Annotated in this window: 46 protein-coding genes and 2 pseudogenes (1 of these 48 only partly in view); 32 read left to right on the forward strand and 16 right to left on the reverse strand. The window is 59.6% G+C overall.

All coding sequences use genetic code 11. The features are described from left to right. Together galE and ykgO are read left to right on the forward strand one after the other, a co-directional pair. Positions 1 to 85: the 3' end of a UDP-glucose 4-epimerase GalE gene (galE, locus tag IEW58_RS01460; RefSeq protein ID WP_188643508.1), read on the forward strand. Its footprint begins 953 nt before the window's first position; 85 of the gene's 1038 nt are visible here — the last part of the coding sequence; its start codon lies beyond the left edge, outside the window; its stop codon occupies positions 83 to 85. Positions 86 to 173: 88 nt separating this feature from the next. Beyond that, positions 174 to 299 carry a type B 50S ribosomal protein L36 gene (gene ykgO, locus IEW58_RS01465; RefSeq protein ID WP_029941846.1) on the forward strand — a complete coding sequence of 42 codons (126 nt, stop codon included), beginning with the start codon at positions 174 to 176 and terminating at the stop codon, positions 297 to 299. A 163-nt stretch (positions 300 to 462) separates the two neighbouring features. On the opposite strand, the gene IEW58_RS01470 is transcribed toward ykgO, so the two are convergent. Beyond that, positions 463 to 804, reverse strand: coding sequence for a CC_3452 family protein (locus tag IEW58_RS01470; protein WP_229658379.1), 342 nt, complete (start codon positions 802 to 804; stop codon positions 463 to 465). A 154-nt stretch (positions 805 to 958) separates the two neighbouring features. Between IEW58_RS01470 and IEW58_RS01475 the strand changes: the two genes are divergently transcribed. Together IEW58_RS01475 and IEW58_RS01480 are read left to right on the forward strand one after the other, a co-directional pair. Beyond that, on the forward strand, positions 959 to 1516 hold the full coding sequence (locus tag IEW58_RS01475; protein WP_188643509.1) for a winged helix-turn-helix transcriptional regulator: 558 nt from the start codon (positions 959 to 961) through the stop codon (positions 1514 to 1516). Between the two features lie 98 nt (positions 1517 to 1614). Further along, a complete protein-coding gene (locus IEW58_RS01480) occupies positions 1615 to 1821 on the forward strand; it encodes a hypothetical protein (RefSeq protein WP_308419245.1) in 207 nt (68 codons plus the stop codon). Between the two features lie 10 nt (positions 1822 to 1831). Here the strand turns inward: IEW58_RS01480 and IEW58_RS01485 are convergent, their stop codons facing one another. Continuing rightward, complete coding sequence (locus IEW58_RS01485; RefSeq protein WP_188643510.1) at positions 1832 to 2650, reverse strand: hypothetical protein; 819 nt, start codon at positions 2648 to 2650, stop codon at positions 1832 to 1834. Positions 2651 to 2798: 148 nt separating this feature from the next. Here IEW58_RS01485 and IEW58_RS01490 point away from each other — a divergent pair, with 148 nt between their 5' ends. Then, positions 2799 to 3614, forward strand: a complete 816-nt coding sequence (locus IEW58_RS01490; protein WP_188643511.1) for a formate/nitrite transporter family protein — start codon at positions 2799 to 2801, stop codon at positions 3612 to 3614. Between the two features lie 12 nt (positions 3615 to 3626). Here the strand turns inward: IEW58_RS01490 and IEW58_RS01495 are convergent. After that, positions 3627 to 3743: pseudogene (locus IEW58_RS01495) on the reverse strand (magnesium chelatase subunit ChlI family protein); the annotation flags it as partial. An 87-nt stretch (positions 3744 to 3830) separates the two neighbouring features. Between IEW58_RS01495 and IEW58_RS01500 the strand changes: the two are divergent. The 3 genes from IEW58_RS01500 (at position 3831) to IEW58_RS01510 (ending at position 7570) form a co-directional block, all read left to right on the forward strand. Further along, positions 3831 to 4178 (forward strand): hypothetical protein, encoded by a 348-nt coding sequence (locus IEW58_RS01500; protein ID WP_188643512.1) that lies wholly within the window; start codon positions 3831 to 3833, stop codon positions 4176 to 4178. 316 nt (positions 4179 to 4494) lie between these two features. Next, positions 4495 to 6264: a hypothetical protein gene (locus IEW58_RS01505; protein ID WP_188643513.1), complete on the forward strand. Its 1770-nt coding sequence runs from the start codon at positions 4495 to 4497 to the stop codon at positions 6262 to 6264. A gap of 61 nt (positions 6265 to 6325) precedes the next feature. Then, positions 6326 to 7570 carry a hypothetical protein gene (locus IEW58_RS01510; protein WP_188643514.1) on the forward strand — a complete coding sequence of 415 codons (1245 nt, stop codon included), beginning with the start codon at positions 6326 to 6328 and terminating at the stop codon, positions 7568 to 7570. Between the two features lie 55 nt (positions 7571 to 7625). Here IEW58_RS01510 and IEW58_RS01515 read toward each other — a convergent pair whose 3' ends face one another. Next, on the reverse strand, positions 7626 to 8159 hold the full coding sequence (locus IEW58_RS01515) for a recombinase family protein (RefSeq protein WP_188643515.1): 534 nt from the start codon (positions 8157 to 8159) through the stop codon (positions 7626 to 7628). A 410-nt stretch (positions 8160 to 8569) separates the two neighbouring features. Here IEW58_RS01515 and IEW58_RS01520 point away from each other — a divergent pair, with 410 nt between their 5' ends. From IEW58_RS01520 to IEW58_RS01535, 4 genes are all read left to right on the forward strand, one after another. Continuing rightward, positions 8570 to 10666, forward strand: a complete 2097-nt coding sequence (locus IEW58_RS01520) for a catalase (RefSeq protein ID WP_188643516.1) — start codon at positions 8570 to 8572, stop codon at positions 10664 to 10666. Between the two features lie 830 nt (positions 10667 to 11496). Beyond that, complete coding sequence (locus IEW58_RS01525; protein WP_188643517.1) at positions 11497 to 14523, forward strand: TonB-dependent receptor; 3027 nt, start codon at positions 11497 to 11499, stop codon at positions 14521 to 14523. 140 nt (positions 14524 to 14663) lie between these two features. Continuing rightward, positions 14664 to 15569 carry an alpha/beta fold hydrolase gene (locus IEW58_RS01530; protein ID WP_188643518.1) on the forward strand — a complete coding sequence of 302 codons (906 nt, stop codon included), beginning with the start codon at positions 14664 to 14666 and terminating at the stop codon, positions 15567 to 15569. A 23-nt stretch (positions 15570 to 15592) separates the two neighbouring features. Continuing rightward, on the forward strand, positions 15593 to 15961 hold the full coding sequence (locus tag IEW58_RS01535) for a hotdog fold thioesterase (RefSeq protein ID WP_268237118.1): 369 nt from the start codon (positions 15593 to 15595) through the stop codon (positions 15959 to 15961). A gap of 29 nt (positions 15962 to 15990) precedes the next feature. Here IEW58_RS01535 and IEW58_RS01540 read toward each other — a convergent pair whose 3' ends face one another. The 3 genes from IEW58_RS01540 to IEW58_RS01550 are packed head-to-tail and all read right to left on the reverse strand — an operon-like array spanning position 15991 to position 20067. Then, positions 15991 to 17454 carry an efflux transporter outer membrane subunit gene (locus IEW58_RS01540; protein WP_308419246.1) on the reverse strand — a complete coding sequence of 488 codons (1464 nt, stop codon included), beginning with the start codon at positions 17452 to 17454 and terminating at the stop codon, positions 15991 to 15993. A 7-nt stretch (positions 17455 to 17461) separates the two neighbouring features. After that, a complete protein-coding gene (locus IEW58_RS01545) occupies positions 17462 to 19033 on the reverse strand; it encodes an MDR family MFS transporter (RefSeq protein ID WP_188643520.1) in 1572 nt (523 codons plus the stop codon). Further along, the gene (locus IEW58_RS01550; protein ID WP_373284694.1) at positions 19030 to 20067 is read right to left on the reverse strand and encodes an HlyD family secretion protein; all 1038 of its coding nucleotides are present in this window, start codon (positions 20065 to 20067) and stop codon (positions 19030 to 19032) included. The genes IEW58_RS01545 and IEW58_RS01550 overlap by 4 nt, the downstream gene beginning before the upstream one ends. Positions 20068 to 20281: 214 nt before the next feature. On the opposite strand from IEW58_RS01550, the gene IEW58_RS01555 reads away from it, so the two are divergent. The 4 genes from IEW58_RS01555 (at position 20282) to IEW58_RS01570 (ending at position 25624) form a co-directional block, all read left to right on the forward strand. Next, on the forward strand, positions 20282 to 20773 hold the full coding sequence (locus tag IEW58_RS01555) for a MarR family winged helix-turn-helix transcriptional regulator (RefSeq protein ID WP_188643522.1): 492 nt from the start codon (positions 20282 to 20284) through the stop codon (positions 20771 to 20773). Positions 20774 to 21261: 488 nt separating this feature from the next. Beyond that, positions 21262 to 22845, forward strand: coding sequence for an ABC1 kinase family protein (locus IEW58_RS01560; protein WP_188643523.1), 1584 nt, complete (start codon positions 21262 to 21264; stop codon positions 22843 to 22845). Between the two features lie 68 nt (positions 22846 to 22913). Then, positions 22914 to 23684 carry an NUDIX hydrolase gene (locus IEW58_RS01565; protein WP_188643524.1) on the forward strand — a complete coding sequence of 257 codons (771 nt, stop codon included), beginning with the start codon at positions 22914 to 22916 and terminating at the stop codon, positions 23682 to 23684. A gap of 524 nt (positions 23685 to 24208) precedes the next feature. Continuing rightward, positions 24209 to 25624 carry an exonuclease domain-containing protein gene (locus IEW58_RS01570; RefSeq protein WP_188643525.1) on the forward strand — a complete coding sequence of 472 codons (1416 nt, stop codon included), beginning with the start codon at positions 24209 to 24211 and terminating at the stop codon, positions 25622 to 25624. Between the two features lie 24 nt (positions 25625 to 25648). Here IEW58_RS01570 and IEW58_RS01575 read toward each other — a convergent pair whose 3' ends face one another. Further along, positions 25649 to 26479 carry an SHOCT domain-containing protein gene (locus tag IEW58_RS01575; RefSeq protein WP_188643526.1) on the reverse strand — a complete coding sequence of 277 codons (831 nt, stop codon included), beginning with the start codon at positions 26477 to 26479 and terminating at the stop codon, positions 25649 to 25651. Between the two features lie 346 nt (positions 26480 to 26825). Here IEW58_RS01575 and IEW58_RS01580 point away from each other — a divergent pair, with 346 nt between their 5' ends. The 5 genes from IEW58_RS01580 (at position 26826) to IEW58_RS01600 (ending at position 29439) form a co-directional block, all read left to right on the forward strand. Next, a complete protein-coding gene (locus IEW58_RS01580) occupies positions 26826 to 27242 on the forward strand; it encodes a hypothetical protein (protein ID WP_188643527.1) in 417 nt (138 codons plus the stop codon). A gap of 217 nt (positions 27243 to 27459) precedes the next feature. Beyond that, positions 27460 to 27729 carry an ECs_2282 family putative zinc-binding protein gene (locus tag IEW58_RS01585; RefSeq protein ID WP_188643528.1) on the forward strand — a complete coding sequence of 90 codons (270 nt, stop codon included), beginning with the start codon at positions 27460 to 27462 and terminating at the stop codon, positions 27727 to 27729. 26 nt (positions 27730 to 27755) lie between these two features. Continuing rightward, positions 27756 to 28205 carry a DUF8453 domain-containing protein gene (locus IEW58_RS01590; protein ID WP_188643529.1) on the forward strand — a complete coding sequence of 150 codons (450 nt, stop codon included), beginning with the start codon at positions 27756 to 27758 and terminating at the stop codon, positions 28203 to 28205. A 242-nt stretch (positions 28206 to 28447) separates the two neighbouring features. Continuing rightward, positions 28448 to 28891 carry a hypothetical protein gene (locus IEW58_RS01595; RefSeq protein ID WP_188643530.1) on the forward strand — a complete coding sequence of 148 codons (444 nt, stop codon included), beginning with the start codon at positions 28448 to 28450 and terminating at the stop codon, positions 28889 to 28891. Between the two features lie 89 nt (positions 28892 to 28980). Next, the gene (locus IEW58_RS01600; RefSeq protein ID WP_188643531.1) at positions 28981 to 29439 is read left to right on the forward strand and encodes a hypothetical protein; all 459 of its coding nucleotides are present in this window, start codon (positions 28981 to 28983) and stop codon (positions 29437 to 29439) included. A gap of 82 nt (positions 29440 to 29521) precedes the next feature. Here IEW58_RS01600 and IEW58_RS01605 read toward each other — a convergent pair whose 3' ends face one another. From IEW58_RS01605 to IEW58_RS01620, 4 genes and pseudogenes are all read right to left on the reverse strand, one after another. After that, entirely contained in the window at positions 29522 to 32671 is a 3150-nt protein-coding gene (locus IEW58_RS01605) for a BPTD_3080 family restriction endonuclease (RefSeq protein ID WP_188643532.1), read from the reverse strand. 1 nt (position 32672) lies between these two features. Next, on the reverse strand, positions 32673 to 35363 hold the full coding sequence (locus IEW58_RS01610; RefSeq protein WP_188643533.1) for a site-specific DNA-methyltransferase: 2691 nt from the start codon (positions 35361 to 35363) through the stop codon (positions 32673 to 32675). A 266-nt stretch (positions 35364 to 35629) separates the two neighbouring features. Further along, positions 35630 to 37297 (reverse strand): recombinase family protein, encoded by a 1668-nt coding sequence (locus IEW58_RS01615; protein WP_188643534.1) that lies wholly within the window; start codon positions 37295 to 37297, stop codon positions 35630 to 35632. Between the two features lie 74 nt (positions 37298 to 37371). Next, positions 37372 to 38157: pseudogene (locus IEW58_RS01620) on the reverse strand (YifB family Mg chelatase-like AAA ATPase); the annotation flags it as partial. A 45-nt stretch (positions 38158 to 38202) separates the two neighbouring features. Here IEW58_RS01620 and IEW58_RS01625 point away from each other — a divergent pair. Beyond that, positions 38203 to 39957: a recombinase family protein gene (locus tag IEW58_RS01625; RefSeq protein ID WP_188643535.1), complete on the forward strand. Its 1755-nt coding sequence runs from the start codon at positions 38203 to 38205 to the stop codon at positions 39955 to 39957. Between the two features lie 233 nt (positions 39958 to 40190). Here IEW58_RS01625 and IEW58_RS01630 read toward each other — a convergent pair whose 3' ends face one another. After that, a complete protein-coding gene (locus IEW58_RS01630; RefSeq protein ID WP_229658383.1) occupies positions 40191 to 40652 on the reverse strand; it encodes a hypothetical protein in 462 nt (153 codons plus the stop codon). Positions 40653 to 40916: 264 nt separating this feature from the next. On the opposite strand from IEW58_RS01630, the gene IEW58_RS01635 reads away from it, so the two are divergent. Together IEW58_RS01635 and IEW58_RS01640 are read left to right on the forward strand one after the other, a co-directional pair. Further along, a complete protein-coding gene (locus tag IEW58_RS01635) occupies positions 40917 to 42290 on the forward strand; it encodes a DUF4365 domain-containing protein (RefSeq protein ID WP_229658384.1) in 1374 nt (457 codons plus the stop codon). Next, on the forward strand, positions 42287 to 43747 hold the full coding sequence (locus IEW58_RS01640) for an argonaute/piwi family protein (RefSeq protein WP_188643537.1): 1461 nt from the start codon (positions 42287 to 42289) through the stop codon (positions 43745 to 43747). Before IEW58_RS01635 ends, IEW58_RS01640 begins: the two co-directional genes overlap by 4 nt. Positions 43748 to 43910: 163 nt before the next feature. Here IEW58_RS01640 and IEW58_RS01645 read toward each other — a convergent pair whose 3' ends face one another. Together IEW58_RS01645 and IEW58_RS01650 are read right to left on the reverse strand one after the other, a co-directional pair. Next, positions 43911 to 44354, reverse strand: a complete 444-nt coding sequence (locus IEW58_RS01645) for a hypothetical protein (RefSeq protein ID WP_188643538.1) — start codon at positions 44352 to 44354, stop codon at positions 43911 to 43913. A 263-nt stretch (positions 44355 to 44617) separates the two neighbouring features. After that, complete coding sequence (locus IEW58_RS01650; RefSeq protein ID WP_188643539.1) at positions 44618 to 45769, reverse strand: hypothetical protein; 1152 nt, start codon at positions 45767 to 45769, stop codon at positions 44618 to 44620. Between the two features lie 588 nt (positions 45770 to 46357). Between IEW58_RS01650 and IEW58_RS01655 the strand changes: the two genes are divergently transcribed. The 6 genes from IEW58_RS01655 (at position 46358) to IEW58_RS01680 (ending at position 54509) form a co-directional block, all read left to right on the forward strand. Then, complete coding sequence (locus IEW58_RS01655; RefSeq protein ID WP_188643540.1) at positions 46358 to 47902, forward strand: class I adenylate-forming enzyme family protein; 1545 nt, start codon at positions 46358 to 46360, stop codon at positions 47900 to 47902. A 48-nt stretch (positions 47903 to 47950) separates the two neighbouring features. After that, complete coding sequence (locus tag IEW58_RS01660) at positions 47951 to 48745, forward strand: enoyl-CoA hydratase/isomerase family protein (protein WP_188643541.1); 795 nt, start codon at positions 47951 to 47953, stop codon at positions 48743 to 48745. After that, complete coding sequence (locus tag IEW58_RS01665; RefSeq protein WP_373284695.1) at positions 48735 to 50021, forward strand: thiolase family protein; 1287 nt, start codon at positions 48735 to 48737, stop codon at positions 50019 to 50021. The genes IEW58_RS01660 and IEW58_RS01665 overlap by 11 nt, the downstream gene beginning before the upstream one ends. 32 nt (positions 50022 to 50053) lie before the next feature. Then, on the forward strand, positions 50054 to 51199 hold the full coding sequence (locus IEW58_RS01670) for an acyl-CoA dehydrogenase family protein (RefSeq protein WP_188643542.1): 1146 nt from the start codon (positions 50054 to 50056) through the stop codon (positions 51197 to 51199). Between the two features lie 98 nt (positions 51200 to 51297). Further along, complete coding sequence (locus IEW58_RS01675) at positions 51298 to 52200, forward strand: SDR family oxidoreductase (RefSeq protein ID WP_188643543.1); 903 nt, start codon at positions 51298 to 51300, stop codon at positions 52198 to 52200. Positions 52201 to 52346: 146 nt separating this feature from the next. Beyond that, positions 52347 to 54509, forward strand: a complete 2163-nt coding sequence (locus tag IEW58_RS01680; RefSeq protein ID WP_188643544.1) for a TonB-dependent receptor — start codon at positions 52347 to 52349, stop codon at positions 54507 to 54509. 36 nt (positions 54510 to 54545) lie between these two features. Here IEW58_RS01680 and IEW58_RS01685 read toward each other — a convergent pair whose 3' ends face one another. After that, a complete protein-coding gene (locus tag IEW58_RS01685) occupies positions 54546 to 55496 on the reverse strand; it encodes a LysR family transcriptional regulator (protein WP_229658385.1) in 951 nt (316 codons plus the stop codon). Positions 55497 to 55642: 146 nt separating this feature from the next. On the opposite strand from IEW58_RS01685, the gene IEW58_RS01690 reads away from it, so the two are divergent. Next, positions 55643 to 56740, forward strand: coding sequence for a CaiB/BaiF CoA transferase family protein (locus IEW58_RS01690; protein ID WP_229658386.1), 1098 nt, complete (start codon positions 55643 to 55645; stop codon positions 56738 to 56740). Positions 56741 to 57089: 349 nt separating this feature from the next. Then, positions 57090 to 57623 carry a recombinase family protein gene (locus IEW58_RS01695; RefSeq protein WP_188643546.1) on the forward strand — a complete coding sequence of 178 codons (534 nt, stop codon included), beginning with the start codon at positions 57090 to 57092 and terminating at the stop codon, positions 57621 to 57623. The last annotated feature ends 48 nt before the right edge of the window (positions 57624 to 57671 follow it).

Here is a 57671-nt window from a genome sequence, read left to right on the forward strand (position 1 = left end):
CCTCGACGTCATCGTGCGGCACGCGCTTGCATGGGAGGGGCGGTTGGACGTGATGCAAGGCAGCGAACGGCCGATCCGCGCTTGACGCATGGGCCGCACCTGACTAGGGGCGCGGCTTGTTTTTGGCGGCATCGGGCTTTGCACCGGTGCCGAAAATTTTTCAGGTCAGACCGATGAAGATCCGTAACAGCCTCAAGTCCCTCAAGGACCGTCACCGCGATTGCCGCGTAATCCGCCGCCGTGGCCGGACCTACGTGATCAACAAGACCAACCGCCGGTTCAAGGCCCGCCAGGGCTGACAAGCCCTGCGGCCGCGACGCGGCTGCGCTGGGTTGCATGGACCCCTGCTTCGGCGGGGGTTTTTTGCGTGCATCGCAGCACTGTGAAAAAGGGCCCCCGGCAGTCGCCGGAGGCCCTCGGAGGTGCCGCTCGAGCGGATGGCTGAAGCGGGTGATCGGGAAATTAGTTGCCGTTGCAGCGGGCAAGGTCTTCGGCCTCGAGCGCCTTGCCGCCAGCCGTGAAGGTTGCCAGCGCGCCGACTTCTTTCGCCAGGCGGGCGCAAACGACCGCCGGACGACTGGTTCCCTTGGCGGCAGCGCAAGCGTTGCCGGCGCAATTCCACGCCATGCCGCCCACGACCGGCCGGCTGGCGGTTGTCGCAGTCACCAGCTCGGCGCGGTAGTAGGCACCATCCGCAGCCTCGGCCGGTGTGGGGCTCACGGCGGCGCCGATCGAAAGTGTCGTCCAGGCCAGAGCGGCCACGACCGCGGCGGGGCGCATGGTCTTGGGGAGACAGAGGTTCATGATCGCATCCTTTGAATTTGCCAAATAGGTTTCAATTCGATACCTATCGCGAATCACTCCCTAGTTCAGGGCCGATTAAGTTGCAAGTTAAAACTTAGTTTTGCCGTTTGAGGCTCAAGGCAAGAGCGCTACAACCGCTCACGAGAGGATCGTTATGGAAAAGCTTCGTGAACCGCTGAGAGAGCTGAACGGCTGTGGCCTGCCCGAGGCGCTCGAAGTGATGGGCGAACGCTGGTCGTTCATGATCCTGCGAGCCAGCTTCAACGGCCTTCATCATTTCGAGGAGTTTCTGGGCGAGCTTGGCATCGCCCGTAACATTCTGTCGAACCGGCTCGCCAAGCTGGTCGAGCATGGCATCCTCGACCGCCAACCGTGCGCCGATGATCGTCGGCGGATTGAATATCGCCTGACTGCCAAGGGCTACGACCTGCTTCCGGCAATGGTCGCTTTGAGGCAATGGGGCCAGAAGTACGGAGTTGGCGCCAACGAGAACCCGGTTCTGGTCGACGAACTTGACCGGCTGCCGATCGGGCCGGTCTCGATCGTCTCGCATGACGGACGCGTGCTCACCGGCCAGGATCTGCGGTTCGTCGAGCGGCACGATCTCGGCGTGCGCGAGGACGGCAGTCGGGCCGTACCTGCCACCGGTTTCGACCGCGTGCGCGGGGACAACGAGCCGGTGTCGCTGCCCCACATCGCGGCGGTGCGCTGAGCCCGCCGCTAACACCCGATTCCCGTTACATCTTGGTGCGCGGCCGTCTCTGGCGCGCGAGCAATCCCGCATTGCCGGACGGAAAGCGCGAACTCCTGGTGGCTGAATTGATGTCGGCCCGCCGCGCAGTCCGGGATGCGTCCGGCGATCCGGAGCTCGTTCGCGCGGCGCGTCGACGGGTCGATGCCGCGAAGACCGCGTTGGGAGAGCGGGGGCCCGTCTGGTGGGACGACGGGGCGCCCGACTTCAATCGCAAACTGGCAAGGAACACCCCTTACGCGGAGTGGGCGGCCAGTCAGGCTTGATCCGCGCCGGTCACTTGCGGCGCAGGTCATAGGTGATGCGTATCCTCACCCACTCCCCGACCATGGAGCGACCGCCGACTTGCGGGGGCCTGACCTTGAACTGCCAGGCAGCGGCCAGGACCGCCCGTCCCAGGCCGCCGTTGTCGGGGTATTCGTCGACCAGCACGCAGTTCTCGACCCGGTAACCCGGCGCGGTCTGGCAATTGATCAATGCCCAGCCGGGTCCGCTGGCGGTCGACAGATAGCCCCGAAGTTCGTCGTCGCTTGGCTCACGATACCAGCGTGCGGCGTAAAGCGGCTCGCCGTTGGGCCCGCTGCCCGCCACGCGCTCGGAATCGCCCGGATAGCCGGTGTCGGGCGGTCCCACCGGCCCCTGCATATCGTCCCTGACGACCGCGCGTGCGCGTGATGGATCGGCCGCAGCGGGCGGCTGGCTCCTCGCAACCGGCAGTACGGCCGCGGGCGCGGGAAGGGGAAAGGGAAGCGCGCGTTCCGACGGCGGCGCGGGGACCGGCGCGGGCGCTGGGCGGGGCAGGGCGCTGGGAGTCGCGGCTTGCTGCTTCTGCTCCTCCTGCCGAGGCCGGGGCGAAGGCTTCTCCGGCTCCGCCGGCGGGGCAAAAGACACGCTGGTAAGAGCTTCCCCTTTCTGCCTGCTTCCGCTGACGCCCTGGCCAAGAGTAAGCAGGACCAGGAACAGCGCCGCCTCGATCGCTACCGCAAGTGCCAGTCCCGCCGCGCGGCGGCGAATGCCGGGCCAGCGCTCGTCCATTGCAGAGAGCCATCGGTCGGGAAAAGGTTTGGTCCCGTCGAGGTCAGTGGGCGCGCGCATGGTGGGCAGGATGCTTACCTTCGATCTGGATGCCAGTGCGGCGCTGCCGGCGTCTAGCGGTGCCAGGCCATCAATGCCATGCCCGCACGTCATGGCCTGCGGAACTGAACACCCCGCTGTCCGCTACGCAGGACAAAGGAGCGCCCAGATGCAGGAGCACGAAAAGAACCTGACGCGCGAGGAAAGGGAGCAGGTCGATGAGCACGCGCCTCCTGCGGCCAAGGTCGTCCACGCCTCGGTATCCAAGCAGGGCGACGACGAACTCGACCGTCCCGCGGGATCGCTCTTCTGGTCCGCGGTAGCCGCAGGCATCGCCATCCTGACGTCGCTATGGATCAGCGGAGCCTTGCATCATTACACTCCGGAGGCTTCCTGGAAGGAAGCGATAGTCGCTCTGGGCTATCCCTTCGGATTCCTGATCGTGGTGCTGGGGCGAATGCAGTTGTTCACCGAACAGACTGTCGTCGCCATCCTGCCGCTCGCCCGGAAAAAGACGTCCCGCAACCTCGTCCGGGTGGCGAGGTTGTGGTTCATCGTGCTTCTGGGCAACCTCATAGGAACGGCCTTCATGGCTGGGCTCGCGGCATATGCCCACCTCCAGTCGGACGAGGTCCTGCGCGGAATGATCGCCGTCGCCGGGAAAATTCAGGAACATACCTGGCTGGAAACGATGACGCTGGGAATTCCGGCGGGATTCATCATGGCGTCGGTTGCCTGGATCCGTTCGGCGGAGGACCAGTTCGGCTTCTGGATCGTGGTCGTGCTTACCTTCGCGATTGGCCTGGGTGGCTTCACTCACGTCATCGTCGGCTCGGCCGAAGCGTGGCTGCTGCTGTGGAGCGGGGAGGCAGCGCTCGGCTGGGTGCTCGGCGGGTTCCTTCTGCCGGCGCTGCTCGGCAACGTGATCGGCGGTACCGGTCTGTTCGCTCTCCTCGCGCACGCACAGGTGCGACAGGAAATCTAAGTCGGCGCTTTTCTAGGCGCGGGGCGCGGAACGCCGATAGCTGAGCGCCTCGGCGACGTGAATGCGGCCGACCTGCGGTGCGCCCGCAAGGTCTGCAATCGTGCGGGCTACCCGCAGCATTGTCGTGTATGTTACAAGCAACATATCGCACTCGCTAGGTCGCAGTTGCTCGGATCGCTTGCTAGGGAAGTAGCCGACGATGCGCGAGGTAAGTTGATGCTTTCGAGATCAGACGTTGAGGCGCAATTCATCGGAACGAGAACCGAAGGTGCGGTTTTCAGATTTCGCGCCTGCGTAAGCGGAGCCGCCACGCCGGAAGTGGTGCGTGAAGCCAGCCGCGGCGCGCTTGATGTTGTCGAGATATTTTGCAGCAGTGTGCTGGACGGGATCGATAAGCCGCTGATCGATTGGGATGGCGTCGGGTCTTTTGCAGACTGGCCATGCGACGAGGAGGCGATGATTTACAAATATAGCGGATTGGGCAGCGACTGGAACAACATGACCGTTATAATCAGTGATCGTTACCTCGCTACCTGCTTTCGCGAAGTGTTTTGTCGCGCGTGATTACAGCCGCTCGCGATGTGTGCAGTGAAGTGGCCCCCATGTGAAGTTCACATGCACATCGAACACTCTATTAAGCATCATTAGTGCTTGACGCTGAAGCGGCGCATGCTATTTGCGGGCGATCAGAACACGAGGTGGCGGACACCTCGTGTGGGGTTCATATCTTTGAGGCCACTTGTGGCTGATCGTCCTGGGTTCTAGACCCTTAAGTGGCGACGTTAGGTATCGGTAGGCTTTAGGGCCCCCCAACCGGAAACGCTCACGGTCATTGCGCCGTGATGTGGGGCTAAAAAGACCCCCGGTAGCGCCGCTTCTGATGGCGGCATCAACCAACGCTCAAGTGGCGTGGCTGATGCCGTACGTTGCTACGAACACGCGTCCTCCACGACTCATTTGCGCGTTTGCCAAGAGGCAAACCGAAATGACTATTGTTACGACTGACACCGACCACGTTACGTGCGAAGCCGACCAGCGAGCCATTGTTCTCCCCCCTGCTGCCATCACCGAGGCAACGCAGTTGCAGAGGCAGACCGGCGACCTGTTCGCCCTCGAGGGGACAGCCACTGAAAACCGCGCGAAGCTGCACTTCGACATCTTCAACTACGTCGAGCGATATGACCGCGACGCCGTAGAGGAGCTGGCTCGAGACAACGAGTTCAGCAGCACGTCGAAGGCACTGAATTGCCATCTGCTCGCGCAATTTCTCACCGGCATCAACGTCAACGAAAAGGGCATCTCGCAGGCGGAGAAGGCCAGCCGTCAGACGCGTGTTCGGCCCTTTGCGCTCGTTCTCGAAGGCCTGCGGAAGCGCCGCAGCGAGCACGCCCATCTGGAATTCGATGCTTGGCTCAAATGGTATCTGAGGGAAGGGCAGCAAGTTGGCCTGATCAAGCAACTCGTCGGCGAAAGCTCGAAATCCGACAAGGTGCCCGAGGCCAAACCCACGCCCGACAGCATAGTGGAAGACGCCTTTGAAAGCGCAGCCGCAGTTAAGCTTCCCGGAGATTTATCTGATCTCGACCTTATTCCGGGGCGGCCCATGCTCGTCATGCTTCGCCAAGATGCATCTGGCATCATCGCAGTCCCCCTTCCGAAAGCCGGGAGTAGTGCCGTGGCGAGCGTGGCGGGCTATCGGTCCACGGGGCTCGAAAGGGCACCAGCACCGTTGCGCGTATGGCACCTGCTTATGACTGTCGGGATGGCGATCGTCCCGGACGCGACCAGCGATGAACCGATATCGGCTCTGGAACCCGATGACGAGCCGAACGAGGCGACGCCGATGCTTCCTGCCAATGCGATCTATCTTTGGGATGGCAGCGGATTTTCGGTTGCGTCCGCTCGGTCGCGCGACACGCGCATTGTGGAAGTGGTCCCGCTTCATGGTGTTGATCTCGGGCTTAGTCATGGGACCGTGCGCTTCATCGACAAAAGGACGCGAAACACGATGGCAGCGCGGCTTATCCAGCCAACGATCTGCGCTGGCTATGGCGGCGAGAAGGGCATCTCCGTGGAGGACAGGAACGGCCGTGCTCGCGTGAAGTTCGCGCACACCGACAGGGAATTGAGCGGACATCTCGCGCTTCCCACGTTGGCCGAATTCCGGACGAACTGGACGAGTCGAGTGAGCACTCATTTCGCGCCCCACGCAGAGGCGATTATGGACGAAGCCGCAGTCATCGAGTTCACTTCGACCTTCCTTGCGATGCTTGCGGGCAAGCACAAGTCAGACGCGGAGATTGCAATCACGATTTCGGACGGAAAGATCGCGTTCAAGCGCGACAAAGCCAAGAGCACGCCCTTCGCCGCCGAGGCCGCGGGCTCCGCAACCGCTCGTGTCATGCAGAGCGATCTCTTGGCCGTAGTTCCGTCACTGCTAGCTCTCGAACGCACCGGCAATCTCTCATGGGAACTCGACCCGAAGGGCCTGCTCATGGTTGAAGTTTCGACCGACGCTGCGATCATTCGCGCTTACGTCCAAACGCTCGAAGAAGGTCGCGACACTCGATCGCGATCACTGCTGGACAGGGTGCGCGCGCCTTTGCCGACTTCGGCCTCGCTAGCTGAAACACCTGCGCTCGCAGCCTGACCAAACATTGCTCCGCGATGTGGTGATCGCATCGCGGGGCTATCGACTTTGGGAATTCAACATGACGTTCGATTATCGGGCGCGGCAACATGGTCGCGCCATTTATCTGGTTGCCGGACAGGAAGGGTTGCACGCGCTGCCCCGTAAACCAGCCTCAGCAATTCGTGGAGGCGAGTTGCCGGCGGGGTTGGCCTCGCCGGCTGATCTCGACTTTCTCGATCCGGCCAACCCCTTCTTTGTGACCGACCGTGCGCTGTTTTCGTTCGGCCAATTCCTCGGCCGCAAGACACCCCCGGGGATCTTCGACAAGCGGCCGGGGATCACCATCCTTGGGGACAGCGGGGGTTTTCAGCTCATCGACAAGCCCGCTCTTTGGAATGGCGAAGCGACCTGCGCCGAAGCGCTTGCTTGGCTAGAAAAGCACGCGGACGAGGCCATGACGCTCGACATCCCTACGGGCGCCATCGGTTGCAATCCGCTGTTCCCCGATTTTGCCTCGTGCTTGACGACGACAATGACAAACAACGCCTACTTCCACGCGAATGCGGCAGGCCAGACGCGCTTCCTAACGGTCGTTCAGGGCCGCAACCGGAAGGAGGTGTTAGCGTGGTATGACGCTGTGAAAACGCAGCCGTTCGATGGCGGATGGGCGCTCGGGGGCGGGACGCGGAGCGACTATGTGCTGCTCACCGAACTGCTCCACGCGATGATTCAGGACGGGCTACTAGGATGCCGCAATCGCCTTCACGTCCTCGGCACCAGCACGCTCACGCAGTCGGTGATGCTATCAGCGCTGCAAAGGTCCGTCCGCGCCCTGCCCGGCCAAGCGGAATTCCAGATCACGTTCGATACGGCCAATCCGTCGTTGAAGATGGTCTTTGGGCAACTGGTAGGGCACCCGCTGATAACGCCTGACGCCAGCGGACGACCGGGCGAGTTTAGGGACCGCACGTTCAAGACGCCGACGCATTCGGACTTCTCGCCAGACGACCGCCGAGCACTGCCGATAAAGTGCAGCCGCATCGCCGAACGGCTAACGATCGGCGACCTCTGCGCTCGTCCGGGCATCGGGAAGAACAGCCCGTGGGACGATTTGGCGCGGGCACTCGTGACCCACCATAACGTGGATGCGACACTCCGGGCCATCGACGAGGCAAACTCGATCATGGAGCTGCCGACGCACCTCGCGGTTCAGGTCGCGCCAGTACACGTCGTGCGGTCCTATCAGGCACTTCTGACGGCCTTCCGGCACTCAAATCCGGTGGCGCACGTACGACGCGAAGCGAATTCATTTGCGAAGCTGTAAGCACATGTGAACTTCACATGAGAGGGGCCCCCCGGTGGAAGGCCGGGGCGCCCTGCTACGCCAGCGCTCGGTAAACGCTTGTGCGACTGATTCCGAGCGCAGCGGCAATGACGGTGGGCTTTGTCCCCTCGCCATGCAGCCGGCGCACTTCTCCATCGTCTACTGTGCGCTTGCGTCCCTTGTAAACGCCGCGCTCCTTTGCGCGGGCAATGCCCTCGCGCTGGCGCTCGCGGCGCAAATCGTTCTCGAACTCCGCGACCGCCCCCAAGATCGCGAGCGTCAGTTTGCCGGTGCTCGTGGACGTGTCGATGGACTGGCGCAGGCAGTGGAACGCAACCCCTTCGCGCGTCAGGCGTTCCAGCATCGCGTAGAGATCGGACAGCGAACGCGCGAAGCGGTCGAGCCGCACGACAACGAGTGTGTCGCCATCGCGTACGAATTCCAGCATTTCGGTAAGCCCCGTCCTGGCGGTATTGGTGCCGGTGGCCTTGTCCGTAAAGATGCGCTCACATCCATGCGCCTCCAGCTCAGCAAGCTGAACATCGAGATTTTGATCGGATGTGGACACTCGGGCATAGCCGACGATCATGGACTGCTCCTGTAGCAATAGGGCTTAAGACCCACTGCCGGTGCTGTCACATTACTCGGAAAACGACCTTTTTGTTATGCTCTCGCTCAGGCGCGGCGATGTCGCGCACGAGTATACCTATCCAGCGCCTGGTGAATGGCCTTTCAGGATGCTGCCGCGGCTCGTCGAATATTCGGTGTAGGGTGGAAGGCGGACGAACGATCTGGCTGACCTATGGCAGCTGCTGGGCCGCTTACTGCCAGGCCGCTTTCGAGCGACACAGGCCGGGGAAGCCGCCATTACGCTACCTCCCTATCCAAATTGATCGCGAGTGTCAGTCTGGGATCAGATATATAATTCGTTGTTCGCGGATGGCCAAGGATACGCCAGCCGTACGGTTCGTTATGATCCCCAGACAGCGAGGATCCACGATGCCCAAGACAACCAAGCAAGCAAAGGGTTCGAAAGCGCCCGCCTCAAGGAACACCATCGGAAAGGGCGGCGATACCCACCAGGCCGGTGGCCCACCGCTGACCACCAATTTCGGCGTACCTATCAGCGACAATCAGAACAGCCTGAAGGCCGGCGCGCGGGGGCCGGTCCTGCTAGAAGATTTCCATCTCCGCGAGAAAATCTTCCATTTTGACCACGAGCGCATTCCGGAGCGCATCGTGCACGCCCGCGGCTCGGGTGCGCACGGGTTCTTCGAATGCACCGATCCCATCCCGGACCTGTCGCGTGCCTCCCTGTTTGCGGAGAAGGGCAAGAGGACGCCGGTCTTTACGCGGTTCTCTACCGTGGCGGGCTCGAAAGGGTCCAAGGATACCCCCCGCGACGTGCGCGGCTTCGCGGTCAAGTTCTATACGGACGAAGGCAACTGGGATCTGGTCGGCAACAACATGCCGGTATTCTTTATCCAGGATGCGATCAAGTTTCCCGACCTGGTTCACGCCGTGAAACCGGAAGCCGACCGCATGTTCCCCCAGGCGGCCAGTGCGCACGACACCTTCTGGGACTTCGTGTCGCTGATGCCGGAATCGACCCACATGCTGACCTGGTTGATGTCGGACTTCGCCCTGCCGCGCTCCTTTCGGACGATGCAGGGGTTCGGGGTGCACACCTTTCGGTTGGTCAATGAGGCGGGCGAATCCACGTTCGTCAAATTCCACTGGCGTCCGCGCCAGGGAACTCAGTCGACTACTTGGGACGAAGCCGTCAAGATTTCGGGAGCCGACCCGGACTTTCTCCGGCGGGATCTTTGGGAAGCGATCCAGAAGGGCGATTTTCCCGAATGGGATTTCGCCATCCAGGCATTCGACCTCGACACCGCTCGGTCGCTGCCGTTCGACGTGCTGGATGCGAGCAAGCTGATCCCTGAGGAGATCGTTCCCTTGCGCGTGATTGGCCGGATGGTGCTCGACCGCTGGCCGGACAATTTCTTTGCTGAAACCGAACAGGTCGCGTTCCTGCCGCACAACGTCGTTCCCGGAATCGATTTCACCAACGATCCTCTGCTGCAGGGAAGGTTGTTCTCTTACCTCGACACGCAGAAGTCTCGGCTCGGAACGACCAACTTCTTCCAGATCCCGGTGAATCAGCCGAAGTGTCCGTTCGCCAATCTGAACCGCGACGGCACGATGCAGATGGCAGTTCCCAAGGGCCGCGCAAACTACGAGCCGAATAGCCTCGATCAGGCCGGGGAAGAACCGGGGCCGCGCGAAGATCCGGTCAACGGGTTCACCAGCTTCCGCGGCAGCGGCGAAGATAACGACGCCAGCGAGAAGCTTCGGGTACGGCCCGAGAGCTTCGCCGATCACTTCAGTCAGGCTCGGATGATGTTCGCCTCGCAAACTTCCATCGAGCAGGCACACATGGCTTCGGCGTTCGTATTCGAACTTTCGAAGGTCGAACTGGAGCACGTCCGCACGCGTATGCTTTCGCAATTGCGCAATGTCGACGAGGGCCTGGCGAAGCGGGTGGCCGACGGACTGGCGATGCCGCTACCCAAGGCGGCCGCGGCCGTTGCCCCGACGCTAGACCTAGATGCCTCCGACAAGCTTTCGATCGTCAAGCAGGGCGATCCTCCGATGAAGGGCCGCAAGGTTGGCATTCTGTTCGACGAGGGGTCCGACAAGGCCGCGCTCGACAAGCTCGGCAAGGCTGTGATCGATGCGGGAGGAACCCCGTTTTTCGTGGCCCCGAAGGTCGGCGAACTCAAACTAAAGGGCGGCACCATGAAGGCAGACGGCCAGCTTGCCGGCAGCCCCTCGGTCCTGTTCGACGCGGTCGCCTGCGCGATCATGCCAGATCAGGCGAAGAAACTGTCTACGGATGGCGCCGCGCTTCAGTGGTTTATGGATGCCCACGGGCACGCAAAGACGATCGGCTACTGCCCCGCGACAAAGGAATTCATCCTCGACAAGCTGGGGATTGAGCCGGACTCCGGCGTGATACCCAACGCCGAGTTTCCCAATGTCGCGCCCGCGCGGCACTGGGAGCGGGAGCCGAAGGTACGCATGTTGGCCTAGTCCGCGCCCTGATGAGTGCTGGCTCGCCCTCCGTGTCAGTGCTGGAAAGCGTCGACGACCTCCACCGCGAATAGCGGTCTGGTCTGCCAACGGGCGTTCGCAGGAATTGTCTAGAACTGGGCGGAAAGCGGTCCCTGACGACCGCTGGATCGAGCGGCAGGGTTTGGGCCGTTAGCTGACTGGCAGCTCATGGCTCGTTGAGAGCGCTAAGCTGCCATTCTGAAACCGATTGATGGCGGACCTTCAGCCAGCGCTGCGATTGCCCGATGCAGCTCATCAGTACGTACGACAATCTTTTAGCGCATCGGCACCGAGAACGCCGGCTGGAGCCAAGGCCGGGAGGTTTCCCGTTCCAGTCAGGGGCCCGGGTGGACGTTATTGTTCGGTCGCTACTTCGTCCTTCACGTCACCGCCAAGGTAGAAACACACTTCAGACCAAAATCGTCGAGCATGCCGGACCCATGCAGGCCTACTCTCATTCGGAGCTGAGCTACTTGAAAAGAAGATCGGATCCGCCTGATCCCAAGTGCACTGGAATAGTCATCATCCGAGAAGTGACCTAAACGCCGGGCATGGGCAGTTTGCTGCTAGTGCCGACTGCCAGCACCGAACGAGTTTAAGCCACGCTCGAAGGAAACACGATTCCTGGACGCCCGAACTTCGGTCGGCAAGAAAGTTTCATACACCGAGCGCACGGCAGCCCAAAAGTCCGATTCTCCTTACCAAAATCGACATATTGCCCACCGCCCTATTGCCAGATGACGGTAAACTGCTTTAGCTTCCCGTTCGAAGGTGCCGCGACAGATGGCGCCTCGAGTGGAGAGATGCGAATGAGGATCAAGGCCGCCCTGCTTGCCGGCATTTGTGCGTCGGTTGCTTCAGTTCCCGCATATGCCCAGGACGATACGTCTACCGACTCCGTTGGAGGCGAGGAGGGCAACGTCATTGTTGTCACGGCGCAACGCCGGGCCGAGGCTCTGCAGAACGTGCCGATCGCGGTTAGCGCATTCACGGCCGAAGCGCTCGAGGCACAGCAGATCAAGACCACGTCGGACCTCCAGCTCACGCTGCCGAACGTCACGTTCACGAAGACGAACTTCACCAGCTCGAGCTTCACTATCCGCGGGATCGGCGACCTGTGCGTCGGCGTGTCATGCGACAGCGCGACGGCAATTCACCTGAACGACGCCCCCCTATTCGGCACTCGCCTGTTCGAAGGTGAGTTCTATGATCTTGCCCAGATCGAGGTCCTGCGCGGGCCGCAGGGCACACTGTTTGGGCGCAACGCCACCTCTGGGGTGGTCAACATCCGAACCGCGCGGCCCGACCTCAGCGGCTTTGGCGCAGCCGGCGAGGCCGAGTACGGCAATTACAACAGCATCAAGGTCAAGGGGATGGTGAACCTTCCCGTTGGCGAAACCCTCGGGGTCCGCATTGCCGGGTTCTACCTCAACCGTGACGGTTACACCTTCAACCAGTTCAACGGCGATCGTTACGACGACCGCGACATGTACGGGATTCGAGGCTCCGTGCGGTGGGAGCCTTCGAGCAGCACGACGGTCGATCTCGTGGCGCAGTATTTCCACGAGAACGACAAGCGCATGCGCATTCAGAAGCAGCTGTGCCAGCGCGACCCGACCGGCGTGCTTGGTTGCCTTAACTCGCGTCTCGACAACAGCTTTACCAATGGCAACTCGACCCTGGGGGCGATCTTCGCGTCGCAGGAATTCTTCCGCATCCGCGGTGTGCCAGCCGGACAGACGCCGCTCACTCCCAACTTCTCGACGGGGAGCCTTTACGGGACGGACGTATTCGCTGCCGCTCCTAACCCCGAAGATCCTCGGGTTATAAACACCGGGTTTGAGCCCAATTACTTCGCGGAGGAGTGGATCGTCCAAGGCCAAGTCAACCAAGAGCTTGGGGGCGGCCTTAACGTGAAGCTGGGGGGCAATTGGCAGAAGGTCAAAGTCGACGCGCAGCAAGATTACAACAACGCTGCGCAAAGCCGCGCTCCGCTGCAAAATGGGCTAAACAACCTCGCTGCGGCAGCCGCCGGCGCGTTCGGTCCTGTTTTGCAGGCCTATCTCAAGCCGATCGCGGCTCGCCTGATTCCTGACGGTCCCAATGGGAAGCTCTGCGCCTCGCAGTCTGACCCGAACCTTGTTGGCGTGTTCGGAGCCGCAAACAACTCGATCTGTTCAATGAACCCGCTCGCTTTCGACCGGTCGAACGCGTTTCAGACCAGTTGGACCGGAGAAGCCATCGTCAGTTCCGACTGGGACGGGATGTTCAACTTCCTGCTCGGAGGGATCTACGGAAAGCTTCACCTCGATGAGAGCAGCTATTACGTAAACGCGTTCGGGCTCGACTATGCGGCCGGCGTTCTCGGGGCCCTTGGCGCGGCCGGTGCGGGAATTCCGCCCGGGCCTGAAACTTCGTATTTCTTGGGCTCGCCGTTCTACCGCAACACGTCCGACGACCTGAAAGTCACGACATACGGCATATTCGGAGAGACTTACGTTGAAATCAACGACAAGCTCAAGCTGACACTAGGCTTGCGCTATAACCATGACGAGAAATCGGTCAGGGCCCGCACGCCCCTGTTCGTGGATGCGGCGGGCGCTTCAGTGCTGGTGCCGACCGGTGCCACCGATCTCACCAATGCGCTTGGATACGCAAACCTCGATTATGATGCCGGGCTACCCGGGCCGCAGGAATATGCAGTTCGCAGCGCGAGCTTCGAAGCGGTCACGGGTCGCGCGGTGGTCGATTACCAGATCACTCCGTCGAACCTGCTCTATGCATCTTATTCGCGCGGCTATAAGTCGGGCGGCATCAACCCGCCGCTGTCGCCGATCTTCGCCGTGCCAGAGGCGTTCGCGCCCGAACACGTCAACGCGTTCGAGATCGGCTCGAAGAACACCTTCGGCGGACTTCAGCTTAACCTGACCGGGTTCTACTACCAGTACAAGCAACTGCAGTTGAGCCGGATCGTAGCCCGCACCTCGGTCAACGACAATGTGGATGCCAATATCTGGGGGCTTGAAGCCGAGGCGGTGATCCATCCGGTGCCTGAGCTGACGGTGAATTTAACCGCCAGCTACCTTCATACAGAAGTCGCCTCAGACAAGTATCTGTCGAACCCCCGCGATTTTGGCGGTGGTCGTGCTGATGCGGTGATCATCAAGGATATCACCAACGCCGCCAACTGCGCAGTCGCCTCGTCCTCGGGCAGCGTTGCTGGGATCAATGCCTATGTCGCTCAGGTCAACAGCCTGATTAACGCGGGCGTCATTCCGGGAGTTTCGCCGGGCGCTGGACTGCGGGCGCCCACTTCATTCGGGCCCAATAGCGGCATCGCCTCGACCGGGGCGTTCAGCATTTGCGCTGCGCTCCAAGGGCTAGCTCCGACTCTCGGAGCTGCGTTTGGGGGTGTCGAGACCAGCACCGTAATCGACGGGGGTACATACGATTACTCCGCGGGCATCCCGGTAAACATCAAGGGCAACAAGCTGCCCGGCGCGCCCAATTACAAGGTATCGATGGGGGCCCAGTATGCCTTTCCCATCGGGCAGGCGACGCTGACTCCACGTGTGGACGTCGCTTACACGGGCGAGACTACGGGCAACGTATTCAATGGAAACGTCAACAGCATCGACAGCTTCGTGCAGGCCAACGCGCAGATCCAGCTCGATGGGCCGGACAGCCGCTGGTACGTCCGTGGTTACATCCAGAACATCTTCGACAGCACGGCCGTCACCGGACTGTACGTGACCGACCAGTCGTCCGGCAACTATACGAACATCTTTACTCTGGAGCCGAGGCGTTATGGCATCGCGGCAGGCTTCAGATTTTAAACGGCTCGCTGGCTCGGGGCGACGGCGAAGCCGAGGATAGCGGAATAAACCCCGTTATCTTCGCCCTCGTGGCGAACGTTGAATTGGAGCTGTCGCCGGTCTGGTGGCCATCACTTCAGGCGTCAGATCTCCCTGGTTAGATGAGCACTGAGGCGTTCTCGATCGAAGGTGCCGGCGGGATCACTCTTGTCGCGGAGGCTCACGGCGACATTCGCGGGATGCCTGTCCTGCTCGCACACGGCGGTGGCCAGACCCGACGCGCGTGGAAGCGAGTTATGGGCGACCTGGCACAGGCTGGCTTTCGTGCCATCGCATTCGACATGCGCGGACATGGCGCCAGCGAGTGGTCGAAAACCGGCGCATATGACATACGAGACTTCGCTGCCGACCTGATTGCTGCGGCGGCTTCGATGGAGGTCAAGCCGGCTCTCGTAGGCGCCTCGCTCGGTGGCCTTGCCGGGCTGATGGCGGAAGGCGATCTAGCGCCAGGCACCTTCGCTTCGCTGACCCTCGTCGATATCGCGCCGCGCATGGAGCCGGGCGGCGTGGCCCGCGTGGTCGGCTTCATGGAAGAGCATGTCGATTCAGGCTTCGGCTCTCCTGAAGAAGCGGCAGATGTCATTTCACGCTACCTGCCCCACAGTTCTAACCGCGGCGGGGGCAGCGGCTTGAAAAGCTACCTGCGACAAAAAGCGGACGGCCGATACTACTGGCACTGGGATCCTGCTTTCATCCGCAACATAACCGTGTCTCGAGGCGAGAGTGCCCATCGGCAACTGCAGCAAATCGACGTTTTGGGACAGGCCGCCGCCCACCTGACGCTCCCGCTTCACCTTATTCGCGGTGCATCCAGCGATCTGGTCTCTCTCGAAGCCGTAGCGCATCTGCGACAACTCGTCCCCCATGCAGAATACACCGACATTGCCGATGCCACGCATATGGTCGTGGGCGATGCGAACGACGCCTTTTCCGCCGCCATCGTGGAGTTCCTAAGGCGCCATCACTCCTCCGATACGACTCAGATGCAGGGGACGAGTGAGAAATGATTGATCAAGAGCGCTTGGAGCAGATGCTTCACCTCGCCCCGTTTCACCGATGGCTTGGGCTGGAGATTTCCACATGCTCTGAGCAGGGAATCGAGATCACCATGCCGTGGCGCGACGAGATCGTTTCGAACCCCGTGGTCGGGTCGGCGCATGGAGGGGTCCTAGCATCACTGGTCGACCTCACCGGGCTTTATACTTTGCTTGCAGCCGGTGCCCCGGCGAAAGCAACGGCCGATCTACACGTAGATTACCACCGTCCTGCAACCTCAGGCCCTCTCATTGCTCATGGGCAGGTCGTGAAGTTAGGGCGGCAGATTTCGGTGGCGGAGACCCGGGTTCTGGGGCCTGACGGAAAGTTGGTCGCCAGCGGCAGGGGCGCGTATTTTTCATGAACCGGATCGATTGTTAAACCCGGACGAACCTACTGATCTCGAGCAGGCTCCTGCCACCCTAGGCCCAGTGACTTCTGCAGAGCTATCCAAGCCAGGGTAAGGGCACCTTTTGCCCGGACGAGGTCTGCCGAAGCCTGCTGCTGGTCGCGTAGCGCACGATTGAGGTCAGCCCTTGAGATCGCTCCCGCCGCAAAACGCTGGCGATTGAGGTCGGCAGCGCTATCGGCCTGGCTCTTGATCTGCGCGCGGGCGGCCAGTGCGACCCGTTGCTGGCCAAAGCGTGCCAGTGCTCGCTCGGCATCCTGCAGCGCCAAGAGGACGGTTTGACGGTAGTTGGCGACTGCCTCGTCTCGGACCGCCCCGGCGCGATCGACCGACGCGTCCACCCTTCCAAAATCGAGGAAGTTCCATTCCAGGCGGGGTATCGCCAATGCCGAAAATTCGCCCACATCAAAGACGTCTTCGGGGGAAGATCCGCCGAGGCCCAGAATCCCCATGAAGGACAACTTCGGGAACCTTGCCGCTTCGGCCACCCCGATCCGCGCCGTTGCGGCGGCGAGATTGCGCTCAGCCGCCCTGATGTCAGGCCGACGCGCGATCAGACTCGCCGGATCGCCGACAGTAACCTGATCCGGGGGCAGGGGGATATCACGCGGCGCCGAAAGGTCTTCGTCAGTCGATCCCGGAACCCGGCCAATCAGGATGGCAAGCGCGTCTAGCAGGACGGCTTTATCAGCGTCCGCCTCCGCGAGTTGTGACTGGAGCACTTCCAGCTCGGCGTTCGCGTTGCCCACCGGGAACAGCGGCAGCGCGCCCTGTTGATACCGCTGATAGGTCAGTGCCAGAATTTCTTCCTGCAACTTTATCTGCGTCTGGTATTGTTCGGCGCGGAACTGAGCCTCCCGCAAGTTGACGTAATTGCTGGCAACTTCAGCGGTCAGCTGGACCCTCGCGTCCTCCGCATTGGCCACGGTCGCAGCAGCCTGCGCATTGCTGGCCTCTACACGCCTCCGGGAGCCGCCCGCGAACTCCAACTCCCAATTGGCATTGAGACCCACATTATAGAAACTGAGCGCGTCGTCGCTTTCCGCCTCCGGTTCGGTTTGCCCCGACGAGGGGGGTGGTCCGCCCTGGATGTCGAGGCCGGGAAGACGGCCCTGAATAGTGGTGGCCTGGGTTCCGAGCGTCGGCATTCGTCCCGCCCGATCCTGCCTGACCGATGCCCGGGCCTGCGCGATGCGCGCTTGCGCTGCCTGGAGCGAAGGATTCGCGGACAGTGCAGCCGTGACCAGCCGCGTCAGTTCAGCATCGTCGAGCAGCAACCACCATTCGGCAAGAGCCGGGTCCGACGCATTCAGCTCTTCGCCGGTGCGGACAAACCGATGGCCCGTATCCGCCGACAGTATTTCAGGAGGGCCCGCGTAGTCCGGCCCAGCCGTACAGCCAGCCAGCAAAGCGATGAGGAGAAGCGTTGATATTGAACGGCGCATCATGTTGGGCTCAGTGCATCGAAAGGGAAGCATTTTTGGGAAGCGGCCTCAGGAAGAGGACCAGGGGAACGGTCGCGAGCGTGAGAACCCCCATCACCATGAAGACGTCATTGTAGGTCATTATGAACGCCTCGCGTTGGAGGGTGCGGCTCAGGGCAGCCATCGCTCCCTCCATTCCGCCGAAGTTTCGCGCCAGCCCGTCAAGATAGTCCTGCAGCGAAACGCTGTTCGCATTCAGCGTCTCTTCAATTCGTCGGCTGTGATGCCAGATCCGTTGATCCTGGAACGATGCCAGAGCCGAAAGAGCGAAAGACCCGCCGAGATTGCGGGCCGCGTTGAAAATCCCCGAAGCGTCGCCCGCGTCCTCCTTGGCGACCGAAGCCACTGTCGCCTGGTTCAGGAACATCATCGATAGGATCATGCCGACACCGCGCAAGAGCTGGCTCTCGGTGAAAACGGCACCACCGGATTCGGCTGTAAGGCTGGTGCTGACAAAGCAGCTGACCGCCATAAACAACATTCCGGCGCCGACAGCGATGCGTATGTCAATCTTCCGGATCATCAAGGGAAGCACAGGCATCAGCAGGAAGGCCGGGACGCCCATCCAGAAGATGACCAGCCCGGTCTGAAGCGCATTGTAGTCTGAAATGATCGCGAGGAACTGCGGGATGACGTAGGTCGAACCATACATCACCATGCCCAGGGCGAGCGCCATGATTGCGACGCTGGCAAATTGTCGATTGAACAGGAGTTGCAGTTTCAAGACCGGTTTGCGTGCCTTCACCTGTCCGTAAATTAGCGAGGCGAACCCGACGAGGGTGATCAAGGTAAGCCAGCGAATGAGCGAGGATTCAAACCATTCCTCGCGGTGGCCCTCTTCAAGGACAACCGTCAGGCCGCCCAGCCCCAGGATGAGTCCGAGAATGCCTGCCCAATCCGCATCTGTAAGATAATCCCACTTCGGCTTTTCGTGAGGAAGACCAACGAACAGCAGGAGCAGCAGCAGGCCGCAGACCGGAACGTTGACGAAGAAGGCATAGTGCCAGCTCAAATTCTCGGTCAGCCAACCGCCGATCAAAGGCCCCATCACGGGCCCGAGGATCACGGTCATGCCGAATAGCGCCATTCCGATGGGCTGTTGATGCGGCGGTAGTCTCTTGGCCACTATGGTCATAGCGGTCGGAATGAGCACTCCGCCCATGAAGCCCTGGCCCGTTCGGCCGATGATCATGGTGGCAAGGTCGGTTGCGACCCCACACAGCACCGAAAAAGCGGTAAAGGCGCTGACCGCAATAATGAGGAGAGTTCGCAGACCGAAGAGGCGCTCCAGCCAGGCGCTTAGCGGAATGACAACAATCTCGGCGACAAGAAAGGAGGTCGCAATCCAGGTGCCCTCGGTGCCGCTCGCCCCGATCTCGCCCTGAATGACAGGGAGTGCGGAATTGACGATCGATATGTCCAGCGTCGCGAGCATTGCGCCGAGCGCGCCGGCCGCTACGGCGACCCACGCAGTGACATCGGCATTCCGCCGGTCCGGGGCGGAATTGGCAGAACCCGTGTCCGTTACCACCACGCCGGTCATCGTGTCGTGCCCGAACCCTTCTTCAGCTCATTCGCGGCAGCTCGGGTATCTACTGTCGCAACGACAGACATCCCGGGAACCAGAAGGCGGCGCACCTCGGGCGGGGCGTCAATAGCGATACGAACCGTTATGCGTTGAACAATCTTGGTGAAGTTGCCGGTGGCATTTTCAGGCGGAAGGATTGAAAACTCCGCCCCAGTCCCCGGCGAAATGCTGTCCACGCGTCCTCTGAACTCCACGTCCGGAAGAGCATCGACCTCCAGCCGCACCGGCTGTCCCGGGCGCACTAGGCCAACTTGCGTTTCCTTGAAATTCGCGGTTACGTAGACTTCGTTCAAAGGTACCACGGTCATCAACCGCTGGCCCGGCTGCACGAATTGCCCCGTCCTGACGGTGAGATCACCGACCCGCCCTGCCTTGCTGGCCCGGAGCAAGGTCGACGCGACGGTAAGCTCCGCAGCTTCCAGTTGCGCACGGGCGGCCTCGGCCTGTGACTGCGTCTGACCAATCTGTTCAAACAGGGTTGACCGCCTGGCGACAGCGGCCCCAACCCCGGCCTGGGCCTTCGCCAACTCGGCTCGTGCCTGCCTTGCTTGCCCCTCGAGCTGGTCAAGTTTTTCGCGCGGCTCCGCACCCGTAGCAGCGAGTGGTCTATACCTCGCGACCTGTTGGTTGGCGAGAGTCAACGCCGCGCTCGCGGCGGCAAACTGTGCTTGTGCCTGGCGAATGGCCGCATCCTGTTCGCCGACCTGCGAGCGGATCGTATCCGCACCCGCTAGAGTGGCAGCAATTTGTGCGCGCGCCTGCTGCGCTTGAGCCCGGTAGTCGCGCAGGTCCAGCTGCAGGAGCGCTTGGCCTCGAGAAACCTCAGCGTTCTCTGAAACGAAAACCTTATCTACGTATCCAGCGACCTTCGAGGAGATCACCACACTATCGGCCGCAACATAGGCGTTGTCCGTCGACTGCATGTACTGGCCGTAGGTCACATGCCGGTAATACCACCAGCCACCAGCGAGCAGGACGGCCAAGCCCACGAAGGTAAGCACAAGACGTAATCGGCGCCGTGGCCGGGGGCTCGTGGCTGGTGCAGTTTCCTGCTCCGGTTCAATAGAGTCATCTATCATCTGGCTCTCTCGGCGGTTTCACTAGGCGGTTTCTTCTGCGCCCTTAAGGATGTCGGGGCAGATAGTAAAACGGTTTAGTTATTTGAAGGTAGGATTGCAGGGTCGGTTTGGCTAGGCAAACGGGATGGACGATAGTGCCGAGCCGCTGAGGCGATCACGCCGAAATGCCATCACTGACGATGACCAAATTCTATATCTGCTGAACGAAGTAAGTCGAGGCGCGCGAAGGGCATACGATGCGCGGGCCGCCAAGACCGGGTTTAATCAGACCCAGTGGAGGATCATCGGGCAGCTCCTTCGCGACCCATCGCTGACACAGTCGGAAATCGCCAAGGCGCTTGAGCTTGAATCGGCAACTATCGGGCAGGCGGTTGCTGTACTCTGCGCACAAGGGTTATTGGAAAGGCGGCGAGTTGAAACGGATCGAAGGGCATGGAAGCTCATCTTGACCCGCAAGCTCGATGCCCTAATCCCCGAACTGAGAGAGGCCGCGGATCAACTCCACACTGTGCTTTGGCGCGACATAGCGCCAAGCGATAAACACCTTTTGAAACAGCTTCTCGCTAAAATTTCGGCAAACCTTGAAGGCTCTGCGACGGTAGCGGACTCGCGCTGACGTTTGCTCAGGTCGATCGCCTACCGGTGACAACCCGCTGGCGTTGAATCAGGGTGTGCCGGCAAGTCGTACGCACTAGTGCGATCCCTTGGCCGCAGTTGATTTCAGACCCTCCTGTAGAAGCAGCGAGCCGCGCTCGCAGCCGCACTTTGCGTCGCGCACATGGTAAACCACTTTACAAAAAAGCTTGTGGAGCTAAAATCTGCTCTTGAGGAAGGACTTTCCTGCCTCTCCTTGACTTGCGGGGGCAACTCCCTGGGTTGCCCCCTTTTTTCGCTTTGGATTGCCCCGTCGGCCAGCTTGCGAGAAATGGGGCGAGAGCATCGCGAGTCCAGAAATTGAGTAGGCGGAGTTGCTATGGCGACCCCTGGGGGGCAGTCGCGCTGGCTTGCGCATCGGGGGCTGCGACAATTTAGCCTTCCAAGATCCTTCCACAATGGTTTGAAAGAGACCCCAATCACAGCGAGTCTGAGAAGGGAAACGGAGACATGACCGCTTCTCGGGACAACCCGATCAGCAACATCGCTCGTGCCGCCGAGATTGGGCAGATCCTAGCCAGGCATGGCGCCAAGAATCTCGCTGGTGCGTTGGGGCTCGTTCCCCACCCAGAGGGTCTCTTCGACCCACGGGAATTTCGTCCGGCCTCTGTCGTCGCGTTCCTGCGAGATATCGGACCGGTCGGTATCAAGCTGGGCCAGCTTCTCGCCACGCGCAGCGATCTGTTTGGCGAACACTGGATCGCGGCATTCTCAACGCTGCACGATCAAGTGTCGCCAGTGCCTTTTGCACTAATAGAGCCCGTTCTCGCTTCAAGTTGGGGTGAGGATTGGCGGAGCGACTTCGCGCAATTCGATGAACAGCCTCTGGCCTCCGCCTCGATTGCGCAGACCTATTCAGCCAAACTGCGGGACGGCAGCGAAGTCATCGTAAAGGTGCGGCGGCCAGGCGCCGCCGCGCGGATGGAAGCAGATGTACGCCTCCTCTTACGCCTTGCTGGGATCGCGGAAGCACGATCGCCGGATATCGCGCGCTACCGGCCAGTCGAGTTACTACGGACCTTCGGCCGCAACCTGGCCTGGGAGATGGATCTGGCTGCGGAATCCCGAGCCTGCGAGCGGGTCGGCGCCTATCTCGATACCATCGGCATCAAAACCCCGGCGATCCACTGGGAACTGACGGGGCTGCGGGTCAACGTTCAGGAACGCCTGTACGGCAGACCAGCTTCTTCGCTGGGCACCTCCTCTGGCGAACCGCGGATGGCGGCTTTTGCCAAAAGGTATGCGGACGCAGTCCTGCGCATGATCATCCTGAACGGTGAATTCCACGGCGACCCGCATCCCGGTAATGTCTTCCTGATTGGCGAAGAGGATGTCGGTTTCATCGACTTCGGATCGGTCGGCACGCTGACCAAGGCCAGGCGCGACGAGATCGTCCGCCTCGTGCTCGCGATCGCCGGCGAGGAACCGAACGCTGTCGCGGATGTCCTGCTCGGCTGGGCGGGGGAACCGAAGGTGGATCGCGACGCGCTTGGGGTGGATCTGGATCAGTTGATCGAAGAGTTCAGGGGGACCGTGCTTTCGGGCATCGAGTTCTCGCAGATTTTTTCGCGCGTGTTCGATCTATTGCGGGATTATAAGTTGGTCCTCCCATCCGATCTCGCCATTCTTCTGCGTACCCTGTTGACTGCAGAGGGTTTCGTCCGATCGCTGGCACCCGACTATAACATTGCCGAAGAAACGCGGCCGATCATCGCGGAGCTTCTCACAGAACGGTTCTCGCTGGTCAGTGCTCGGACGGGTTTGAAGAAAATCGGCGGTCAGCTGCTGGGTCTCTCGGCTTCCTTGCCCGGTTTGCTGACCATTGCGAACTCGATCGCCAGGTCAGGCTACCTGCCAATCCAGCTCGACCCCGCAAGCGTCGAACGGCTTGCGGCCGCTCGCCAAGAGACCGCGTCCATCAAAGGGCCGGTAGGCGCCGCACTGATTGTTGCCGCCGCGCTTCTTGTCGAGCAATCTTGGATGCTCGCGGGTATCTCGCTGGCGAGTGCCGCCGTGGTATTGCTCCGCAAATAACATCGGGCGGTTTATCTTTTTCTGGGTGCGAGTGCCCGGATAGGGCAGATCTACAAAAGGAGAGTAGCATGACGTCACCAGATCCCGTCGCTCCGGTTCCGGCGGCAACCATGCTGCTCCTTCGCGACGACCCTGAGTTCGAGGTTTTGATGGTCAAGCGGCACCATCAAATCGATTTTGCCTCCGGAGCATTGGTATTTCCTGGCGGGAAGCCGACGGATAGTGACGAAGCCCCTGATTGGGCAGATCATTGCTGCGGCTGGGAAACCTTTGACCACACGCAGCGGACCTTGCGGATCGCCGCGATCCGCGAAGCCTACGAAGAAGCGGGGATTCTTCTGGCCGAGAATAACAACGGCACCGAGTTCGAGGACGCCTGCGACCTCGAAAGCCGCAAAGCGGTAGAGGGGGGGACGCGCGCGTTTTTAGACATCGTCCGCGATGCCGGCGTGCGCCTGAGCCTTGACCGCCTAACCCATTTTGCCAGATGGATAACGCCGACCTTTATGCACAAACGCTTCGACACACATTTCTTTGTTGTTCGGGCTCCCGAGCGCCAGATCGCAGCATGCGATGGCTACGAAACTGTCGATGCGGAGTGGCTTTCGCCGCGCAAGGCGCTTCGATTGGGGGAATCTGGCGAGCGAACGATTATCTTCCCCACCCGGCTCAACCTGCAACTGCTAGCAGAAGCAGACAGCGCCGAAGAGTGCGTTGCCAAGGCGAATGCTCGTGAAATCGTGACGGTCATTCCCGAGATCGTCCAGCGCGAGGGCAAGAACGTCCTCACGATTCCAAAAAATACAGGATATGGTCCCGCATTTGAAGTCATGAGCTAAGAACCGAACGAGAGAACCTGGAACTAGGTAATTCACGTGACAACGCGTGCTTTCGCGTGATCGGCGTTGAATTTGCTGCTCAGCTAATTTAATTCGATAAGCTTAGACCATACGCGCGGTAGAGAACCTTGCTCTGCGAGTGCGGTCGCGACGTATGGATTGGTCCGACCACGCAGCGTGCCTATCATTCGATCACAACGAACAGAAGCGCTGCAAAGGTCGGGTAGTGGGCGTATGTCTAAATCGCGTGAACGACAACAATTAGGGCGCAAAGCCGACGTCGAGGCGGACCCACCGGAATGTCTGCAATGGCGTTGTTTGCTGGCATTCTGGTTTCGGATGACGGTTCGCGGAAGGCCGGTACGCGCGCAATTAGAAGTGCGCGAAGAGATGATCACTAGCCTCGCGTGACAATGCTATGAGGCGCATCACTGTCCCGGAGCGGGATAAGTTCTTCCCGACGGTCGATGAAATCCGCAGTCCGCGTTAGTACTCCGACTGATCGCGAGTTGATGGAGGGTCTAATGGCCTTTGTTTTCTACGATACAGAAACAACCGGCATATCAACTGGCTTCGACCAGATACTGCAATTTGCGGCAATACGAACGGACGACAACCTAAAGGAGATCGACCGCATCGAATTGCGGTGCAGGCTTCATCCGCACGTTGTTCCTAGTCCGGGGGCGCTCGCAGTCACTGGCATGACGATCGACAAGCTTCTCGATGAAGCGCTGCCCTGCCATTATGAGATGATCCGCGAAATTCGCGCCAAACTCACCGATTGGTCACCCGCTACGTTCATCGGCTACAACAGCCTGCGCTTCGATGAAGAGCTGCTTCGTAAGGCTCTGTTCCGCACGCTCCACGCCCCATACCTTACCAACACGGGCGGGAACTGCCGAGCCGATGCGCTTGTGCTGGTGCAACTGGCGAGCGAATTTGCGCCTGGATGCTTGAAGCTACCCACGGGCGACAAGGGCAACCTCATCTTCAAGCTGGACCAAGTCGCGCCCCTCAACGGCTTCAATCACGCGAATGCTCACGATGCCCTTGCCGACGTGCAAGCGACCATCCACCTTGCGCAATGCGTTCGTGCGCACGCGCCTGCCCTTTGGGAGCGCTTCCTACGCTTCTCCACGAAAGCCTCGGCACAGAAATTCCTTGAGGATGAGGGTGCGGTCGTGCTGACAGAGTTCTACTTCAATCGACCGTACCACTTCGTCGTTGCTGCGATCGGGCCAGAGCCCGGCAATTCAGCCGCGATCCTAGCTTTGGACCTTAAGCATGACCTCGATTGGCTAGCGGAGCTGCCCGCAGATCAACTTGCCACTTGGGTTGGCAAGAGCCCGAAGAAGGTTCGAAGGGTGCGTACAAACGCTTGTCCAAGCCTCGCTGCAGTAGGCGACGTTCCCCATCATTTGCTCAGACCTTTGGGCGTCGAGGAGATCGCCCAGCGTGCCGCGCGACTTCGGGATGATCCAGCCCTCAAGGCCAGGTTGATCGAGGCCGCTCTGGCGACAGCCAAAGACTACGAAACATCACCTTACGTCGAAGAGCAAATCTACTCAGGCGGTTTCGTGACCCGCTCGGATGAGGCACTGATGGCACGGTTCCATGAGGTGCCGTGGGAAGAGCGTTCGGCCATTGTCGAGCAGATGAAAGATGAGCGGCTGCGCTATCATGGCCGACTGATCATTCACGAAATGCACCCGGAGGTTCTCAATGATGAGCACCGAAGCAGCCTCGAAAGCCATATGTGGGAACGCCTGCTCGCAGAGGAAGCGCCAAAGGACACATGGACAAGCCTTCACAAGGCGCTTGTCGACACTGAGCAGATGATGGCTGGGGCCGACCCAACAAAACTCGAAATTCTAGCCGGACTGCGGGAACATCTCCTCGGCCGGTTGGAACTCGGCAAGGCGCGTCACTTGGCCGAATGATCCCATTGCCCTGCTTTGGCCGCGTCAGGTCGGACGCAGCTCGTCTATATTCGCGCGGTCACGGAGCTGCTCACTTGGTGTTCCTGGCCGGTAACCGAGGTTCCGAAGCCGCGTCTCTTGACCTGCGTGGTAATCCAACGAGTGGCAGGTTCTGAGATATGTCGTGGCGGCAGTGGTTTGATAACCGTAGACCTCGAATAGATCGAGAAAGTCGAGAATGAACGTTCCCTCGTAGGGGTATGCGACCGCCGGCCGAGCTTTTGAGCAAAGGACATAAGTCTTTGATGGTTTGGCGTCCCAGTGGATCTCCAAGCCCTTGGAGTAGCTCGAGGGATAGTCCCCATCATGCTCGGAAGATCCAGAAACAGAGCTGACCTCCAACAGGCGTTCCGACTGATTGCGCTGAATTACGTTGACGGCCACGCTACGCGTCCAAGAACACTCGCCCATGTGGCACTGGTCGAGGTAAACTGACTGGTCGTCCGGAGTATCAGTGGGATTTGTTTGTGCCGTTTGCGCCTTTGCTGTGGTGCTGCCCGTCACTGCTTCATCGTTCCGGATTTCCGTGGCTGGCCTCGACGCAGCTGTCGTTGGCACTGCCTCGACGGGGCGCGACGTGCCGCGCGGAAAGTAGAGCCACAGTGCAGCGACTGTAAGCAGTCCCAGCGCAGCTCCGACGAGCAGTGCTGGCTTCCAGTTCCGCACGTACGGGTGCTCAAAGGCCGTAGGCCGTGAAGCATCGTAGTCTAAATTGAGACGGGCCTTCTCGGCAGCATATTCGCCCTCGGTGAGGGCTCCTTCGCTATGAAGTCTCGCGAGCCTTTCAAGCAGCTCCACCCGGTGACCTTGGTCCATTCCTCGCCCCTGCTCCGCGCTCAAATCTACTCACTTCGGCTCGGGTGCAAGGCGCGTTTGGCAATGGGCCCAAGTTGGCCCAAGCTTCGCGGAGGATAAATAGAATGGCAACTGCGCGTCGAACGCTGTTGTGGCGTTCGGCCGTTGACCCAGTGTTAGCAGCACGTGACCCGCTAGGCATCGACGCGCCCTGGCGGGTCATTCTGTGATCCGCACCTCGCCAATCAGATCGAACGACCGCAGCAGACGAACGGCTGGGGCGAGCATGGAGGAGGATCAAATGAAAAAATGCAGGCAACCCCCGGCCACGAAAACGGAAAGATACCGCTCGGAATGTATAAACTGGATGGCGGAGTTCGAGCCGTCGCTGTTCGTCACATTCGTATTCAACACCCCAATCAGCATCGATGGCGCACGCCGGAAGCTGGAGGAGTTCCACAAGCGGCTGGACGATAAACTGGCAGGCCGCGCGGCGCTGCGTAGGCCGGAAAGGCGCTCGGTTTACATCGCCACCATCGAGAAGCCCGACACCAATCTTCACATCCATGCTCTGTTTAAGATTTCCGAATTGCAGCGACTGCGGTTCTACCTGACCGCTGACGAAATCTGGATGAAGCTCGCCCCGGCCGGCAACCTCGACATTAAGCCGGTTTTCTACGCGGAAGGCGCTGCCTCTTACATCACCAAAGAGCTGCGGCCTGAGACAAGTGAAAGGCTCCTTCTGCCGCCGCACCTCGGAAGGAGCCGCCCTACAATTCGCTGATTGCTGGCGCTGACGCGACGCGAGGCTGCTGCATCTTCGATACGCAAAACCCCATGTGGGCCAGTTCAACTGGCCCGCAGTGCGAAGCTTCTATCAGAACATCGGAGAACCAAACGGTTCGAAAGATATCAACACACTGAGCAACATGCCCGACTGGTAGCATTGAAGCGGCGTATCGTTCCAGATATGTTCCCGCTGCTGCTTAGGAGCCTGTGCGATGGATGCCAGCAAATATTCGCGGAGTGTGACCATGCTTTGTCCTACCTGCGGTAACACGGACTTCGAGCGCGAAGGTGACAACTCGACGCTACGTTGCGTCGGCTGCGATCGAGTTTTCGAGCAGGAAGAACTTGTCCGCGCAAACGGCGAGGTCATTGAGGCCGAGCTGGACGAGATGAAGACCGGGGTGCTGCGCGATGCGAAGAAGGAGCTTCGCGATACGCTGAAGAAGGCGTTCAAAGGCTCCAAGCACATTAAGTTCAAGTGACCCCGCTTAGCCTTTCCGCTTCCGATATGGCGGCCGTCCTGGCCCTGATCGTCGCACTGTGGTCGGCGGTTCAAACTGGCCGCTTCAACCGACGCCAAAACGAATTTGCCGCAACCGCGGAACGGCTCAACCAGCTATTAATCGCCCGCGAAACTGCCGAGAGCCAAGAGCAGGGCAAAGCGGATGTTTCGGCAAACTTCGTCAAGTTCGGGAAGCACAACCATCGGCTGAAAGTGTTTAACCGGGGCATCGGGACGGCGCGCAATGTGCGGCTCGATGTGCTGGCCGGCGAAGAGCTGATCGATGGCGCAGGACTTCGAGATAAGTTTCCGGTGCCAGCACTTGATCGGCACCAAACCGTAGAGCTGCTAGCTTCCGTCCACTTCGGCTCTCCTCGCCGATGCCAAGTCCGGCTGCTCTGGGACGATGACACAGGACAGGGGCGGCAGAAGGAACTTTGGCTCGACGCGTTTTAGCGTCAATTCGCGCAATACCGTGGTCCCGGCGGGTGAATTATTTTTCGGCTCGTTCCGAGGTAATGCGGCGGAGCGCGGCGATAATGCGCTCGAGATGCAGCGCGATTTCGCGCTCGGTGAGTTTGCGGGGGTGACAAAAGGGAAGCACTGACATGCCGATCTCCGGGTAGTTGAGGTTGTCCGATATTTATGTTGACGTAATAGGGACTTGGGCCACGCTCCCCGAGAGTATCGGGGGAACGATGGACGAGTTCGCGGAGCTGTTGAAAACGATCTTTACGGGCGCCCTGGTGCTCGTCTTCGCGCTCGTGATGGGCGCCGCGGCCCTTTGGCAGAACCTGTGGGAAGAAGACATTTCCGCCAGCGACGTGGAGATAAGCGATCTGAAATGGCAGGGTTCCATTCCCACGGTGACGGTCGCAGCACTGATCACAAACCACAGCGACAAGGCCATCAGCGACTTCGACGTTGTTGTTGAGGGCTTCGACTGTCCGGTCGGCCATGACCCGCAGAGCGCGGGGTGGGACACCTGTTATTTCCTCGCGCAAGACGACAACACGTTCGGCGCTTACATTCCAGCAGGTCGATCCTATCGCTACGACGCGAGTTTCACTATTCGCCCGAATTCCGAGATCGAGGGTGAACTCTACATCAATGTGAAGTTCGCCAATTTCGAGGGCAATTAAGAGAGCTCGGTTGCAGTCGATCTTCGGTCGCTCTGTGGCCACGCGGCATTATCGATCCCCTTGTCAGTAATCGACAAGGAGAACGCCTAATGTCCATCCTCAAGACCCTCAAGCTCGCTGCTGCCAACCCGGTCAATCCGGGCGCGTCCGAATTCGGTTTCCGCGACAAGCTGCTGCGATACCTCAACGAGCAGAAGGCGCTCGCGGAGTCGGAAATCGCGGGAACGCAGTTCACCGTCACGCGCAAGGTGACGCGCACCAATGAGGCGGGCGAAACGGTCCGCGTCGATGCGCCGAGGAATGTGCGCAAGGGCTGGTTCACCGATGCCAGCGGCAAGCTGTTCTTCCAGCTGCGCTACGGCAGCCGCCCGATCGAGCTGGCGAAGGGCATGAACGCCATCGAAGTCGAGGGGCTGGCGAACGTGCCGGGTATCATCGGCTCGATTATCGACGCCATCAACGCCGGCGAATTGGACCCGCAGCTTACGGCAGCGCGCGATGCTCGTCGGGCGAACTTCAAGCCCAGGGCGAAGCAGCCCAAGGCGTAGTCGGCGTCTCCCAACGGCGCTAGTTGCTCGCAGCGAGGACCACTTCTGCCACTGCAGAAGCGGTCCTTCGTCTATCCGGTTGCTAGGGTTCCAGCGTGAACGGCCCTTCGCTCCATTGGGCAGCGCAATAGGAATTCAGCCTTTCGGCAACGCGACCCGGATCAGTCGCAACGAGGTAATGCCATTCCCCGTGCTCTCCCAGGCGATTGACGCCCGCGACCCATCGTTGCGCGGCCTTGGCCTTCACGTCCGCGTTGTCGTTGTATTGGCCTTTGATTTCGATGACCACGTTTAGGCCCTTGTCCGTGACCGCGATGAAGTCCGGGAGGTAGCGGGCCGGAACGCCACGATTGCGGTAGGGGATGAAGAACCCGAGACGGTCGTTCTTTACCCACCGATGCACGCCGGGGTGGCGGTCCAGCAGAAACGCGGCGCTCTGCTCCCATGTTTGGGTATCCGCCACCATCGCATTGAGATGGCAATGGGCGGCAGCATAGATCGGCTTCGTTGTGTGGAAGTCCACGAACAACGTGCTGCCAAGCCCCGCCGCGCCTTTAGGCACGACCGCGACCTCTGCCTCGGCCGTTGATGAGCCCTTCGTGATTGCTTCTAACAAGGAGGCGACAGCCGCCTGCATGTATTCGCCGACGAGGAGCACGTCGCACGGCTGGCTTGCACCTTGCCTGACGAGCCTTTCCGCAAGGAACCGCTTGGCCGCGAATGCGACCTTCGGGAACAGCACTTGCATTGGCACGGCAGCCGCCCCGTTGTCCGCCGCCCACCGTGTGCAAATCTCCTTGGCGAGCCTGAATGCCACCTGTTGTTCGCGGAACAGCGACCGCCATTGCGCCAGCGATAGCACGGGTTTCTCGCCGGGGCCGAACGCAGCAAGTGTGCCGTCCGGCGTGGTAAGTGGTGTGAGTTCCACCACCTGCGGAATCTTCATGGGGTCAATGGTGACCTTCGCCACCTGGCCCCAATCCACGAACACGTCGAATTGGCCCGTTTGATGGTAGCCGGTGACGACCGGGAAGGTGATTTCGTATTGGGCCTTCTCCGGCACCGAATAGATATGGTGCGGCTCCGGGGTCGGCAGTGGTGGTCCCGGCGGCGATACCTTGAACGGGATGAGCTCAAAGGGCACGCCAAAGACCTTCGCCGTTTCTTCGGCGAACATCTGCGTATCCTCGTTGAGTGCGTAACTTTTCCGGCGCAGCGCGCGGCCCACGACCTGTTCGCACAGGAGCTGCGACCCGAACGGGCGCAGGCCGACAATATGCGTCACCGTGTTGGCGTCCCAACCTTCCGCCAGCATTGCGACCGAGACGATGCAGCGCACGTCGCGGCCCGGCGGAATCCGCTCGTCAATCCACTTGAGCGAGCCGTCGTTATCGTCGCTGGCTACCTTGTCGTTGTGCTTGCGCACTAGCTCCGACCATTCATCCGGCACCTTGCCGCCCGGCCATTCGGCCTTGCCGACCGTATCGAGGATGAACCGCAGACGGCGGGTTTCATCCTTGGTGCCGCCTTCCTCAATGTCCTCGATGACCTTGGAGTCGATACGCACCGTGACTTCCTGACCCGGCGCGTTCTTGAACCACGGCGGCGACACGCCGTAGGAGTCGTTGCCGTTCGCAAGCCACGCGTGGACTTCTTTCGCCACGGCCGTGTCGCGGCACACCACGATGAACACGGGCGGCACGGGATGCTTGTGCTGATCCTTGGCGAACGCTTCCCATTCGACAAACCGTTGGTGCCATTCGGCGGCCAGCAGATTGATGGGGGCACTGGCGAAGTTCATCACCACTTCCGGCGTCAGGTTCGTCGGAAAGCCTGCTTCCTTCGCCTTGGCCTGCACCCACCGCCAGATATTGAAGTAGGCCGCTTCTTCGGCTCCGCTCACGTCGCGGGCCGGAAGCTGCGGAATTTTGACAAGTCCGGACTCGATGGCATCGAGGAGCCCGAAATCCGAAACGATCCATGGGAACGGCTGGCCGACTTCGTTGCCCGAGCCCTGAATGTAGAACGGTGTGGCCGAGAGATCGACGCACAGGTTGATACCCTTGCGACGGCTGCCGCCCGCTAGCTTGTTGATCCGGTCCAGACCCTCGATCCAGATCGTCGCCTCGCGTGCGTTCTTCTTGGCGAGATCCTTGTCATCATCCAGCGTCAGGTCGCCGCTGTCGGTTTCGCCGCGGCGATATGCGTGGTGGGCTTCGTCGTTGAAAATTAGCCAGTGCGGGCTTCGGCCTTTGCCCGTCCCGAGTTCCCGCCGGATGCGTTTGAACCACGCCGTGTCGGACTCAAGGTATTTTGTCTCGATAGACTCGTTGGTCTTGCCCGCGTTTTTAACCACCGTCACGGGCTCGCCGGTTTTGACGACCTTGGCGGAATCACCATTGACGCTGTTAGTCTCTTTCTTCGCCAGCCGGTGCCAGTTGGCTATCATTACCTCGCCGCGCCGCAGTTCCTCCATGCGATGCGGCGGCACAAGCTGGCGGGTGCGATAAAGCGAGAGGTCGCCGAGCGCCGGATCGAGTTCCTGCAACCGCTCGCGGATAGTGACGTTCGGGCAGACGACTAGGATCGTGTCGGAGAAGCGGTCATCGCGGGGCGCGGCCACACGGTTCAGGATAGACCACGCCGAGAGCATCCCCATCACGGTGGTTTTGCCCGAGCCGGTGGCCATTTTGCAGGCGTAGCGAAGGAAGGCACGCACACCGGAAGCCTTGGCCGTCAGCCCCGGCTCGTCCTTCGGAATTTCGGGGATGCCCTTACGGTAAATCTGCGGTGCTTCGACCAAGAAGATGAGCGTTTCCGCCGCTTCGATTTGCGCGAAAAACAGGCGCTGCATCCGCTCGTCGCTGCGCCAGAGGTCCAGTAGCTCCTTGGTGACGTGCGAGGCGCCGTCGTAGGCAATGCCGTCGCTGTGCTTGCCTTCCCGCCACTCGCGCACATGCTCGCGCACGACGTTGACGATAGCCAGTTCGACTTCCTCGCCCTTCTCGCTGTCGAACATTTCCGCCTGGTCGCGCGCACGACGACCCCGACCTGCATGTTCGGGAACGCGATAGAAGAAGCTGGCGCGTCGCCGTCCCTCGGCCTTCGTCGGCGTCTTCCCGCGCTCGATGTGCCAATGGCAGGTCGGCTCCATGAACGGCGAATTGATGATCGGAGAATCGACCTCGGCAACCGTGACCGGCGGCTCGTCGGACTGTGCAGCGGCAGGCATTTTAGCTTGGGCCTCCCGGCGCCCTAACAGCCATCAGCTCGTTGCCGCGCTCATCAATGACCTTGACCGCTATCCGCTTTTTGTCGCCTAGAACGAACGGCTCGCTGACGGTCCCGGCTAGATGCTCCCACACGCTGTCGGCAAACTGCCCCTTGAGGGACTTTTGAAGGTTATCCCACGCGCTGGTCTTGGGGAAAAACACCTGCGACGCGAAGAACGCCATTCCGTTGTAGTTGGTGTCGAGCATCCAACACGGAAGGTTTTCCGCCTTCACCTCGTCCGTTTTCATTGTGTCGGGCCGAAAAATGTCGAGCCCTTTGACGACGGCGCGATACAGCGGCTCTCCGTCCTTCTCGCCAGCGAATTCAAGCTGCGCATCGGGCAGGCCCGTGATGGAGAAAATCTCGCTCGACTTGCTGGTTTTGAGCAGGTCCGACATCACCACGTCCGGCGTGACCGAAACGTAGGTGGTTGGTAGCTTGAGCTTCGCCAGCATTTCACGTGCCTTGGCGTCGATGGCGAAGCCGAACAAGAATAGCTGCTGGTATCCCTGTTGCAGCGCCTCGGTATGCGCGTTGAACACGTATTCCGAGCCGATGGCTCCATCCTCGGGACCGAACACGAAGGCGATGCGCTTTTCCGTGCCGTTGCGCGCCACGCCTTCCGCGTGGAGATATTCACGGTCGGCCAGAGGGCTGATCGCTTCTAGTTCCAGCGACACATTGCCCGGCAGTTGCAGCGTCTTGCTCTGGCGCAGCACCTCGATCATGCGATCAAGGTAGGCGCGAGGATTGCTCGAAACCTTCTGCCGTGTCGGCTCCGCGCTGTCCTCCTCCATCGTCATCGCCGCCTGAATAGTAGCTTCGACTGTGAAGGGACCGCAGACGCGAGTTATCTTGTCGCTCACCTCCGCTCGGTCAATGATCGTTTCCAGCTTGGGGTCGTCATCGTTGGCAATGGATTTGAGCGTTATGCGGGGGACGAGGCCGCCGACTTCCTCGCCCTTGTTGTTGCGCTTACGCTCATAAACGAACCCGCCCATTGGGCCCTTGGAAGGCTCCTTGAGCTTATACCACGGGAATGTGCTGGTCAGCAGCCGCTGCCGGGCAAGGGCAATGGGCACGCGCGAAGTATCGACGGTGATCCAGCGGCGCCCCCATTGCTCCGCCGCATACGCCGTGGTGCCGGAGCCGCAGGTGATGTCGAGCACAAGATCGCCCGGCTCGGTGGTCATGTGAATGCAGCGTTCGACCACTTTCACGCCTGTCTGGACAACATAAACCTTTTCGTCGGTGAAGTTGCCCGTGATGGTATCCGTCCACATGTTTCCCACCTGCTGGAACGGAAAATCATCCGAAAAACGGCGATAACGGATGCTGTTTTTGGCGACATGGATACGGCCAGCCTTGGCTAGCCGATTCATGCCATCGGGATAGTTCGCCTTCCAATGCGAGTTGCCGCCCGGCCGATAGGTTCTACCTTCGAATTCGAAAGGCTGGGATTCTGTCGCTGCGCCCTGCGATTGCAAGTCGCCCGGATTATACAGCTTCACATCGGCAGATAGCGCCACGTCTCCACGTGCTTCTGCCGCCGTTACTCCGCGATAGCTTCCATCGGGAAACAATACCCAACGGGCATTGCCCGAGCCGAGTTCTACCGGCTGCGGCTGGAAAATCTTGTTGTAGCGGACAGATTCCTTGTCCTTCGAATACCAAAGCAAAAAATCGCCGACCGTGGGCAACGTTGAAGATTCGAAGCCCGAGGTCGTCTGAAAGCTGATTTGCGATACGAAGCCGCCGGGAAACACCTCGTCCAGCACCTCGCGGACGTGGTGCACGTTGTCGTCGGAAATCTGCACGAAAATCGAGCCGGAAGGCGTCAGCAGCTCGCGCGCTAGCGTCAGGCGATCGCGCAGATACGTGAGGTAGGAATGTAGCCCAAGTTCCCACGTATCCCGGTAGGCTTTCACCATCTCGGGCTCACGGATCATTTCGTCATCGCTGCCGTGCGTAACCCGGTTCTTGCGCACGAATGGCTGGAAGTTCGACCCGTATTTCACCCCGTAGGGCGGGTCGAAATAGATCATCTGCACCTGTGCCCCCATCCCCTCGTATTGGAGGAGCGAGTTCATCACCTGCATGGAATCCCCGAGGATGAGCCGGTTCGTCCACGGCCCTTTGTGCTCGTAAGCATCAAGCTTGTCGGCAACATCCAGGTCAATGTCGCCGAACAGGTCGAGATTGGTGCCGGTGGCCTTGTGCGATTTGAGCGTTTCAAGGATGGCTTGGGTCGAATGGCGCTCATGGACGAACAGCGGCAGCGTCGGCACGCTTATTTGTTGGCGTTCGGCCTTGCCGGCCCAATTCAGGAACGGCTTGGCCAGGCTGCGCAACCGTGCCGCGCATTGCGTAAGGGACGTGAAGCGCTCGTCCGTTCCTCGCCACACCTGCGGCGAGGCGAACACGACAGTCTCGCCCTTTTCGGCAGCGTCGGCAATTAGGCCGAGTAGCCATTCCGCAAAGTCCCGCTCGCTGTTTTCATCCCATGCCAGTTCCGGCGCGAGGCTCGAATCATAGCGATAGGTTTTCGGCGCTTTCTTGTTCGAGAACTGGGCTTCAACGCCAACATCGGGCCGCTGCACGGCTTCCCCGTCGTGTTTGTAAACCGATGTGTTCGTCTCATCCTTCGCCATGTGGCTGGCATCCCCTTGTCCGTCCGGATGCCGCGCACGTCGGCAAATCCGATCAACTGTTTAGGGGTACGAGATCATTCGGCGCAAGGAAGGGGTGGAGTTATGCCAGCGCTGCATTCGCACCGGCAACGCCCGTGCAGGGCTCAATAAGCCCGTTTGGGGGGGTGGCCAGCACACGGATGCGCCCCCGAACGCATGGGCTCGTGCTGACGCTCGCAGGGCGGGCATCGGCTACCTCCTGCATGTGAACTTCACATGGCAGCGGGTTATTCGGCTGCGACATCGTCGGGGTGCCAGTCCGGCTCCCCATCTGGTCCCTCATACCGAGCATTCAGGGCGCTTCGGTCCGCGCAGTTGCCATATCTATCGAACGTGATCCCAGCACCGTAGTTGCCGAACACTATCATGGTTTGGCCGTTCGCATCGCAATGCATCGAGTTGATGAACCGCTTGAGCGTCTGGTTGACCCGGATGCGAGCATCCAGCCGGACTTGAGGGTCCGGATGGCTCAAACTGCCGCGAATTTCCCGCATATGTTCAATGGTGCTTTCGGGGGTCTCTGCTGCGGATAGCTGTTCCAGTTCGCGTTGCACCGTTTCGACGCGGGATTTGTCCGCCTCGACCTCCGCCTCAATTAATAGCAAAGCGTCCTCGATGGTCCGACTTCCAGTTCGGGCAAAGCTGTCCACGAGATTGGCCAGCCGAGCCAGTTTTCCGTCGATCTGACGCTTCAGTTCCGCGAGTTCTTGTTTCATCCGCTGAGATTCCTGGGGAGCGTCGGTGCGAAGGCTGTCGGCCGTGAATGCAAGCATGTTCTCAAGGATGCTTGGCTCGATGAATTCGTACCGTATCTTGGTTTTATTGGGACAGCCTCGCCGTCGCTTGGCGTTGTCACATTGGAGGAACGAGTGGTCTGTTTTCGTCACGAACGTGATCGGCTTCCGTGATCCGCTCGTGCCGCGAATGACGTTTCCTGCTTTCCGAGTGCTACCGTAGGTCATAGGCCCGATGCATTCGGCGCACCGGGCGATCCCCGAGAACAAGTTCGCCTGCGTCTTGCCGCGTTTGCCGCCTGTGCCTCGCCGAGCTGCGCGAGCAGCTTGCACACGGTTAAACAGTTCGGCGGTGATCGCGGGAGGATAGAAATCCAGAATTGGTTCTCCAGCCGGAACCGCTTTCTCGGGACTATTACCGCGCGGGCGCGAACGAGGTTGATACTCGCCCATCACCGCGCGGTTTGTCAGAAGCCTCGTAACGTAACCGAGTTGCCATCCATTGTCGGCTGGTCCCCAAGTTGGCTCGTTCCTCTCATTTAGGCGATTGACGATGGACGGGCCGCCCAGACCGCCAGCGCTCCACTCGAATATTTCATTGAGGACCTTTGCTCGATGCGGGACTAGGCGCATTTTACGGTTTGAGCGGTCAACTTCGATCCACGAAGGGGTTATGCTTGTGATTGCACTGCGGTCGCCTGCCTCGGCCCGCTCTCGTTTTGCCTTCCAAGCCGCTTTGATGCGCTTGCTCTTCTTCAGACCTTCCTCAAGCGAAAGCTCGCTCTTGATGATGATTTCCATCACCTGGCCCATGGGCACGCGTTCACCCGCAGGGTAAATGCGCTCGCCATCCACGGTCGCGACGGTCACGCCATGGCCGGTGAGGCGCTTGAGGAAATCGTAGGCAGCTTCCCACCCTTGCCGACTGATGCGGTCTAGGTGTTCGACGACGAAGACGTGGCCGTTGAGGTAAAGCCCGGCTTCGGCCTCTCGCTCAAACTCCCAGAGCTTCGCGCCCTCGGCTCGGTTTAGGCCGTGAAATGCAGATCGGCCCTCATCCACGATCTCGCGGGAGGTGTCGGATTCCCAACTGTGTCGTTCGCACATTGCCCGGCAAGCTTCCAACTGCCGTTGGAGGCTGTTGCCCTTCGACTGTTCCATCGTTGAAAAGCGGGCGTAAGTCGTTGCGGGCAGTGACATCCGGGACCATTCGCACGTTTCTGTGTAACAGTGCAAACATGGAGCATACGCGTATAGCCGCGGGCCGACAGTCTCATCGCCTGCGCGGCCTGCATCAGCAGCGCCTTGCCCGGCTCGTCCGGGGTGGCGAACCGGTCGATTGCATCTCCCTCGAGCTCGGCATTTGTCCGTGCTCCCGTCTCGCCGAAGCGTTCTGTCTGAACGGCACGGGCAGCGGCCACGCGGGCGGCAACCTCGGCGCTGCCCTCGGCCGGCGGGGGAAGGGCGAGGTCGGCGGCGCTGACGGGATCGACTTCGACATGCAGGTCGATCCGGTCGAGCATCGGGCCCGAGACTTTGCTCTGGTAATCAGCCGCACAGCGCGGCGCCCGCGAGCACGCGAGCGCGGGATCACCGAGATGGCCGCAACGGCAAGGGTTCATCGCCGCGATCAACTGCACCCGCGCGGGAAAGCTTACATGGGCATTTGCGCGGGCGACATCGACCTTGCCGGCCTCGATCGGCTGGCGCAGCGAATCGAGCACCGCGCGCTGGAATTCGGGCAATTCGTCAAGGAACAGCACCCCGAGGTGCGCGAGACTGACCTCGCCCGGTTTGACCCTGAGGCCCCCGCCGGTCAGCGCGGCCATGCTCGCCGAATGGTGCGGCGCGCGAAACGGGCGCTGGCGGCTGATCTTGCCGCCTTCGAGCAGGCCCGCGACCGAGGCGACCATGCTCGCCTCCAGCGCCTCGGGTGGCGTGAGCGGGGGCAGTATGCCCGGCAGGCAACTTGCCATCAGCGACTTGCCAGCGCCTGGTGGGCCGATCATCAGCAGTTTGTGTGGGACAACGCACCCTTAGGAATTCTGTGCTAGGATGCCCCTGGTATGAAGATCTTTATCTACGCGCGCTGGAGTTCGCTTGAACAGGGGCGCGGCTCTACGCTTGAACGGCAGTTGGATTTGTGCCGCCGATATTGCAACGGCCGAGGCTGGGCCGATGCGGAAGTTATCAAAGACGAAGGTCGCAGTGCATACACCGGAGCCAATCTTACCCAAGGCAACCTAGGAAAGCTCACCGAGCGGCTGGAGCAAGGGCTAATCCCCTATGGTTCCGTCCTCATCGTGGAGCAGTTGGACCGCATCTCGCGTCGCCCGCCGATGGAGGTCATGAATTGGATTAGTCGGGTGGTGAACGCCGGGCTGACCATCGTCACAGCCAACAACAATCAAGTTATCAGCAAGGACGAACTGGAGCGCAACCAGATCGGCATTGTGAGTATCGTCTTCGACGCCTGCCGAGGCTATGCGGAATCGAAGCATAAGAGCGACCGAGTGAGCGACAGCTGGCGGATCAAGCGAGAAAAGCTAGAACGTGGCGAGACGATCAAGAAGTCGGGACGTTGCCCCGCCTGGTTGCGGCTAAATCCGGCCATCAATGACTTTGATCGGATACCCGACCGAGTATCTATCGTTCAACGAATTTTCGAGTTGAGCGATGCAGGCGTCGGACGCGAACGAATTGCAGCCATCCTCAACGACGAGAGGGTGGAGCCTTGGGGTGTTGGCAATAGCAAGGCCGAAAAGTGGCACGCCAGCTATATTCAGAAAATCCGCACAAACCCGGCTGTCCTAGGCGAGTACCAACCTCACACCAAATCCCGGTCGGACACAAAACGTCAACCGGTTGGCGAGCCAATCTCGGGCTATTATCCTCAGATCGTCGATCCGGTGCTGTTCGCTCGGGTGAACCGTCGAAAGCCCAAAAACGCAGGCCGGAAAGGCGAAATCAGCAATCTATTTTCGGGTCTGGTACGTTGCGGCGAGTGCGGCGGGATGGTTGTATATCGCAACAAGGCTAGCGCCGGCGCAATGCGTCGAAACCGCAAGGGCGACGCGATTTGGAAAGTCAGCAGCGATCAGACCTATTTGGCGTGTGGAAATTACAAGGCCGAGACGAGGTGCCGGAATAAGCAATTTATCCGATACGGGCCCCTCAGAGACGCGGTGTTGGACCAAGTGCTCCACTTAGCGCTCGACGATAGTTTCTTCGCGCACGCCGAACATGTTGGACAGATTGAGCAAAGCCTGGCGCTCAAGAAGCGCGAACGCGACAATCTGAAATCCAGGGCGTCGCGCTACCTCGACGCCATGGGTGACGACGACGATCCGGATCTGCGGCGCAAGTGGCAAGAGGCTCGCGCCGCAGTTCGTGGAACCGAGGATGAACTTCGCAAGATCGAGAGGAACCTGGTTGATGCAAAAGGCCGTGTCAGCCCATCTGAACACCTCAAGCGCGTGGCAAGTGTCAGGGCTGAGCTGGACGATCTCGATCCGGAGAGACGTCTCTCTGCCCGTTACAGAGTGATGGGTGCGCTCGGCGAGATCGTCACCGTTATGCAACTGATGCCAGACCGCGGTGTGCGAGTGATATTAATGGGGGGCGCACACGCAATGGACTTTGACGATCAAGGCAACTGCCTCAAGGTCGTCAGCGTCCTGGATCAGATCGAAGCCGGGGACCATCAGATGATGCGCGGAGTTACGCGTGTGGAGCTTGGGAAGGACGACGATGAAAATGAGCGTGAAGCAAGGCGGATGGCGGAGCAGGCGATAAAGCGCAGAAGGAACCTCTGCGGCTAGCGATACGGGGCGCCCAAAATGCCCTGAGAGCGTCAAGAGCGCCCGGGGTGGACCGGACAGCGCCTTTGCTGTTGCGCCAGGGCTGAACGCTCGCTCCGAGCGCCATTGACACTGTGTTCCGTCCGCCATGGTTCGTGTGGCAAGCGCCTGGAAAGTCGATAAATCGCCAGCGCCGGTTCTTATTCCGTCATGGCGAAGGTGGGCGGCGTTGCGCCCACCTTCGAGGTTGCCTGTTAGGCCGACATCTTCGCCCTGGGCTTGAAGTTCGCCCGACGTGCATCGCGCGCAGCTGTAAGCTGCGGGTCCAACTCACCAGCGTTCGTTGCGTCGATAATCGAGCTGATGATAACTGGCACCTCGGCCAGTCCATCGACAGCGATCGCGTTCATTCCCTTCGCCAGTTCAAGGGGGCGATTGCCGTGACGAAGCTGGAAAAACATCTTTCCGCTGCCATCGGTGAACCAGCCCTTTCGCACCTGCCGCGGCGCGTCGACGCGGACCTTCTCGCCCGCCTCATTCGTGCGCGTCACCTTGCGCGTGGCGGTGAACCGCGTTCCCGCGATTTCCGCCTCAGCGAGCGCCTTTTGCTCGTTAAGGTAGCAGAGCAGCTTGTCGCGGAAGCCGAATTCGGACGCGCCCGGATTGGCCGGGGCGGCAGCGGCGAGCTTAAGGGTCTTGAGAATGGACACGAGCATTTCTCCTTGTCGGTTGCTGACAAGGAAATCGGTAATGCCGCGCATGCAGAGAGCGACCGAAGACTTCCATCCAAACTGGCCCGGCTGTCGTTGAACGCTGGTCAACAAGAGCAGACCGTCGAGCCGAGTGCCTGGTCGATTGCCGTGCGGGGTTTGTTCACTCGATCATCAGATCGGGACAAATCCGCAAGTTGTCCACCGTCACTCACGATTTCCCCGCCTTAGGGCCGGGGATCACCCTAGCTTGGAACCAAGCACGAACATATGCTCATCACTGAAGAGGCGGGCATGAAGAAGATTGGACGTAGCGACATCATCGGCCAGCGAGGAATGGCACACATCGAGGGTGTCGTGCTCTCGATGGGCTTCATGTTTTATCCAACGGGCGGCGTCGAGGCTGGCATCGATGGTTTTGTCGAACTGAGAGACGTTGAAACCAGCGAAGTCGGCAACCTCTTGATCCAAGTTCAAGGGAAGGCGACGGAGAAGGACCGGCTTCCCGGCGAGACGGACGAAACCTTCGATTGGCCCTGCTCGGACGCGGATATAGCGTACTGGACCCAAGGCACTGCGCCGGTACTCCTAGTGGTAGTGCATCTGAAGAGTGGCAAGGCCTACTGGAAGTCGCTCAACGAATGGTTCGCTGATCCGGAGCGCGCAAAGAGCCGTAAGGTCGAGTTCCACAAGAAGACGGACGAGTTCACGGCGGATGCAAAGGCTGCCGTTACGGGGGTGGCGCTATCGATGCGCCCCGGCGCATCTAGCCCGAGTGTCCGGATCCACGAGCAGGTGCTTATTAATCTCGTCAGCGTAGGCTTCGCCTCCAGCCTGTATTGGGCGCCGACGCAGCACTCGTCGGATAAGTCATTCGGCGCTGCACTGCGAGAGCTAGATCCGCGCGCAGGGTCCGAATGGATCGTACGATCGAAGTCGGTTCTGTCCTTCCACGACTTGGACCAGTGGCCTTGGAACAAGCTCTGCGAAGCGGAAGCCATGGAGGAGTTCGATGTTGATGAGTGGTCCGACAGCGGTGACGAGGATCGGCAGCGGGACTTCGTGGCTCTGCTCAATCGCGCCATCGGTGAGTTCGTAAGACCTGACCTATATCGCGACCGCGATACGGGCGTGTTCTATTTCCGAAAGCCCCGCGATCGAGACACTCTGAACTTCGCGTATCGGAGCCTACAGAATACGACCACCCGCCGAGTAGTGGGCCGATACGGTAAGCGGAAGGCAGATCCGACGCAGGCCGCTTACTACCGTCATTCTGCCTTTCAGCACCGGTTCGTGCGATTGGGTGGACAATGGTTTGCCGAGGTGACGCCTACCTATCATTTCACGCGCAACGGCAAGGATGAGGACGCCTGGGCAGGCGAGCATCTCAAGAAGATCAAAGAACTCGAGAACAACGCCGCAGTGATGGGGCAGTTCGTGATGTGGCGCGACTTCCTCGTCACGCATGGCGCGGGCGACTTGTTAGACGAGCAGTATCCATTCGTTTCGTTCGCTGAGGTGGACCCCTTGGAGCTTGACGTTGGGGTCCCCGATGATCTCTGGAAGTCGCAAGAGACCGATCCATCGTCTCCGCTCTTCGAATTTGGTCTTTCGGACGAGAAGAGTGCGGAGGCGGCGGAGTGAAACTAACCCACCTTAAGGAGCCTCCGCTCGAGTTCGGCGGCGCATTCCGTCACCCCGATATCCGTTTTGGTCTAATGGACCACGGCCCTTTTGACGTCGGCATGGAAGGAGCGCCTAAGCGCATTAAGCTGGGCATTGTCGGCAGCGCGGAGACGGTGGAGGGAACGGCCCGCTGGGTGGAGCAATGTGCGACTGGTTTTCCGTCGAAGGAAAGTCGCCAGCCGAATCTATTCCCCCCATTCCCGGGCACAGGATTTGAAGAGACATTCCGGTGCGAGTTCGTCACTCCTGACGAACTCCAGTCTGTGTTGCCGCCTAAGGAAATCGCACGGCTCGTTGCAATACCCGGGCAACACGAAATGACGCGCGCAGTCGTACAGGCCATTGCCGACGAGATTGGGGTTCTGGCCGAGCGAACGACAAGGCCAGACGTAGTCTTGGTCGCACTGCCAATCGAGATTATCGAACGCACTTACAACGCGCGAGACGTGGCCGGCGGGGCAGAGGCGGATGAGGCCGCGGTGGCAACAACCGGCGCCGATCTAGATCTCCGGGCCATGCTAAAGGCCGCCTGCATGCGTCTTCGGCTACCGATCCAGCTTCTGTGGCCGACAACTTTCGATGCAAGCTATAAGATTCCGCGCAAACTCAAGGAGGCCAGCGACAGACGGACGCAGGACCCTGCGACAATCGCATGGAATTTGCTTACCGCGACATACTACAAGGCGGGCGGCTTGCCTTGGCGGCTTGCTCGTGACGCGAGGCAGCTACGCACCTCATTTGTCGGGCTAAGCTTCTACCGGTCCATCGACGGCGAGCACATCCACACCAGCACCGCGCAAATGTTTGACGAACGCGGAGAGGGGCTCATCCTACGGGGTGGCCGCATGGTGGAGAGCGAAGAGGACCGGAAGCCGCACCTGACGGCGGAAGATGCATATTTGCTCCTACGCGATTCACTGGGAGTTTTCCGCGGACAGCACGGTCACTACCCAGCCCGTGTGGTCCTGCATAAGACTTCGCGGTTCGACCGGAACGAGCTCCACGGCTTTCACAAGGCAATAGACGAGCGTGACATCGACTACGCCGACTTCGTGTGGATCCAGAAGTCTATGACCCGGCTATACCGCACTGGCGTGTATCCTCCTCTCCGAGGCAGCCTCTTGCGCTTCGATAAGGATCAGGCGCTTCTCTACACGCGAGGGAGCGTCGAATTCTTCCGCACCTATCCAGGTATGTACGTGCCCCGACCGCTGATGCTTCGTTGTCAGGCGTTGGGTCAGCCTCTCCAGCACATCGCGGAGGAGACGCTTGCTCTCACCAAGATGAACTGGAACAACACTCAGTTCGACAATGGCCTGCCGATCACTATCGCCGCGGCGAAGCATGTCGGCGAGGTGTTGAAATACGTCGGAGAAGAGCAGGAGATTGCTCCAAGGTACAGCTTCTACATGTAGCCAATTTCTTGGCCCAGCCTCAATGTCATAAAACGTTTCGTTCGCGCATCCATCCACGCGCACTTGAACGACGCAAATGGCTGCAAACCAATTACAAGGTCCACAACTTTTCAGCATCAGCTAGCGCGGTTCGCCGCGTGTCGGTTCTGCCCGACAACGGCAGCTAGTTTCCCTGGAAATTGGCAAACTTGACGTTGATGTAGAGTTTGCCTTCAATTTCCGAATTCGGTCGAATTGTGAAGCTCGCATCGTAGCGATACGACCGACCGGACGGAATGTCAGCGCCGAGCGTGTCCTCATCTTGTGCAAGGAAATAGCAGCTATCCCAACCGGCCGTGTGGGTGTTGTGTCCGGCTGGGCAGTCAAAGCCCTCAACAACGACGTCGAAGTCGCTGACGTCCCTGTCGCTGTGGTTTGTGATCAATGCTGCAACGGTTATGGAGGGAACGGAACCCCGCCAGTTGAGGTCGCTTATCTCCATATCGCTAGCCGAAATGTCTTCTTCCCACAGGTTTCGCCAAAGGGCCATAACACCCATCACCAGCGCAAACATGAGCAGCACGGCGCCCACGAGGATCGTCTTCAACAGCTTTGCGAACTCGTCCATTGTTGCCCCCGACTACTTTCAGGAAGCGTGGCCCAAGTCCTTAATCCCTCAACATAAATATCGGGCAACCTCAACTACCAGGAGATCGGCATGCCAGTGCTTGCCTTTTGTCACCCCCGCAGACTCACCAAGCGCGAAATCGCGGAGCATGTCGAGCGCATTATGGTCGCGCTCCGCCGCATGACAGCGGAGCGGGCCGAAAAATAATTCTTCCGCCGGGACCGCAGATTGTGGCCCATAATCCGGTCTGAACCTACCCGCATTTACGCGGCGAGCCTGACGCTGCCTTTGTGGGTTGGCCCCTTTGGTTTTGTCTGCGTCACCGGGTTTAGCGAGATTGTTAGGTCGCTGTCGTCAACCAAGACGATAACCGCTTCCGGAGTACAATCGTCCGCCCATACAAGAATCGCTACGCAATCCGGCAAGACTGGTTGCCTTATACCGTAGCAATCCCGGGCGCTATAGAGGGGCGACATGACATAGCGCTTGTCGGACGCGCTGTTTGAGCGGCTTTGAGCGCGCATCGTCTTGCCGATGGTTGCCTCAAACTGGCAAAGCCACTCGTTGGAGAATGTCGTTCTCATCTTATCTTCAGAGGTATCGGCAGTATTGAATACCAAGCTGTAGCGCTCGCCGTCGAACTCAAGAACGGCGCTTGGTGGTCGTTGGGGATCGTTTCGGAAGTAACTCACGACGGCGCGATTTGAGCTGGGTCGCCGAGCGGACTTGTCATGAGATTTGTTCCCCATGTCCGATGTGGATGGGAGCACATCATTCGCAGGAGCCGACGGCATGGCGATGTTCATGGGGTCGATCGCCCCAGAGGGGCAGGTCATGTCAGCTCCATGATTACGTTTCGTTCCGTTTCGTTTCGTTAGGCTCCGTGAACCCGCAGATTCCGCGGCTTCCAGCGCCGTTTCTGCAGGAAGTGTGTAGGAACTGGGCAGCATTGATGCAGAACCGTCATCAAAAGTGCGCAGCATTTCATTGAGAATGCGCTCTAGGTCGACGACGCGCGCCTTCAGGGCAGCAACCTCATCCATCAAATCCTGCTCAATTCCAGCGTCGACGCCGCGAGAGCTTGCAGCGCCAGCATGCTGAGCGAGCAGATCGCGCGCTGCCGGCATCTGGGTGCGCGTGAGCTTTATCGGTCCTTGCCAGTCAAAGTCCGTCTTGCCGAGACGGATGCGGATGTTGTCGATGAAAACGGCACGTTGCTTCTCGCTTAGGGCGTTGCCTTTCACCAGTGTCCCGAGGCAAGTGAGCATGATCCGCCGGGTGGTCTGGTCATTCCGTCCAGACCGATCACCGTCGAAAAGTCCATCCAGAATGCGGGACGCGTAAGTAATCCAACGGGGACTGTACCCGCTGGGGCTCTTTTTTTGTGTTTCGTTTTTCGTCTGTCTCGTAGCCATGAATATCTCCAAAGGAAAACCCGCTATGCAGGCTCGAATTGCATAGCGGGTTTAATTGTAACCTCTGGATTGAAGCTTCGAGTCCCGCTGCCAAAGCGGCAGTATCGAGCCCCACAGCTTCAATACTATTTATAGCGAGTCTTCCCCAGCTGCGTCACTATTCAAGTGCTGGCCGGACAGAGAAGGGGGGCGCAAAATAACCCGCTAGGTGTGCGTGCCTAGCGGGTCACCTGCTGCTAACATTGCGGTGACAGCCCCGCGCCAAGCGCAGCTTCGGAGCAGTTTCCACGCTCCTATTTATAATGAGACTTGATTGGGCTTGCAGTGTGATCGTCGCCGCCATGTTCGTCGGCCCAAGGTGGAGGGGCCGGCGTCACTTCGCGGAAGACCGCTCGCGACAGTGCCGAAGGTAGGTGTATGAACGCAGGGAATAGGTGCGCCCCGCATTGAATTTGACGACGTGACGCTTCTGACCAACTGTACTACCTCAAGACAACCCCAAAGTTTGCATGAGGAGAGGGCGATGTCGGCTCGCCGCGCAACACAACTGTTCTTTTGCTTGCGAACAGTACCCGCGGAGCAGGAGTGATGGAGGTCCGCACGCAGTTAAGGCGTGCCGCCTCTTATTTCTCGTCAGAGACGGCGCTTGTTCACGGCGATCGGCGTCTCACTTTCGCCGAGGCTTGGTCGCGTGGTGTCCGGCTTGCGAACGCGTTGGCTGATCGGGGGCTCATGCCCGGCGACCGCATTGCGACCCTTGAAACGAACTCGATCGAAGCGGTCGATATTCTTCTCGCCTCCGCAATCGGGAATTTCGTTCGCGTGCCACTCTATGCGCGCAACCGACGTGAATCTCACGAGCATATGATCAAGAGCACGGGCTGTAAGTTAGCCCTCGTAGATAGGTTGCTTGGTAGCGAAATAGAGGGGCTTGACGCGGAAATCGGATCGCTCAGACGCATCATCGTCCGCGACGACGGGTATGAAGGCTGGCTCGCATCGGCATCCGAAATTGATCCGGACCCCGCCGTTTCGCCTGACGATTACTGCGTCATCCGTCATACGGGCGGCACGACGGGCAAGCCGAAAGGCGTGGCTTATCGGCATCGTGCTTGGATGGCCATCTGTGCGGCATTTTTCGAACTAGGCCCTAACGTGAATCGCGGGGATGCTATCCTGCACGTCGGACCGTTGTCTCACGCGTCAGGGTTCATGTTCCTACCGGGATGGTACAGTGGCGCGCGGAATGTGATGGTCGATAGCTTCGATCCAGGATCATTTCTCGATATTCTCGCGCGAGAAGAGATAACCCACGGATTCGTCGCCCCGACCATCCTTAATGCTGTCGTCCACCATGAAGGCGCCAGCCGCCGTAGCTTTCCGAAACTGAAGTACCTGCTGTCCGCCTCCGCCCCGATTTCGGAATCAACCCTGCGCAAATCAGCGGATCTGTTCGGAGAGCATGTCCTGCATTCAGCCTACGGGCAGACGGAAATTCTTCCTGTCGCAGGAATGGGTCCCGACGCTTGGTTCTCGACGCTCGATGGCTCCAGCCCCATCAGTGCAGTGGGACGGCCAATGCCCCTGGTCGATGTAGAGATCCGTGATGAAGCCGGTACAGTTCTCGGGCCTGGCGAACCGGGCGAAATCGTAGCGCGCTACGAAGGTGTCCAGATGGATGGCTTCTGGGACGATCCGGAAGAAACTGCACGTCGAATGGTTGATGGGTGGATAAAGACCGGCGATATAGGAACACTCGACGCTAACGGGTTACTATACTTGCTGGACCGAAGCAATGACATGATCGTGTCGGGTGGCTTCAATATCTACCCTAATGAAATCGAAAACGTGATTGCGGAACATCCGCATGTGATCGAAGTGGCAGTATTTGGAATTCCGCACAAGAAATGGGGAGAAACTCCCCTTGCGATGGTGCGGCTTACGCAGGATGCCACTGTTACCGAGGCTGACATCATTGAATTGGTGCGCACCCGTCTGGGCTCCACCAAAAAGCCAAGTCGTGTTGAGTTCACGCTCGATCCGTTGCCACTAAGTAACGTCGGCAAAGTGCTGCGCTCGAAGTTGCGCGAACCATATTGGGCAGGGCATGACCATCGCGTCGCAGGCGCATGAGTCGCCCTGTTTATCCTCAAGAATGCGGTCCTCGTCTGGAAACTAAATATGCCGTATGAAAATATTCTGGTCGATCAGCGGGGGGCTGCGCGCTGGATAACGCTTAACCGGCCCCTTTCACTTAATAGCCTCTCGTTGGCACTCGCGGAAGATCTCCACCACGCCTTTGCGGCCGCCGAAACCGATGAGGCGGTCCGCGCATGTGTTATTACCGGCGCGGGGCGGGCGTTCTGCGCTGGCGCTGATCTTGTAGCAGTCAGTAACGGGGTGGGCGACGGAGCTCTGGCCGGAAATCTGAACGAATTTCTTTCGCGGCTTGGCGAAACCTTGAATCGCATCGAAGCATCACGGCTGCCCGTCATCGCGGCCGTAAATGGGCTCGCCGTGGCGGGAGGGCTCGAACTCGTGCTCTGCTGCGACCTGGTAGTGGCGGTGCGCACTGCAAACTTCGGCGATGCCCACGCGAACTACGGGTTGCTCCCGGGTGGTGGTGGTTCGGTCCGCCTTCCAAGGAAAATCGGTGTGCCGCGAGCAGCCTATCTCATGTTGACCGGGAAAACAGTTTCATCGGCAGACATGAAGGACGCCGGTCTCGTTGCGGAACTTACCGAGCCTGACGAACTCGAGCCTCGCGCACAAGCCTTGGCAGAGATGCTTGCTGAAAAAAGTAGGCCGGGGCTCGCATATATAAAGGAAATGATCCGTGCAGGGCAGGACATGTCAGCAGAAGAAGGTCTCCGTAGCGAACTCGAGACTATGAACGCCTACGCCTCCTCGACGGACCTATTTGAAGGTCTCAGCGCTTTCCGTGAAAAACGGAAGCCCCGCTTTCTTGATCGGTAAGGTCGAGCGCTGCACCAATGAAAGAACGGAACATGAAGTGAATGACGTTTTCATCATTGGCGTCGGTATGACTCGGTTTGGCAAGCAGCTCGATAAGAGCCTGAAGGAGCTTTGCGCCGAGGCGACCGCGCTCGCTCTTTCCGATGCCGGCTGCGTCGCGGACGATGTCGAGGCTTTGTTTTTCGGCAATTGCGTCCAGGGGCATATGGAGGGTCAACACATGATCCGTGGCGAAGTCGTGGCGCGCGCAATGGGTTTCAGCGGAGTCCCAGTGATAAACGTTGAGAACGCCTGCGCCACGGCGGCCACGGCCTTGCACATGGCAGCCTCCTATGTGCAGTCGGGCGCCGCGGACATCGTCCTGGCGCTTGGCGCGGAAAAGATGTTCTCAATTGATAAAGTACAGATGTTTAGCGCCTTCGACGGCGCTTGGGACGTACATGAAGTCGATGCGTCCCGAACAAGACTGTTAGCGATGGGACAGGGCGTCTCGATTCCCGAAGGAACCACGACCGCCCAACCATATAGCGTCTTTATGGACGTGTACGCTGGGATGGCGCGCGCGCACATGGAGAAGTATGGGTCGACCCAAGCGCAAATCGCGGCGGTCTCGGCGAAAAACCACATCCATTCGGTGCACAACGAACTCGCACAGTATCGATCGCCCTATACGGTCGAGAGCGTGCTCGCGGCACCGCCCATTGTCTTCCCGTTCACTCTGCCGATGTGTTCACCAATCAGCGACGGCGCTGCAGCGTCCATCGTTTGCAACGCTGCAGGATTGCGTAAGCTTAGCGGATCGCGCGAACGAGCGCTGAGAATCTTGGCATCAGAGATCAGGACGGGATCTGATCGAGATGCTGGCGACTATGATCACCATGTCACCAAGCTTGCGGCCGTGCAGGCTTACGAGGCTGCTGGCGTGGGTCCCAAGGACATCGACGTGGCCGAAGTTCACGACGCGACAGCGGTGGGGGAGATAATCGAAATAGAGGCGCTCGGGCTCGTGCAAGCGGGTGAAGGGGGAGTGGCCGCCGAGCGCGGTGAAACCGCACTCGGGGGCCGGATTCCAGTGAACCCGTCTGGAGGCCTTGAATGCAAGGGTCACCCTATTGGGGCAACGGGGCTCGGCCAAATCTATGAACTGGCACTCCAGCTACGCGGCGAGGCGGGAGCGCGTCAGGTTCCCAATGTGCGGATCGCGATCGCGGAAAACGGCGGCGGAGTCATCGGCATCGAGGAGGCGGTTGTCGCTGTCACGATCCTCGGCCGCTAACGCTTCCACAACAGTTAAATCAGGGTACTCAGATGAACTTCGATCTGTCGGACGAACAACGCATGGTGGTGGACAGCGTTCGCCGTTATCTCGACGATAAACTCGAGCCCGAAATTCGAGCGCACGGGGAACAATTCATACCTAAGCCGCTGATGCAGACATGGACGAAAGCGCTCACTGAGTACGGCCATATCACAGCCCCCCATCCGACCGAGGATGGAGGGCTCGGCATGGGATGGCTCACGCATCTACTGATCTTCGAGGAAATTGCGTACTCGTCGCTGGACGTTGCAATTCCCGGCTTCATCAACGCGGTCGCCGCCGAGCTCCTGCGGCGCGTTGGATCAGAAAAGATCAAGCAACGCTATTTAACAGGTATCCTCGCCGGCGAGACCTTTGTTTCAATGGGTGTATCGGAGCCCGATGTAGGGTCCGATGTCGCAGCGGTAAAAACACGCGCGGTGCGCGACGGCGATCACTGGGTGATCAACGGTGAGAAAACTTGGATAACCAACGGCGTCTATTCAGACATTCTAATCTGCACCTGCAAGACTGACGACCATCAGATCAGCCACATCCTGATAGACCGAGACGAAAGCGGTTATGAGGTCCGTGATATCCAGAAGATGGCCCTCAATGGCCAGTCGACTGCCCAAATCTTTCTCACCGATTGCCGAGTACCGGTCGCCAATACCTTGGGGGAAGTGGGCGACGGCGTTCGCAACACGCTTAAAGTATTCGAGATAGCACGCTGCCATATGGCCATGTGGAGCATAGGCATCGCGCGGCGCGCTTTACATGAAGCCATCGTGTATGCGCGTGAGCGGACTCAGCACGGGAAGAAGATCGCCGGTCACCAGCTCATCGCGGAGAAGATCGCGACGATGGCGACGAGGATTGATGCGGCACGCTTGCTCACTTACCGTGCCATCGCGCTCGTCGACTCCGGTGAGCGCGCCGAAAGTGAATGTTCGATGGCCAAATGGTACGCCACCGAGATGGCAATCGACGCGACCCGGAACGCGCTCCAAATTCACGGCGGTAACGGGGTAACCAAGGACTTTATCGTCGAGCGGCTGGTTCGCGAAGCTATCATCTGTCCAATTCCAGACGGCACGACGGAAATTCAGAAGCTTATAATTTCACGCGCCGTCACTGGTGTCCCAGCCTTTCGCTAACGAGGGGCAAGGAGCGAAATCGAGAAATCGTTGAACTTTGTTGAGCCGAAAAGATCGACCACGCCAGCGAAGTGCAAGACAAAAGGACAACAGACCAAATGGATCAGACGCTTCGTTACGATGGGCGCGTGGTGATCGTCACCGGCGCAGGCGGCGGCCTGGGTAGACAACACGCATTGATGTTCGCGTCGCGTGGAGCCAAGGTCGTCGTCAACGACCTAGGGGGTGACGCAAAGGGGTGCGGCGCATCTGCTGCCGCGGCGGACAGCGTCGTTGAAGAAATCCGCGCACTCGGCGGGGAAGCTGTGGCAAGCCGGACGTCGGTCGAAGATGGTCCGGGGATCGTGCAGACGGCAATCGAGGCTTTTGGCACCGTAGATGTGGTAATTAATAACGCTGGCATCCTTCGCGATGTGTCATTTCACAAAATGACAGACGAAGACTGGTCGCTCGTCCAGCGGGTTCACTTGAACGGTACTCGGTCGGTCACTCAAGCGGCGTGGCCGATCTTACGCGATAAGTGTTACGGCCGGATTGTAATGACCACATCTGCCGCGGCGATTTACGGAAACTTCGGGCAAGCAAACTACGCAGCGGCCAAGCTTGGCATCTTAGGGTTGGCCAACGCCCTTGCAGAAGAGGGGCGTTCGAAAAACATACTCGTCAACACGATCGCCCCGGCTGCGGCGTCGCGATTGACGGAGACTGCATCCTTCGCGGACTTCATGAATAATCTTCGACCAGAAGCTGTTAGCCCACTTGTGGGGTGGTTAGCGCATGAGAGGTACAACGACACCAAGGGTCTCTTTGAAGTAGGCGCGGGTTATATTGCACAACTGCGCTGGGAGCGTTCGCAGGGGCATTGTTTCGGAGCAGCTCGACAGTTCACCGTCGACGACGTAGCGGAGCGATGGGAATCGATCGTTGATTTCAGCAGTCCTGAGCATCCTTCGACATTAGCGGAAAGTCTGACGGCTATCTCGCGCGCGCTGAGCGTATGATCCGCCTGATTTCCGCACCCTATCCTCGAGCGGTCGGCGCCTGAGATCGATGAGACGCAGGAATGAATAGGCCGCACTTTGAATTGGACCACCTTACCCGTCACCCCCAGAGTGTGTGGACATAAAAGCACATGGGAGGGTTTGACATGCGAAGCTACTTACTGGCGTCTGCCGCGCTAATATGTTCGGGCACCGCCGTTGCCCAGGATTCAGCAGACGAAACCGCCGAACGGCCAGTCAGCGCAACGGAGGCCCTCGCGGGCGAGATTGTTGTCACCGCGACCAAGAAGGGCTATGGTGAAGACGTCCAAGATGTGGCCGTAGCAGTAACTGCATTCGGCGAAGCGCAACTGGACGCCATGTTCGTCCAAGATTTGCAGAGCCTAAGCTACGACGTGCCCAACGTGCAGCTTGACGACGTCGGAACGGCTCCTGGCTACGCGAACTTCACGATCCGGGGGCTTGGTATCAACAGTACCATTCCGTCTATCGACCCGACCGTCGGCGTGTTCGTTGACGGTATTTACCTCGGAATAAATGCCGGCGTGGTGCTCGACAATTTCGATCTCGCAGGCGTTGAGGTTCTGCGCGGCCCCCAGGGGTTGCTCTTCGGCCGCAACGTCACCGGCGGTGCTGTCGTGGTGCGGACGACCCAGCCGAACTTTGAACCTCGCCTAAATGCAAAGGCATCGGTCGAGACGGGACTTAAGAAGACGATAAGCGGTACCGTCACCGGTCCGCTGATTGACGAAGTTCTTGCGGCGAAAATTGCGGTCTACTATAGCGACGATGATGGCTATTTTCGCAATCAATTTGACGGGAAAAGTTTCGGTCGGTCAGAGAACTTAATTATCCGTCCGGCGCTCTCCATCAAGGGCGGCGAGGACTTCCGCATGGACGTTCGCTATGAGCACGGCGAAGTCAAGGGCGACGGCGCTCCGGTCCAGAGCCACGCCCTTTTTCCGCGGAACTCTACGTTTGACATCTCACTGAACTTTCCAGGTTTCTATAACGCGAAGTGGGATCAGGCGATTGTTGAAACGAACGTTGACGTTGGCTTCGGAGAGGGCGTTGTAACCAACATTGCTGGCTATCGGCATTTTCGGTCGAAAGCCGCTTCCGACATCGACGGGACCCCTAACTCCTTTTTCCACGGCTACTTCAACATTGACCAGTCTCAAATAAGCGACGAGCTTCGTTATGCTGGTAGGTTCAACGACCTCGAGATAACTTCTGGTCTGTACTACTTCACGCAAGACCTTCGTTACGGAGAGCTGCGCAACCTCGTTGGTGGCGCCAGCATCGTATCGGGCGGCGGCACCCAGGATCAGACTACCTGGGGCGTTTTTGCTTCGGCAGATTGGCATCTGAACGATGCAATCACCCTTAACCTCGGCGGGCGCTACAGCTGGGAACGTAAGGCGGTTGCCATCGGAACTCTGCGCAAGAACGGCTGCAACATCGATACCTTGATATGTGCGACTAATTTTACGGACAGTGAAAGCTGGAAGGGCTTCACGCCAAAGATTGGGCTGCAGTGGAAACCCGATGAAAATACCCAACTTTATGGTCTCTATACTCGAGGCTTCCGGAGCGGGGGCTACAATTTACGCAATACCGATCCCGCAGTGCCTGCGGGACCCTTCGACCAGGAGACTCAGGATAGCTTCGAAGTCGGCGCGAAGAAGGAGTTTGGGCCGAGCCACGTGAACCTCGCGGCTTTCTATAACACCGTTAAGGATCTACAACGGGAGATCATCCTGCCTGGGCCATTGGGCGTCAGCCAAGTTATCCGGAATACAGCGGATGCGACTTTCGCAGGCTTAGAGGTGGAGGGGCTATTCTTCCTGCTTCCTAATCTCGTTCTCAACGGTCACGTCGGCTATGTTCACGGCAAGTACGACGAGATCCGCTTCGATCTGACAGGCGATGGATTGGTGAATGACAAGGACCTAGATCTTAAGCTTCCTAGGCTGTCGCCATGGACTTATGGTGCTGGGCTGACCTTTGACCACGAACTTGGCTCGTCATTAACAGCCACAGCCCGGGTTAGCATCACGCACCGGGATGCCGCCCGTTTCACGGACAATAACGTAGGTTTTCTCGACGAGTCTGAAATTCTCGACGCGAGCCTCACGTTGGCGACGGGCAACCACTGGCGCTTCTCAGCCTATGGTCGCAATCTGCTAAATGAGGTCACGATCGGAGGTGACACACCGCTTCCGGTTTCCTTCGGCGGTGCCGGTGCCAGCCTCTCGCCGCTTAATCGTGGGCGGGTAATTGGGGGCGAAGTAGCAGTAACGTTCTAGGCCGGCAACGGTGCGGCGGGCGCTGGTCCGCCGCACCTAAACCACGTGACGCGAATTACTCACCCGCTCTCTCCACGTGTCGCGAACATAGCTTACGAGTGCGCGAGCAGCCGGCTTGAGCGGCCAGCGGTTCCGGGCTGCGTAACAAAGCGTTAGTGGCTCGAGAAAATCCGTTTCTTCAAGTGTATCAAAGCCGGCCCGGAACCAGCTACTTTTAGTAAATTGTCTCGCGATCATGCCGATCGCATCAGACGACGCTACTATTCGCCGTACATGGACGAATTGATCGGTCATGTGAATTTTTTGTACCGGGTGTTGACCGGCCTGTTCGTACATTTCCTGAATTATTGAACTATAAGGCTCGGAGGAGGAGGGAACAACGAACTCGTATTCTACAAGCGCGTCCTTCGCCGCAGCCCGTCTAAGCAGAAGCGGATGGCCGGACCTGACGAACGGAAGGATCTCAATCGTCGCTACCCGCTCGCATTTAAATTGCGGCCAGCTGGCGAATGCTGGTTCAAGGCCGAAAGCAATGTCAATATCGCCGCGCGAAAGCAGCCGTACTCCTCGTTCGCTATTCCCCGAGACTATTTCGAAACGCACCGCGGAATGGCGTCGCAGCAATCGTATCAACGGTTCGGTCAGGATCCAATCCATTGAGCCGGGAAATAGTCCAACGCGCAATGGGCCGGCGTACGGATTCGCGCTTCGGTCCCGATCGCCAAGCAGCTCGGCCATGTCAGCTAGAAGCCGGGCAGCCCGCTCGATGAAATCGCGTCCTTCTTCCGTCGGCATGACCGAGCGTGATGTGCGATGGAAGAGTGCATACCCCAACTGCCTTTCCAGGTCCGCGACACTTTTGCTTACTGCGGATTGGGAGAGGCTACAGGCCTCGGCCGCGCGCGAAAACGAGCGGTACTGGCCGACAGCGACAGCGTGTTTGAGGCGAGAGTCGAGTATTGCAAATCCCCAGCGGAATGATTCCACTGACGACCGAGTTAGCGCATCCTTGGGATTTCCGCCAAGCTTCATCGTAGATTGGAGGCAAAGAGAATGATCGGTAGCTGGTGTTTGAATTGCCCGCCTGAGTCCAAGCGGAGCGGGTCCGCGAAGAGCTTCGGGGATCGGTTTTAATGGCGCTGGGACCTTTGGCTGGCCTGCGGGTAATTGAGGTGGCCGGGATCGGTCCGGCGCCGTTTTGCGGAATGCTGCTAGCAGACCTGGGCGCGGACGTGATCGTAGTGGAGCGCTTAAGCCCGAGCCCTGACAGCATCGATTTGGGTTCTGCCGCGATCATAAATCGAGGTAAGAGAGCGGTCGCGCTGGATCTCAAAGCGCTTGGCGATGTCGCCCGTTTTCTCGAACTCGTCGTAGCCTCCGACGTGGTGATCGAAGGGATGCGCCCGGGAGTGATGGAGCGCCTAGGTATCGGCCCTAAAGTTTGCCTCGCGCGCAATCCGGGTTTGGTTTTTGGCCGCATGACCGGGTGGGGCCAAGAGGGCCCACTTTCGCAAGCGGCGGGCCATGACATCAACTACATCGCGTTATCGGGCGCGCTTTGGTATGCGGGCCAACCCGGTGACGCTCCAATGGCACCGCCCAGCCTAATTGGCGACATCGGCGGTGGCGCTCTTTATCTAGCGGTTGGTGTGCTCGCGGCCATCATGAACGCGCGCTCGACTGGGATTGGACAAGTGGTTGATGCTGCCATTGTGGATGGCAGCGCGCACATGATGAACCTAATGCTTAGCCTCCGAGCACTTGGGCAAGTCGTCGAAGAGAGGGGCAAGAGCATCCTCGATGGCCCGCACTGGTATGCGACCTACCGGTGTTCTGACGGCGGGTTCGTATCGCTTGGTTCGCTCGAACCTAAATTTTACGGTGTGCTTTTGGATAAGATGGGATTGGCTCGCGAGGAGTTTTTCGCTGACGCTCGGGACCAAACGTTGTGGCCAAGCCTGAAGCGGCGTTTCGCTGAAATCTTTTCCACGAAGAGCCGCGCTGAGTGGTGTACGTTGCTTGAAGGAAGTGATGCCTGTTTCGCACCCGTCTTGGATCCACAGGAAGCCGCTAAGCACGAACACATGATAGCTCGTCGGGTGTATGACGACGTCGACGGGGTACTTCAGGCGATGCCGGCGCCGCGCTTCTCGGCAACACCCTCTGCGGCCCGCGCCCCTGCCGCTATGCGACGCGAAGCTTTGGATCGCATCCTGCAGGATTGGAATTGAGGTTGCTGTCTCATTATCCAATTGTCTGTCGGCGTCTGCGCCATGGCATTGAATTGGCAGTTTACCATGCTCCGCATCCCGAAATCAGTCGGGCACCCAGCGGCCTAACAGCTGCCGTTCGGTCGAGCGATCGCGAACGGCCGCGTTCCACCCAACACCGGATGTTCGACGGGCCGCGGCAGCATCCTGCAAGCTGACGATCACCTACCAAGCGCAGGATGGGTATACTCGTGCGCCGAATTTGAGCAGTGCTCAAAACATTGAGAAAAGCGTCACAAAACGGTCGCTCTCCGAGCAATGTGACAGCATCGGCGGTGGGTCTTAGACCCATATGTTACAGGAGGAGCGCATGATCGTCGGTTATGCCCGCGTATCCACGTCCGACCAGAATCTCGCTGTGCAGCTTGCCGAGTTGGAAGCCCACGGCTGCGAGCGCGTTTTCACCGACAAGGCCACTGGCACGAACATAGCCAGGGCGGGACTTACCGACATGCTAGAGTTCGTGCGCGAAGGCGACACACTGGTTGTGGTTCGCCTCGACCGCTTCGCGCGATCGCTGTCAGACCTCTATGCGATGCTAGAGCACCTGACGCGTCAAGGTGTTGCGTTCCACTGCCTTCGCCAGTCCATCGACACCTCTACCAGCACCGGCAAACTCACGCTGGCGATCCTGGGAGCGGTCGCGGAATTCGAGAACGACTTACGTCGCGAACGCCAGCGCGAGGGCATCGACCGCGCGAGGGAGCGCGGCGTCTATAAGGGCCGTAAGCGCACGGTGGACAATGGGGAAGTACGTCGGCTGCACAGCGAAGGGGCCAAGCCTACCGCCATTGCCAGCGCGCTCGGCATCAGCCGCACGAGCGTTTACCGTGCGCTAAGCTGATGGAAGACCCGGCATCGTGGGGCCACCACTCGCATATGACAGCACGAA

The organism is Tsuneonella deserti (assembly GCF_014644315.1).
In the GTDB taxonomy this organism is placed as follows: Bacteria; Pseudomonadota; Alphaproteobacteria; order Sphingomonadales; family Sphingomonadaceae; genus Tsuneonella; species Tsuneonella deserti.

Bases quoted from the DNA above. Each gene is read 5' to 3' on its own strand.
- IEW58_RS01525 (WP_188643517.1), top strand. From the start codon at position 11,497: ATGAGGATCAAGGCCGCCCTGCTTGCCGGCATTTGTGCGTCGGTTGCT.
- IEW58_RS01545 (WP_188643520.1), bottom strand. From the start codon at position 19,033: ATGACCGGCGTGGTGGTAACGGACACGGGTTCTGCCAATTCCGCCCCG.
- IEW58_RS01635 (WP_229658384.1), top strand. From the start codon at position 40,917: ATGCTCATCACTGAAGAGGCGGGCATGAAGAAGATTGGACGTAGCGAC.
- IEW58_RS01575 (WP_188643526.1), bottom strand. From the start codon at position 26,479: ATGGACCAAGGTCACCGGGTGGAGCTGCTTGAAAGGCTCGCGAGACTT.
- IEW58_RS01510 (WP_188643514.1), top strand. From the start codon at position 6,326: ATGACGTTCGATTATCGGGCGCGGCAACATGGTCGCGCCATTTATCTG.
- IEW58_RS01675 (WP_188643543.1), top strand. From the start codon at position 51,298: ATGGATCAGACGCTTCGTTACGATGGGCGCGTGGTGATCGTCACCGGC.
- IEW58_RS01505 (WP_188643513.1), top strand. From the start codon at position 4,495: ATGGCGGCATCAACCAACGCTCAAGTGGCGTGGCTGATGCCGTACGTT.
- IEW58_RS01585 (WP_188643528.1), top strand. From the start codon at position 27,460: ATGGATGCCAGCAAATATTCGCGGAGTGTGACCATGCTTTGTCCTACC.
- IEW58_RS01500 (WP_188643512.1), top strand. From the start codon at position 3,831: ATGCTTTCGAGATCAGACGTTGAGGCGCAATTCATCGGAACGAGAACC.
- IEW58_RS01660 (WP_188643541.1), top strand. From the start codon at position 47,951: ATGCCGTATGAAAATATTCTGGTCGATCAGCGGGGGGCTGCGCGCTGG.
- IEW58_RS01595 (WP_188643530.1), top strand. From the start codon at position 28,448: ATGGACGAGTTCGCGGAGCTGTTGAAAACGATCTTTACGGGCGCCCTG.
- IEW58_RS01670 (WP_188643542.1), top strand. From the start codon at position 50,054: ATGAACTTCGATCTGTCGGACGAACAACGCATGGTGGTGGACAGCGTT.
- IEW58_RS01645 (WP_188643538.1), bottom strand. From the start codon at position 44,354: ATGGACGAGTTCGCAAAGCTGTTGAAGACGATCCTCGTGGGCGCCGTG.
- IEW58_RS01630 (WP_229658383.1), bottom strand. From the start codon at position 40,652: ATGCTCGTGTCCATTCTCAAGACCCTTAAGCTCGCCGCTGCCGCCCCG.
- IEW58_RS01680 (WP_188643544.1), top strand. From the start codon at position 52,347: ATGCGAAGCTACTTACTGGCGTCTGCCGCGCTAATATGTTCGGGCACC.
- IEW58_RS01580 (WP_188643527.1), top strand. From the start codon at position 26,826: ATGGCGGAGTTCGAGCCGTCGCTGTTCGTCACATTCGTATTCAACACC.
- IEW58_RS01695 (WP_188643546.1), top strand. From the start codon at position 57,090: ATGATCGTCGGTTATGCCCGCGTATCCACGTCCGACCAGAATCTCGCT.
- IEW58_RS01655 (WP_188643540.1), top strand. From the start codon at position 46,358: ATGGAGGTCCGCACGCAGTTAAGGCGTGCCGCCTCTTATTTCTCGTCA.
- IEW58_RS01565 (WP_188643524.1), top strand. From the start codon at position 22,914: ATGACGTCACCAGATCCCGTCGCTCCGGTTCCGGCGGCAACCATGCTG.
- IEW58_RS01535 (WP_268237118.1), top strand. From the start codon at position 15,593: ATGCTTCACCTCGCCCCGTTTCACCGATGGCTTGGGCTGGAGATTTCC.
- ykgO (WP_029941846.1), top strand. From the start codon at position 174: ATGAAGATCCGTAACAGCCTCAAGTCCCTCAAGGACCGTCACCGCGAT.
- IEW58_RS01600 (WP_188643531.1), top strand. From the start codon at position 28,981: ATGTCCATCCTCAAGACCCTCAAGCTCGCTGCTGCCAACCCGGTCAAT.
- IEW58_RS01650 (WP_188643539.1), bottom strand. From the start codon at position 45,769: ATGGCTACGAGACAGACGAAAAACGAAACACAAAAAAAGAGCCCCAGC.
- IEW58_RS01485 (WP_188643510.1), bottom strand. From the start codon at position 2,650: ATGCGCGCGCCCACTGACCTCGACGGGACCAAACCTTTTCCCGACCGA.
- IEW58_RS01470 (WP_229658379.1), bottom strand. From the start codon at position 804: ATGAACCTCTGTCTCCCCAAGACCATGCGCCCCGCCGCGGTCGTGGCC.
- IEW58_RS01570 (WP_188643525.1), top strand. From the start codon at position 24,209: ATGGCCTTTGTTTTCTACGATACAGAAACAACCGGCATATCAACTGGC.
- IEW58_RS01615 (WP_188643534.1), bottom strand. From the start codon at position 37,297: ATGGAACAGTCGAAGGGCAACAGCCTCCAACGGCAGTTGGAAGCTTGC.
- IEW58_RS01560 (WP_188643523.1), top strand. From the start codon at position 21,262: ATGACCGCTTCTCGGGACAACCCGATCAGCAACATCGCTCGTGCCGCC.
- IEW58_RS01555 (WP_188643522.1), top strand. From the start codon at position 20,282: ATGGACGATAGTGCCGAGCCGCTGAGGCGATCACGCCGAAATGCCATC.
- IEW58_RS01490 (WP_188643511.1), top strand. From the start codon at position 2,799: ATGCAGGAGCACGAAAAGAACCTGACGCGCGAGGAAAGGGAGCAGGTC.
- IEW58_RS01625 (WP_188643535.1), top strand. From the start codon at position 38,203: ATGAAGATCTTTATCTACGCGCGCTGGAGTTCGCTTGAACAGGGGCGC.
- IEW58_RS01540 (WP_308419246.1), bottom strand. From the start codon at position 17,454: ATGATGCGCCGTTCAATATCAACGCTTCTCCTCATCGCTTTGCTGGCT.
- IEW58_RS01520 (WP_188643516.1), top strand. From the start codon at position 8,570: ATGCCCAAGACAACCAAGCAAGCAAAGGGTTCGAAAGCGCCCGCCTCA.
- IEW58_RS01530 (WP_188643518.1), top strand. From the start codon at position 14,664: ATGAGCACTGAGGCGTTCTCGATCGAAGGTGCCGGCGGGATCACTCTT.
- IEW58_RS01690 (WP_229658386.1), top strand. From the start codon at position 55,643: ATGGCGCTGGGACCTTTGGCTGGCCTGCGGGTAATTGAGGTGGCCGGG.
- IEW58_RS01590 (WP_188643529.1), top strand. From the start codon at position 27,756: ATGGCGGCCGTCCTGGCCCTGATCGTCGCACTGTGGTCGGCGGTTCAA.
- IEW58_RS01605 (WP_188643532.1), bottom strand. From the start codon at position 32,671: ATGCCTGCCGCTGCACAGTCCGACGAGCCGCCGGTCACGGTTGCCGAG.
- IEW58_RS01610 (WP_188643533.1), bottom strand. From the start codon at position 35,363: ATGGCGAAGGATGAGACGAACACATCGGTTTACAAACACGACGGGGAA.
- IEW58_RS01475 (WP_188643509.1), top strand. From the start codon at position 959: ATGGAAAAGCTTCGTGAACCGCTGAGAGAGCTGAACGGCTGTGGCCTG.
- IEW58_RS01515 (WP_188643515.1), bottom strand. From the start codon at position 8,159: ATGATCGTCGGCTATGCCCGAGTGTCCACATCCGATCAAAATCTCGAT.